The organism is Microbacterium sp. LjRoot205, assembly GCF_056175745.1.
The window spans coordinates 397,380-445,253 of record NZ_JBGFFH010000002.1; the positions used below are offsets into that span (position 1 = coordinate 397,380).

Below are 47,874 nucleotides of genomic sequence, written 5' to 3' on the forward strand. Positions count from 1 at the left end.
GCCCAGGTCGGTCTCGGCGTGCAGGTCGCCGGCGTGCGCACCAACTTCGCACAGGGCTCGGCCCAGGCGACCGGCCGAGGAGGCGACCTGATGATCTCGGGCGACGGTTTCTTCGCGGTCCGATCCGGCGGAGAGACCCTGTACACCCGAGCAGGTGGATTCTCGTTCGACCCCACCGGCAAGATGGTCACCGCCGACGGCTCGATCGTGCAGGGCTGGTCGGCACAGGACGGCGCCGTCAACACCGGCCAGGCGACGGGCAACATCGTGCTCCCGCTCGACGCCGTGTCTCCCGCGAAGGCGACGACCGAAGCCACCGTCACCGGCAACCTCCCGTCGACGGCTGCGACCGGCGACGAGCTGGTGCGCGACGTCACTGTCTACGACGCGCAGGGCACGCCCTCGACTCTCAGTCTCACATTTACGAAGACGGCGACCGGATGGGACGTCACCGAGCCGACCAGCGGTGCGACCGGGTCGCTGGCGTTCACCGACGGCAAGCAGGCCGGGGCAGGCCTCACGCTCACCGCAGGGGCCGTGAGCGTCGACCTGGGAGCGGTCACCGGCTATGCGGAACTGTCGACGGTCGCCGTGTCCGAGCAGGACGGTTCGGCAGCGGGCACCCTGAAGTCGTACAGCATCACCGGCGACGGATCCATCGTCGGCACGTTCAGCAACGGTGCGACGCAGACTCTCGGCAAGATCGCCATGGCCACGTTCGCCAACCCCGAGGGACTAGAGAAGGCCGGCGGAACGGCATACCGCGCATCCGTCAACTCCGGTGCGGTGCGCATGGGCGAGCCGGGCCAGGCAGGCTTCGGCAGCCTCGTCTCGGGCGCTCTGGAGATGAGCAACGTCGACCTCTCGCAGGAGTTCACCAACCTGATCGTCGCGCAGCGCGGCTTCCAGGCCAACGCGCGCATCATCACGACCAGCGACGAGGTCCTCCAGGAGCTCACCCAGCTGAAGCGCTGATGCGAACGGACCCGGCGCCGTCTCATGGCGCCGGGTCTGCCTGCGGAGCGACCCGGTGACCCGGGGTGCCCGCTGCCGAGAAGCGGCCGGGGGCTCTGTCGAACACTGCCCCTGGCGCCAGGGGCAGCCGTGAGAGAGGCTGAGGGCATGCGCTTCGTCCGGCGGTACCCCGTGATCATCATCACGGTCGTGGTTCTCGCGGGGGTGCTCGCTCTGCACATGGTCGGCATACCCGTCGTCGGACGATGGATCGCCACTGCCTATGTCGGAGCGTTCGTCGTCTGGACGCTCGTGGGAATGGTGCGGGATGTGCTTCGCGGGCACGTCGGGCTCGACATCCTCGCAGTCGTCGCGATGGTCGCCACTCTCGCCGTCGGAGAGTACATCGCGGCACTCATCATCGTCCTGATGCTCGCGGGCGGCGAAGCCCTGGAGCAGTTCGCGGGCCGACGTGCGAAACGGGACCTCGCGGCACTGCTGGACAGGTCTCCGCGGATCGCACATGTCCTCGTGAATCCGCTGGCACCGGACTCGGAAGAGGTTCGGGATGTCGCAGTCGACGATGTCGCGATCGGCGACGCGCTGCTGGTGCGTCCGGCCGAGATCGTGCCGATCGACGGCGTGCTGCTTTCGGCGTCAGGTGAGTTCGACGAATCGTCGCTCACCGGCGAGAGCATGCCCGTCGCTCGCGAGGCCGGGGGCGAGGTGCTGTCCGGAGCGATCAACGGAGCACGGGCCGTCCGCATCCGCGCACTGCGATCGAGCGCAGACAGCCAATACCAGCAGATCGTCGCGCTCGTGCACGAGGCTGAGGAGTCGCACGCCCCGGTCGTGCGTCTCGCCGATCGATTCGCGATTCCGTTCACCGCCGTCGCTCTCGTACTGGCCGGCGCCGCATGGGCGATCTCCGGTGACTCGACACGGTTCGCCGAGGTGCTCGTGCTCGCGACTCCGTGTCCTCTCCTCATCGCGGCTCCCGTGGCATTTCTCGGCGGACTCTCCCGAGCGGCCAAGACCGGAGTGATCATGAAGGGCGGTGCGGTGATCGAGCAGCTGACTCGGGTGCGGTCCGCGGCCTTCGACAAGACGGGCACCCTCACCCAGGGACGCCCCGACCTCGTCGATGTGCGACCCGCCACGGGGATCGATGCTGACGAACTGCTGCTGCTCGCGGCATCCGCCGAGCAGTACTCGTCGCACGTGCTCGCCGAAGGAATCCGTCGCGCCGCCGCAGAGCGTCGCCTCGTACTCCGTCGATCCGATGACGCGAGTGAAGTCGCGACCAACGGTGTGGTGGCCGTCATCGACGGCCGCACCGTCGTCGTCGGCAAGCCCGCTTTCGTCGCATCGCTCGCCGCCGACACCGTGCGCGCAACTCTCGGGACAGGTGAGGCTGCGGCCTACGTGGCGATCGACGGGCGGTTCGGAGGCGTCCTCATCCTCGCGGATGCGCCGCGACCTGAAGCGACCTCGGTCGTGTCGTGGCTCCGCTCGCACGGCATCGAGCGCATCATGATGCTCACGGGAGATGCTCGATCGACCGCGGAATCCGTCGCTCGCGAGGTCGGGATCGACGATGTCCACGCAGAACTCCTCCCGCCGGAGAAGGTCGGGCTCGCCGCCGACCTCCGTCCGAGACCGATGATGATGGTGGGCGACGGTGTCAACGACGCGCCTGTACTGGCGGCTGCCGACATCGGTGTCGCGATGGGCGCGCGTGGGGCGACGGCCGCGGGCGACGCTGCCGACGTCGTGATCCTGGTCGATTCACTGACCAAGGTCGTCGATGCGGTCGCCATCGGACGGCACACACTGCGTGTTGCGCTCACCGCGATCTGGATCGGCATCGGGCTGAGCGTGGGGCTCATGCTCATCGCGATGACGGGGATCATCCCGGCGGTCGCGGGTGCTCTCATCCAGGAAGCGGTCGACCTCGCGACGATCCTCTATGCCCTCCGCGCACTGGGCGGTCCAGCCACCGGACTCGTCGCCCCTCGCGGGTCGTGATGTCGAGACCCGCCGGTGCGCCGACTGGTTACCGGGGGAGAGCCGCGTCGCGATAGTCGGGGCAGACTTCCCCCTCTCATCCGAAGCCCGGAGACCCCCTCGATGATCATCGTCACCCGCCTCGACCGCACCCGGTTCGCGGTGAACCCCGACCTGATCGAACGAATCCATGCGTCGCCGGACACGACTCTGCACATGGTCGACGGGCATGTGTACGTGGTCGAGGAGGACCTCGACGCCCTGATCGACCTCATCGTCGCCTACCGTGCGCGCGTCCTCGGCGCAGCCCAGGCTCTGACCTCGCAGACGGGCGCGTGATCATGGATCCCGCGTTCATCATCGGAGTGATCCTGGCGTTCGGCGCGCTCGTCGCGATGATCACGATGGAGGGGGCGAGCTTCGAGGCTCTGCTCATCCCCGCGCCGATGATCCTGGTGCTCGGCTCTACGATCGGCGTCGGCATCGCGAGCCACACGCTCCGCGACACGATCCTCGCGGTGAAGAGCCTCGGGCGCATGGTCCGTGGCCCCAAGATGACACCGGAGGCGGTGATCCCGTTCCTCGTCGGGTATGCCGAGAAGGCTCGGGGTGAAGGGCTCCTCGCCCTCGAACAGGAACTCGACTCCGCGCCTGACGAGTTCACCAGGCAGGCGCTTCAGGCGCTCGCGGACGGCACGGATGCCGAGGATCTGCGGACCCTCATGGATGACGAGATCGCGGCGACATCGTCGCGCAACCGCGTCGCCTCGAAGTTCTTCGGCTCTCTGGGCGGATACGCGCCCACGATCGGCATCGTCGGCACCGTCGTCTCCCTGACGCACGTGCTCGAGAAGCTCGACGAACCCGATCACCTCGGTCCGATGATCGCCGCAGCCTTCGTCGCCACCCTCTGGGGCCTCCTCTCGGCGAACTTCATCTGGAACCCGATCGCCGGCCGTCTGGGTCGGATCGGGGCCGTCGAACTCGAGAGGATGACCCTCGTCTCCGAGGGGATGCTCGCCATCCAGGCCGGCAGCGCGCCCCACCTCCTGCAGGAGCGACTCGAGGCGCTGTCGACCGTGAAGCCCAAGGCCGGCAAGCAGAAGCGGGAGCCTGAGTCGGTCGAGGGCGTCCAGTGAGCACAGCCCGTCGAGCTCGCGGTCGCGGGCATGAGGACGACTCGCATGACGAGCCGGACGAGCGCTGGGCCGTCTCGTATGCCGATATGGTCACCGTTCTCATGTGCCTGTTCATCGTGCTGTTCGCCGTGTCGAACGTCGACAAGACGAAGTTCGAGTTGCTCGCGAACAGCCTGGCGACGGGGTTCGGGCAGGAGAGCACCGAGGGTGGCGCCGACACCGCAGAGGGCGTGATCGTGCCGCCCGAGCTGCAGGACGACGACGGCGTGGTCGACCTCGCCGCCCGCGCGGAGACCGAGTTCGAGTCGCTCGTGGGCCTGCGTGACCGCATGAGCACGTCCCTGGCGGCTCAGGGACTGCAGGACACCGTGCAGTTCGTGATCGACGATCGGGGGCTCCAGGTCGGGCTGGTCGGCGCCGAGACCTTCTTCGCCGACAACAGCACCGACCTCTCGGCGAAGGCCGATGCGGTGCTCGACACCATCGGAGACGTCCTGGCGACGGTCGACAATCAGGTGAGCGTCGAGGGGCACGCCGATCACCGGGTCTCGGCCGCTCCCTTCCCGACCAACTGGGAGCTCTCGGGAGGGCGCGCGACCCAGGTGGCTCGATTCCTCGTCGAGCACGAAGGCTTGGGAGGTCCACGCGTGAAGGCCACCGCGTTCTCCGACACCCGCCCCATCGTGCCGGGCGACAGCCCACAGGCGCTGGCCAGCAACAGACGCGTCGACATCGTCGTCGAGTCGAACGAAGAAGAGCAGGTGAGAGCGCTGATACCCGCTCTCGCGGCTGCTGCGAACAAGTGAGCACTCACGTGAACACCACCGTCGAGGAGACCGTCATGACCGCATCCGCCGTGCTCGATGACCCGGCCGTGCGCTACCCGGCGTACGATTTCGGACGCCCGGCCCAGCTCGGGCGCGAGAGCACCCGGCATCTCGAGGCGGCGTTCGAGTCGTTCGCCCGGCTGTGGTCGTCGCAGCTGACCGACAAGATCCGCGTGCGGGCGCACCTGGCGCTCGAGAGCGTCGACCTGGTCTCGTACGAGGAGTACTCCGACACGCTCCCCGGCACGACGGCGATGGTCGCCGGCTCCTTCGCCGACCGTGATGAGCCGTGCGTCGTGCAGTTCGGGCTCGACAGCGCCCTGCTGTGGGTCGTGCAGATGATGGGGGGCAGGAGCACATCGCTTCCCGCAGCCCGCACGTTCACTCCGATCGAACTGGCTCTCGTCCGCAACCTGATGGAGGGCACGTTCGAGCACCTCCACGCCAGCCTCGATGCTCTGCTCCCGGGCGCACCGAGGTTCAGTGCCGTGCACTACAACCCCCAGTACATGCAGGTCATCTCCGCCACCGCCGCGGTGATCGTCGCCCGCTACACGATGCGGCTGGGCGACTCGGAGTCGACGGCGACCGTCATGCTGCCCGCGTCGGCCGTCGTCGACCGCCTTGCGGCCTCGGGATCCGATGCTGCATCGGCTCACACGACCGAGCAGACCCTCGAACAGGTGCGCAGCACCCCGTTGGAGCTGACGCTGCGTCTCGCCCCCATCACGATCGGCACCGGTGAGATCCTCGACCTCGCGCCGGGAGACCTGCTGCGCCTGCCGCACCCGGAGACTCGACCTTACGAGCTGATGGCCGGACAGACGCGGATCGCCCTCGCGACACCCGGCAGCAGGGGCTCGCGCCTCACATGCAAGATCACGACCACCCATGAGGAGACCCACTGATGAGCACCTTCCACGAGACCGCCATCGCCGCGGCGATCGCCGGCAAGCTGCCGTTCGGATACCCCGTCATCCCGGCGCCCTCGACCGACCCGGGAGCGTCGGGCGACGCGGTCGTCGTCACCTTCACGGGCAGCCCCGGCGCTCGTATCGCGATCCAGGTCGTCGATCCGTCGCAACTGGAGGACGGTTCGAAGACCGCACCGCTGACCGATCGACTGCATCCGATCTTCGAGGCGGCCACCGCCGTGCTCGGCAGCGGTTCGCTCGGCGACGGAGCCGTGATCGCGGCCACTGATGTCTTCACCGACTCGGGCACGCAGGTGTTCGACATGGTCGACGCCGACGGCAGCGTCGTGGCTCGCGCATCCGTGCGCATCGACGGGGCGAGGTCCGCAGCCGCGGCGGGTCCTCAGCGACTGAATCGCATCGCGGGCGTCGAGATGGAGCTCGTGGTCGAGATCGGGCGCACACGGATGCCGGTGCGCGACGTGCTCTCGCTCGAACCGGGGCGTGTGGTCGAGCTCGACCGCGCGGCCGGGTCTCCCGCGGACATCAAGCTGAACGGCCGCCTGATCGGGCACGGCACCGTCGTGGTCGCGGAGGGCGACTTCGCGATCCGCGTCGAGCGCATCCTCGACGGCGCCGAGACGGTCTGACGATGGACGACATCCTCGTCGCGCTCCGAGCGATCGTGGCGCTGGGAGCGGTGCTCGGTCTGCTCCTCTTCCTGAGCCGTCGCCTGCAGAAGTCGCAGGCGAAGGGAGTGAGCCCGCTGGCCGGGCTGATGCCGAAGAAGCTCGCCAAGCTGACCGAGCTCGTGCCGTCGCGTCCGGCGGCAGCCCCGCGCCCGCGCCCGGAGAAGATCACCGTGGTGGCGCGGTCGGGCATCGGGGGCAAGGCGCAGCTCGTGGTCGCCGAGTTCGGCGGCATCCGCTACGTGCTCGGCGTGACCGAGCACGGGATCAACGTCGTCGACACCCAGGAGGCGCCTCCGCTCGCCGAGGATGTCCTCGCGGAGGACGAGCGCCCCGCTGTCTCCGAGATGCCCGACGACATCGTCGATCGCGCGCTTCGCTCCGTCGCCTGACGGCAGTCAGCTCATCGGTCGACGCGGTTACGTGCACCTCGTCGTGTCGCGATAGTCGACTGCGAGCACGGATCGCTCGACCCTCTGGCTACGGATCGGCCACGTCACCCATCTTCGGAGTGCCGCCGTGCCCGTATCCGCCGCAGTCGCCGCGTCGCCGTCTGCGCGCGCACCGCGACTGCCGCGGCGTGCCTGGGTGCTCCTCGGCGTCGCGTTCGGCATCGCGGCGGTTCTGGTGCTCCTGCAGACCACCGGTGCGCACGCCGCCGCGTCGCTGATGCCGACGGAGACCGGTGATGGCGACGGCGTGACGATCAACGGCATCAACGGGACCCCGTCCGACAGCATCATGACGCTGCTCGGCATCACCGTTCTCAGCGTCGCTCCGGCCCTGCTGCTGATGATGTCGAGCTTCACCAAGATCTTCGTGGTGCTCGCCCTCACCCGCAATGCGCTCTCGCTGCCGTCGATCCCGCCGAACCAGGTGCTCGCGGGGCTCAGCCTCTTTCTGACGCTGTTCATCATGTGGCCGGTGCTCACCGACATCAATGCCGTCGCGGTCGCACCGTTCACCGATGGTCAGATCGACTTCGGCAGGGCGTTCGAGCTCGCCCAGGAGCCGCTGCGCGAGTGGATGCTCACCTACACCCGCGAAGAGGACATCGCGCTGATGCACCGGGCGGCGCAGATGGAGAACCCCGCGGACGCTGCCAGCATCCCGCTGCAGACGCTCGTGCCGGCGTTCATGATCAGCGAGCTGCGCGCTGCCTTCCTGATCGGGTTCATCATCTTCGTCCCCTTCCTCGTGATCGATCTCGTCGTCGCGAGCGCACTGATGTCGATGGGCATGATGATGCTGCCTCCCGTCATGATCTCGCTGCCGTTCAAGATCCTCCTGTTCCTGCTCATCGACGGCTGGGGCATGGTCATCACGGCGCTCGTCCAGTCGTACAACGGGGGTGGCTGATGAACCCGGAGGCCGTCATCGACATCGGGCAGGCGGCGCTCATCGTGGGCGCGAAGCTCTGCGCGCCGCTGCTCATCACCGCGCTCGTGGTGGGATTCGCCATCTCGCTGCTGCAGTCCATCACTCAGGTGCAGGAGATGACGATCTCGTTCGTGCCGAAGCTCGTCGCCGTCGGCATCGCCCTGCTCGTGACGGGGCATTGGATGATCGCCGAGATGATCGCCTTCACGAACGAGATGTTCGCGCGGATCCCGTCGCTGCTGAACGGCGGCTGATGAACATCCCCATCGACTTCACGTGGCTCGAGGCGACCTCCCTCGCCTGCGTGCGGATCACCGCCTTCCTGGTGCTGGCGCCGCCGTTCAGCCACGGCACGATCCCGATGCGGATCCGCGCGATGCTCGGCGTGGGTCTCGCTCTCGCCGTATCGCCGGTGGTGACAGCAGGTTACGAACGTCTCGACACCGGAGCCTTCATGCTCGCCCTGGCCGGTCAGGCGCTGACGGGCGCGCTCCTCGGCTTTCTGGTGATGGTGCTCTTCAGCGCGATCCAGGGCGCGGGCCATCTCGTCGACACGTTCGGCGGGTTCCAGCTGGCGCAGGCGTTCGACCCAGGGATGGCGATCAACGGTGCGCAGTTCACGCGCCTGTTCCAGATGACCGCGATCATGCTGCTGTTCGCCTCGGACGGATACCAGCTCGTGCTCGGGGGCCTGTTCCGCTCCTTCGACGCCGTGCCCGTCACCGGCATGATCGATCTCGCCAAGCCGGCGGAGGCACTCGTGGGGGCGGCGGGGCAGATGATGCTCAGCGCCGTGCAGATCGCGGGCCCGCTGCTCATCGTGCTCTTCCTCGCAGACGTCGGTCTCGGACTGGTCAGTCGCGTCGCGCCGGCACTGAACGCGTTCGCCATGGGCTTCCCGATCAAGATCGGCCTCACGCTGCTGCTGGTCGGATTCGTCTACGCGGCGCTGCCCAGTGTCGTCGCAGTCATCGCCGAGGAGGCCGCGAGGCTGCTCCTGGGGGTGACGCGATGAGTGAGTCCGACAGCGGCGAACGCACCGAGAAGGCGACCGAGCGTCGCCTGAAGGAAGCGCGGAAGAAGGGGCAGATCGGCCGCAGCCAGGACTTCACCGCCTGGGTCTGCATAGCGGCCGCCGCCGTGATGATGGTGCCGACGATCGCCTCCGGCACGCAGGTCGTCACCGAGCTCTTCCTCGCCGTGACACCCGTCGCGATGAACCCCACCGACGGCGCGGCCCTCGACGTGCTCGGCTCGGCGATCGCATCGCTCGGCGGCATCCTGCTCCCGATGCTGGTGGTGGTGCTGCTCGCGACGACGGCCACCGCAGTCGCTCAGGGCGGCATCCATCTGCGAGGGGTGACGATGCGCACCGAGCAGTTCAACATCGTGTCCGGCATGAAGCGGGTCTTCGGGCAGCAGGCGCTCTGGGAGGGTGCCAAAGCGCTGCTGAAGACGCTGGCGATCGGGCTCGCGCTCTGGATCGTCGTCTCAGGTCTCGTGCCTGTGCTCATGGCCAGCGGCAGCCACAACATCACCTGGCTGCTCGAGCAGGCGGCCGGGGGAGCGATCGCGCTCCTGCAGGTCGCGGTCGCGGTGGGCATCCTGCTGGCCGCGATCGACGTGGCGGTCGTGATGCGACGCAACCGCAAGCACACCCATATGACGAAGAACRAGGCCAAGGACGAGCACAAGAAGAGCGAGGGCGATCCGCTCGTGCGCTCGCAGCGCCGTTCGCGGCAGCTCGCCATGAGCCGCAATCGGATGATCGCCGCGGTCGGCGACAGCGATGTCGTCCTGGTGAACCCCACCCACGTCGCGGTCGCGCTGAGGTACGAGCCGGGCAAGTCGGCCCCTCGGGTCGTGGCGAAGGGGGCGGGGGTCGTGGCGCAGAAGATCCGCGAGAGGGCGGAGGAAGCCGGCGTGCCGATGATCAAGGACGTCCCGCTCGCGCGTGCGCTGCACTCGGCCTGCGAGATCGGGCGGGAGATCCCCGAAGAGCTCTACACCGCCGTCGCCCAGGTGCTCGCCTTCATCGAGCATCTCAAGCGCCGAGGGTCGGCCAGGGGGACGCACACGATGCCCTTCGCGAGCACCAGGGACCGCGGCCTCTGAGCCGGGTCACGAACAGATTTCGAACGACGAGAGAGAACGAAGGCGAGACGCATGATCGGTCAGCTGTTGTCCAAGGCGACGGTGCCCGTAGGAGTGGTGGGCATCATCCTCCTGCTCATCGTGCCCATCCCGACCGGGCTCCTCGACGTCCTCATCGTCCTGAACATCTCGTTCGCGCTCCTGATCCTCCTCACCGCGATGTTCATCAAGAAGCCGCTCGACTTCTCGGTCTTTCCCAGCCTGCTGCTCGTCGCGACGCTCTTCCGGCTCGGTCTGAACGTCGCGTCGACGCGTCTCGTGCTCAGCGAGGCGCATGCAGGCGAGGTGATCCAGGCGTTCGGGGAGATCACGATCAGCGGGTCGCTCGTGATCGGTGCGGTGATCTTCCTCATCCTCACCGTCATCCAGTTCGTCGTCGTCACCAAGGGTGCAGAGCGCGTCGCCGAGGTCGGAGCACGATTCACCCTCGATGCCATGCCCGGCAAGCAGATGGCGATCGACGCGGATCTGAACGCCGGGCTGATCACCGACACCGAGGCGCGCAGGCGTCGAGCCGAGGTCGCGGCGGAGGCCGACTTCTACGGCGCGATGGACGGCGCGTCGAAGTTCGTCAAGGGTGACGCGATCGCGGGCATCGTGATCGTCGTCATCAACTTCGTCGGTGGCATCATCATCGGCATGGTGCAGCACGGCATGGAGGTCGGCGACGCCCTCGAGACCTACAGCATCCTCACCATCGGCGACGGACTGGTCACCCAGATCCCCGCGCTGCTGATGGCCGTGTCGACCGGCATGATCGTGACTCGCGAGAACGCCGAGTCCGAGATGGGACAGGCGGCCGGTCGTCAGCTCATGCAGTCGCGCAACGCCCTTGTGATCACGGGCCTCGCAGCCATCGCCATGGGCTTCATCCCCGGGATGCCCCTCGTGATCTTCCTGGCGATCGGAGCGGTGCTGCTGTTCGCGGCATCCCGCGTCAAGGCCAACGAAGACCGCGATGCCGCACTCGAGGCCGATGCGCTGCAGCAGGAGGCCGTCGAGGCCGGGGCCGAGGGACCGGAAGAGCTCATGGACAGGATGCGCGTGCACGCGCTGGAGATCTCGCTGTCACCTGACATCGTCGATCTGGCATCCGGGGGAGCGGGGGATCTGCTCACCCGGGTGAAGTCCCTTCGTCGCAAGCTCGCTCTGGACATCGGCATCCTGATGCCGCCGGTGCGCACCCGTGACAACATCGACCTGCCGGCGCAGACCTACTCGATCCTGATCGCCGGGGTCGAGGCCGGGCGCGGATCGGTGCCGCGCGGACACGTGCTCGCGATCGGCACGGGTCTCGAGCAGCTTCCCGGCACGGCCGTGGTCGACCCCGTGTTCGGCCTCGAGGGCAAATGGGTGCCCGCCGAGATGTCGCACGCCGCTGACATGGCGGGTGCGACGGTGATCGATCGGGCGAGCGTGATCATCACCCACCTCTCCGACATCGTGCAGAGCCAGGCCGATCGGCTGCTCTCGCTCGAAGACGTACGCCAGCTGACCGAGCACCTGAAGCAGTCCAGCCCCGCGACGGTCGAGGAGCTCACTCCGGCCGTGCTGTCGCTCGCCGCGATCCAGCGCGTCCTGGCGGGGCTTCTCGCCGAGCGGGTGCCGATCAACGACCTCTCCCGCATCTACGAGGCGCTCGCACTGCGAGGCAAGACCTCGACCGAGACCGCGGGGCTGATCGACGCGGCCAGGGCGGCGCTCGGGCCGGCGATCGCCTCGCGCTTCGCCGAAGACGGACGCATCCGGGTCGTCATGTTCGAGCCGATGCTCGAACAGCAGATGCTCGAGGGGATGCGGGTCGTCGACGGTCATCCGCAGATCGTGCTGACGCCGGAGTCGACCATGCAGGTGCTCGAGAACGTGCGTCGCACCGTCGCCGAGCTCGAGCAGGTGGGTCCGGAACCCGTGCTCGTGTGTGCTCCGTCTCTGCGTCAGGCCGTGCGTCGGATGGTCTCGTCGCAGGTCAGCGGCCTCCCCGTGCTGTCGTACGACGAGGCGGCGGCAGGCGGCCTCGCGACCGACGTCGTCGGAGTTGTGCGCATGACGCAGTCGGCTCTTCCGAGCGCGGCCGTGTAGGGCCTGGATCTGCTCATTTACGAGCTGAGTGCGATACGTTTGTGGGCAGAGGGCGCAACAGCGCTCACGCCATGGAAGGCAGACGACGCATGCTGGTACTCACGAGACGCGCCAACGAGAGCATCGTGATCGGCGACGACATCACCGTCACCATTCTCGCGGTGACGCCCAGCGGCGTCCGCGTCGGCATCGATGCGCCTCGCGACAAGCGCATCAACCGCGCCGAGATCGTCCTCGCGGTGAGCGACGCGAACCAGGAAGCCGTCCAGACATCCTCCGATGGGTCCGCCGAATCGGTTCTCGTCGGCATCCTGGGAAGAACGACCCCGGCACCCTGATCCGGTCGCAGGAGCGTCATCTCGACGCGCGCCGAGTTACTGGCCCGCTCCTTGTCGCGATAGTCGTGGATGTGACGGGCGATCCCGTCATGGAAACCGTGACATGACGAGGTGACGAACCGTGGCCGCTCACGACCTGAGCATGCAACTGATGCGAGAGCGCGACCTTCTCGAGGTGCTGCTCTTCAAGCTCGACGAGCAGCAGATGCTGCTCGCGACCGGACGCAACCGTTGGATCCACCATGCGGCGAACGAGATCGAGCGGGTCATCGCGGCCATGCCGACAGTCGCCCTCTCGCGTGACACGCTGGTCATCGCTGTGGCTGACGAGTGGGGCGTGCCGGAGGCGACGACGCTCCGCGATCTGATCGAGGCCGCACCGACCGACGCGTGGCGCGAGATCCTGACGGGGCACCTCGACGCGATGACGACCCTGGCCGACGAGATCGGCGACATGAAGAAGGTCAACGAGCAGCGTCTGCGCACGGCCATCCGGGTCACACAGGAGACCATCGCAGGTCTCGGCGTTCCGACCGGCGAGTACGACACGCACGGCGATGTCGTCCGCGGCGCGGACGCCCGACTTCTCGACACAAGGGTGTGAGGTAACGATGTCGTCATTCGCAGGGCTCCGCCTCGCAGAATCCGCGCTCTCCGCGGCACGAGCGGGGATGACCGTGACCGGTCAGAACATCGCCAATCAGGCCACCCCCGGCTACACGCGCCAGCGGGTGGAGCAGACCTCGTTCTCAGCGCCCGGGCAGACGGGACTCTGGCCGTCGGGACTCGGCATCGGCGGCGGTGTCGGCGTGACCGGGATCGCGCGGCTGGGCGACGACATCCTCGACGCTCGCGTCCGTGATGCCCTGTCGACGTCGGGATTCTGGAGCGCCCGCGCGACGGCCGCCAGCAGCGCCGAGGGCGTGATGGCCGAACCGACGAAGGACGGTCTCGCGGCGAATCTCGACCGCTTCTGGGCGGGCTGGTCCGACCTCGCCAACACGCCGGACCCGGCTGCGGCCCAGGTCGTGCTCACGAATGCCAACGTGCTCATCGGACAGATCGCCGCGGGATACCAGACGATCGCCGGGCAGTGGAGCGACCTGCGTGGACAGGTCGACAGTCAGCTCGCTGACGTCAATGCCGTCGCAGGCCAGGTGGCCTCGCTCAACGGTCAGATCAGGGATGCACTGCAGTCCGGGCGCAACGCCAATGAGCTGATCGACCAGCGCAACGTCCTCGCCCAGCAGCTCTCGACCGCAGTCGGGGCCAAGGGCAACGTGGAGGCAGACGGAACCCTCGCCCTTCGCGTCGACGGCAACGCGCTCGTGTCGGGCGACAGCAGTCGAGCGCTCGTGGCGAGCGGGCCGCGTGACATCGCCGATGCCGGTCGCATCACCGTCGCGTGGGCCGATCGGCCGGGCCTGGCAGTGCCGATCACGGGCGGCATCGTCGGCGGCACCATCAGTGCGCTCGCCCCCGCATCCGACGGCGGCACGCTGGCGGGAGTCGCTGCGGCCTACAACGAGACGGCGACAGCGCTCGCGACCGCCGTGAACGACGTGCACCGCACGGGCGTCACATCGTCCGGTGTAGCCGGGGGCGACTTCTTCACGCTCAACGGCGCGGGCCCTGCTGCTCTCGGGCTCAGCGTGGTTCCCACCGGTCTCGACGAGCTGGCTCTGGCAGCGCCGGGAGCCGGAGCGAAGGACACCACGATCGCCGACCGCATCAGCGCGCTCAGTGCATCGGCGACTGGGCCCACCAAGACCTGGTCGACCTTCGTCACCGGGTTCGCGGTCACCGTCGCAGGCGACCTGCAGCGCGCCGACATCGCCGATATGGGAGCTGTCGCGGCGGTCACCGCGCAGCAGTCGAACTCTTCGGTCGACGGYGACGAGGAGACGATCAACCTCCTGACCTACCAGACCGCCTATCAGGCAGCGGCCCGCGTGCTGACCGCTGTCGACGAGGCCCTGGATCTGTTGATCAACCGCACCGGCCTCGTCGGCCGCTGACTCTGGGGAGAGTGAACATGATCGGCCGTATCACGAGCAACACCATGACGCAGCAGTCGCTGCGGACGTTGCAGACCAACCTCGCGGACCGCGAGCGCCTGCAGAATCAGGCTGCCTCGCAGCGTGCCTTCCGCTCGCCGAGCGAAGACCCTGCCGCAGCGGCCACAGCGCTCGGCGTGCACGGCGACCAGTCGCGCGTCGCCCAGTTCGCCCGCAACCTCAGCGACGGGATGGCGTGGGTGACGACCGTCGACACTGCGCTCGGGGCCAGCGCAGACCTGCTCAACCGCGCGCGGGATCTCACCGCGCAGGGAGCCAACTCTGGGGCGCTCAGCGCGACAGCGCGCGAGTCGATCGCGCAGGAGCTCGAGTCGATCAGCGCGGAGCTGCTCGCCAAGGCGAACACGAGGGTGCTCGGTCGCAGCGTCTTCGCCGGCACGAGCGATGCGGGCGGCGCCTTCGACGCCACCACGTTCGCGTTCAACGGCGGCACGGGTGACGGAGTGCATCGCCGCATCAGCGACAACGAGACGGTGCGCGTCGACTTCGACGGCTCACAGGCGTTCGGCGAGGGTGCTGACAGCGCGTTCGCCCTGCTGAACGACATCGCGGCGGACCTGCGCAGCGGCGTGGAGGTGGGCGCGCGTCTCGGCGACATCGATGCACGACTGAAGGATGTCAACGCCGCGCGAGGGACGACGGGTGCGCGTCAGGTGCAGATCGAGCGCGCCTCGGCCCAGAACCTCTCGGCGTCGATCGACCTCGAGGCCCGTCGCACCGAGGTCGAGAACGTCGACAGCCTCGAGGTGCTCGTTCGACTGCAGTCTGCCGAGCTCGTCTTCCAGTCCGCACTGCAGGTGACGGCGCGATCGCTGCAGACCAATCTGATGGAGTTCCTGCGATGAGTGCGTCGACCGACCAGAGGTCCGCGACGCTGGACGTCGAGTTCGCATCGCCCATGCCGGGCCTGAGCCCGCACACGGGGTTCACTCTCGAGCAGATCGACGGCGCGGAGGGGTTGCACGCGCTGCGAGCCACGGACGCCGATGTGCGGTTGTTCCTCCTCGATCCGCTCTCCGGGGACTACGGCTACGAGCCGACCATCCCCGCCGAGGTGCGAGCGCAGGTCGGCGCCGCCGATGACTCCGAGATCCGTGTGTTCGTCGTGGCCAACCCTTCTGCAGACGGTGTCTACATCAATCTCCGAGCTCCGATCCTCATCCATGCCACCTCCGGCCGTGCGGTGCAGGCGATCCTCGAGGATCAGCGGTACCCGATCCGCGCGCTTCTGGGCGGGTGAGGGGGCGTCCTGATCGACGGCTCTTCCGGCGGCGCGGGCTCTCAGCATGCAGAGGATTCTGAGATTCACCGCATATACCAAGGAAGAGCAACTATCCTCTGAAGAGCACAGGCTGGGGTACTGGCGGGATCCCGGCGTCGTCGCAGGAGATCGGTGCCTGGGGCACGTCACGGATGCGGTTGGTAGGGGTACAGCGCACGGCGCTCGGCGACGAGCGACATTCCATGGGACGGAAGACAACATGAGCACTTCAAGGACGCTCGAGACGAATCGGGTCAGCAAGCGGGAGTTCGTGCAGAGGTTCGCACGACGCGGCGGCATCTCGGTTCAGGCGGCACAGACTGCGTACACGGCGATGATCGACGAGCTTCTCGACCTCGTCGGCCGGGGCAACACGGTGACGCTCACCAATTTCGGCAAGTTCTATCCGCAGACGCACAAGGGGCATCGTGTGCAGTTCGCGAAGGACGACGGAGACGCCGAGGTCAACGACTACACGGTGCTGAAGTTCTCTGCGACTCGAGAGGTGAACCGTCGAGTCAAGGTGAACGATTAGTCATCGTTATCTGAACGTAAACGAGAATCCCCGGAGGTTTTGGCCTCCGGGGATCTTTCATGCCCGTCTCACCTCTAGCATGTAGGTGAAAGCAGTTCCGGTCGCTGGGGAGAGACCACACTGTGAGTCGCTGGGGAGGGCTTGCACTTACAGTGAAAGAGGCGAATTCGATGCCTATGCGCCCGCGCGACCAGCTCGTGGTCGATCATCTGCACATCGTCGGCGCGGCAACGGCGTATGTGGCCTCGCGCATCACCCATGTCTCCCGCGACGATCTCGCCTCTGCCGGTGCGTTCGCGCTGGTCCGTGCGGCCGAGAAGTTCGATGCGAGCCTCGGTGTGCCGTTCGGGGCGTTCGCCCGGGCACGCGTCAACTGGGCGTTGAAAGACGAGCTGCGGTCGATGGACTGGGCGCCTCGAGACGTACGAGTGCGGGCGAAGCAGACGATCAAGGTCAGGCAGACCCTGTCGGCGGCGCTCGGACGCACGCCCACAGTGACGGAGATCGCCGCGGCCATGGGCGTCGACACCGCAGTGGCGCGAGAGGGCCTGGATGACGCCGAACGTCTGCTCACCAGTCTTGACGCGCCGGATGCGCCGGAGATCGTGTGGACCGGGTATCTGCCGGAAGAACTCGCGATCGCATCCGAGCGCGATGAGTTCCTGCGACGGGCCGTCGCTGCGCTGCCGGAACGCAAGCGGTGGATCATCACGGCGATCTACTTCGACGACCGCACGGTGACCGAGCTCGCGGACGAGCTGGGAGTATCGCACGCCGCCGTCTCTCAGCAGCGAGCCGCGGCGGTGCGCATGCTCCGGGATGCGCTGGACCGCCATTACGCCGACGCCCCGACGACCGAGTCCGCGCCGGCCGCGCGCTCATCCGCGTCCGGGCTGGACGCGTATCTCGAGCGCCTCGCAGCCAGCGGCCAGCGGTTCACACGGGCGATACTCTCGCACGCCGTCGGCGTCTGATCAGGAGCCCGCCGTCCGACGCGTCGGCGAGGTCGCTCAGAGACTGAAGCCGTAGTTCGCCTGACCTACCAGGATGAGGTTGACCGTCGTCGGGTAGACCTCGGGCTCCTCGTCCTCGTCGTCGAGAAGCTCGAGCTTGTGGATCGGCACGAAGATGCTGCCGTCCGGTTCGAAGATGAGATCCTTCGGCACGAACGACGCGAAGATCGACCGCGTCGCGTTGCGCAGTTCGAAGGTGCGCCCGACGTCGCCCCGCTCGAAGAGGTTCATCTCCACCTCGTCCGACCAGACCTTGCCGTCGGGGAAGCGGGCCTCGATGCGATACGTGCTCGGCTCGACAGACTTGATGTTGAGGTCCTCCACGACGTCTGCGAACAGCGCGTCCGGCTGCTCGAGCTCGAACGCGATGGCACGCAGATGGTCGTAATTGAGGCGGGCCCGGCGCGAGAACAGGGCGACGTTCTCGATCTCGTCAGGATCGGCGTGCGGTGCCTGGTCGATCAGATACTGCCGCACCTCGTCAGGGCCCGGGTACTCGAATCGCATGTGGTAGTGGAACCGCCCAGGGCGGTTGACGATGTAGGTGCTGACATCGCTGATGTCGTTCACCGTCAGGCAGTAGATGCGCTTCACGGACGAGAGGCCGTCGAACAGCGACAGGAACTGGTTCTGCCGGTTGTCTCCCTCTCCGCCGCGGCGCCCCGCAGGGAAGACCTTCTCGAACTCGTCGAAGATGATCAGGCACTCGTCGAGGGTGTCGAGGAACTCCACGATGCCGTCGTTGTCCTCTGAGACGATCACCACGGGCAGGCACTGCTCGCGGGCCTCCTCGGCGACCATGCGCAGGAACAGCGTCTTGCCGATCCCTTTGTCGCCGGACAGCATCACACCGAGACTGCGATCCGTGAGGGCATAGGAGCGGAAGATCTTGTCGACCTTCCTGTCGCGGCCGCCGTAGACGCGTTCGGTGCCCACTGTCAGGTCGTCGATCTTGATCAGGCTGAAGCCCTCTTTCGAGGTGAAATGCACCCGATAAGTGCCGAGAGGGAACTCGTGATGCRTGCGGACGGCCGCGTCGTACACGCGGACATGTCCGCCCGTCTCGATGTAGGTGCTGGTCAAGATCCTTCTCCTTTGCTCCCCGTACTCATATATCGGTTGAGATCCGATCGCCGTAAGGCGTTCGGAAAGAAACTTTTCGCAGTACCCTGAGCGGACAGTGGGCGTGGGGACGCCCGGGTCAGGGGATCCATCATGGGCGAGTATGCAGGGGACGAGCAGCCGGTCGCAGGTGCGATCGTCATCGTGGTCGAGGCCGCGCCGCAGGGGCTGATGCAGTACACACTGGATCCCGACGACCGACAGCCCGCATGGCAGGCGGTGCTCGTCGCTCACGACGACGCCGTGATGGGAGCCGTGACCACGCCCGAGCAGACGGCGGAACTGCTGGTGCGCGGAAGCGTCGAGTGCATCAGGCAGAGCATCCCGAGCCTCGAGGTCGGCGGCCTGACCATGCGCCCCGAGCTGGGCCCGAACGACAATGCACAGATCGTCGCCGCCGGAGAAGCCACCTTCCTGAGGTCCGAATGGGATGCGGTCGTCAGGCGGGCCGACGACCGACCCGAGAGCTGAGCTCGAACTCTGTCACCCGAGCACGCCACATCGCCGTCAGCCGGGAATCAGGTACGCGTCGACGATGAGCGGGCCGCGGATCTGACGGAGCTCGTCGATGATGCGATCGACGCCGCGGGCAGAGACCGACGGCATCTGCAGGTCGTGGGGGCCCAGCGGCTCGAGCCGCCCTGTGCGGATGCGGATGACCTCCCAGCCGGCGGCGCGCAGGGCACGATCCTTGCGCAGGTCCGTCTCCTGTCGCTTGCCGACATGCTCGAGTCCGTGGCGCCCGACGGTGTCGTACTCGATCGCGACGCGAAGCTCCGGAAGCAGGATGTCGGGCCAGACCTCGGTGTGACGGAAGAACGGTCGCGCCACCTTGACCGCGTTGACACCCGACGCGAAGGTGATGCGAGACGCGAGCGCTGCGCGGAGCCGGGCTTCGGCGGCGGATGCCGGCGCAGGAGCGCACACGCTCGAAAATGCCTCGCCGGTCGGCAGATGGGGAGTCTTGTCGCACAGCGTGAGCTGCGGTCTCGGACGCCGCGGAATCGCGCGGGCCTCTCCCAGCACCACGGGCTGGGGCCTGGCGAGCGTCGAGCACTCGGGGCACCATGCCGATTGGCGACGCACCCGTCCCGGCCGCTCACGCTGTTCCGACGGAGTCGCGGCGAAACGATGGCCGACCCGGCATTCCCAGCACAGCAGCACGTCTGCGGCCAGCGGCACCTGCGAGAGCGCGATGCCGTGATTGAGCTCGGGATGGTACTGACGGATCAACTCGGGGTACGCGGCCCATTGCGAGCGATAGGTGCCGACCTCGTATGGCACGTCTCGGCCTCGCGAGAACTGGCGTCTCGCCCACCACGACTGCACTGGTTCGGCCACGTCGGGCAACCTACCGGTCGCCGCCGACATCGCCAGAGGGCGTCGGACGTGACAGACTCGCGAGGGAGAACGAGTCCGGTGGACGGACAGAGGGAGTCATCATGCCGCAGCGGATCGTGATCAGTGGCGCATCGGGTCTGATCGGCACGGCCCTCGCGTCGTCCTTGCGCTCGGACGGCGTGGAGGTGACGACCCTCGTGCGTCGTCCTCCGCGCGACGCCTCCGAGGTGCAGTGGACACCGGGGGAGCGTGAACTCGACCCCGACGTGCTGGCAGGTGCTGACGCCGTGGTGGCTCTGGGCGGGGCGAGCGTCGGCCGCCTGCCGTGGACCCCGCGCTACCGCCGTGAGCTGGTCGAGTCTCGGCTGACGACCACTCGCACGCTGGCCACTGCGGTGCGCACCCTGCGTGACGATGCTCCGTCGCTCGTCTCGGCGTCCGCCGTCGGCTACTACGGCTCGGCACCCGGCGAGATCCTGACCGAGGCGTCTCTTGCGGGTGACACTTTCCTCGCGCAGCTCTGCGTCCGCTGGGAGCAGGAGGCGCTGCGTGCGGGGGAGCAGACGAGAGTGGCGCTGCTGCGCACGGCCCCGATCATCCACCGCCAGGGTGTGCTCAAACCGCTCATCCAGCTGACCCGATTCGGCGTCGCGGGTCCCATCGGGCCCGGCACCCAGATCTGGCCGTGGATCTCTCTGGAGGACGAGATTCGCGGCATCCGACACGTGATCGATCAGCGTCTCGAGGGTCCCGTGAACTTCACCGGCCCGACGCGCGCCTCGGCGAACGACATCGGCCGTGCACTCGCGAAGAAGATGCGGCGACCGTTCTGGATTCCGGCTCCGACCTGGGCGCTGAGACTCGCGCTGAGCCGTGACGCCGCCGACTCGCTGCTCGTCTCGGATGCCGATGTGAGGCCGGCGGCGCTGGAGGACTCCGGGTTCGAGTTCACCCACAAGACCGCTGCGCAGGCCGTCGACGCAGCGATCTGATCGCGGTGGTCGACGGCCGCATGCTCAGCGGGCGTGGGGGTCGCGCCGGTTGAGGGTCTCGACCACCTGCGCGTAGTCGCCCCGCGCCTCGCCGTAGCGCAGGAACTTGACGTTCTCGACCTGGATCTCGGTCGCGTCCGGCTGGGCCTCGATGAGTTCGACGACCTCGGTGACGAACTCGTCGAGCGGCATCGCGAAGTCGCTGGTCTCCTGACCGGGCATCAGGGACGTGCGCACAGCGGGCGGTTCGAGCTCGAGCACGCTCACGCTCGTGTCGGCGAGCTGCAGGCGCAGCGATTCGCTGAGCATGTGGATGGCCGCCTTCGTGGCGTTGTACGAGGGGGTGACGCGCAGCGGGGCGAAGGCCAGCCCGGACGACACGGTCATGATCGTGGCATCCGGCATGGTGCGCAGGTGCTCGATGAACGCCGCGATCAGTCGGATCGGGCCGAGCAGGTTCGTGGTGACCGTCGCCTCGGCCGTCTCGAGGAACCCTGCGGGCGACGTCCAGTCCTCGGGGCGCATGATGCCGGCCATCGCGATGACGACGTTGAGCGAAGGATGCGTGGCCAGCACCGTCTGCGCCGCACTGTGGATGCTGCCGGCATCCGTCGTGTCGATCTGGACGGTGTCGATGCCCGGGTTCGCCGCCGCGATCTCGTCGAGCAGTTCGACACGACGTCCGCCCACGATCACGGTGTTGCCTCGTTCGCTGAGTCGCCGGGCGAGCGCGAGGCCGATGCCGCTCGTGGCGCCGGGGATGAAGATGGTGTTTCCGGTGATGTTCATGCATCCACTCTTCGGAGTGTCGCAGCGGCGCACCAGAGACCACGCATCCAGGGATCCCCGATCCCTGGATGCACGACGCCGAGCACGAGATACTTCACGGGTGGACAGAGAAGCACTGGCCGAGTTCCTCGTGCGACGCAGGGAGCAGCTGAAGCCGTCAGACGTCGGGCTCGGCGCGGGAGCGCGCCGCCGCACTCCCGGTCTCCGTCGCGAGGAGGTCGCGCAGCTCGCAGCCATGTCGACCGACTACTACGCGCGCCTCGAACAGCAGCGCGGTCCGCAGCCCAGCGTGCAGATCCTCGCCTCGCTCGCACGGGCGCTGCGGCTGACTCCCGACGAGCGCGACTACCTGCATCGCATCTGCGGGCACAGCGCCCCGGACCGCACGACCTTCACCGACTACGTGCATCCGGGCATGCTCCGTGTTCTCGACCGCCTCGATGACACGCCCGCCTTCGTCGTCTCGATGCTCGACGAGGTCCTGATCCAGAATGACGCCGCACGGGCGCTGCTCGGCGACGTCAGCGGTCTGGAGGGTATCGAGCGCAGCGGGATCTACCGCTGGTTCGCGCACCCGCATGACGAGCGCGGGCGCTACCCGGAGCAGGATCACCTGAGGCACAGTCGTGTGCTCGTGGCGTCGCTCCGGTCCGCATACGGCGCGCTCGGCGAGCGCTCACGAGCCGGCGAGATCGTGCGCGAGCTCATCGTCCGCAGCCCGGAGTTCGCCGAGCTGTGGAACGTGCACGAGGTGCGGCGGCGTTTCGAAGACCACAAGGTCCTCATCCATCCGGAGATCGGTCCGATCGAGGTCGACTGCCAGGCGCTGTTCACCGAGGACGAATCCCAGGCGCTCATCGTGCTGACAGCAGCGCCGGGAAGCGATGCGGCGAGCAAGCTCGAACTGCTCAGAGTGCTCGGGACACAGCGGGTCTGACCGGCAGCCAGCACGACACCCTGCTGCTGTACTCCACGAATTCCGACCCGAATCTCGCTTCGAGATCCGCCTCCTCGAGCGGTCGCACGACCGAGTTCCACAACAGCGATCCGAAGAGCGAATACGTGACGACGAGCCAGGAGCCCATGATGAGGCCCACGCTGATGCCCTGCGCGATGCCGGCGACCGCCATCGGGTTGCGCACGTATCGATAGGGGCCGGAGATCACGAGTCGCCGCGCCATCTGCGACGGGAGCGGGGTGCCCTCGCCCTCGACCGACATCGACACGGCCGACCAGATTCCGAGGGCGGTCGCGGCGACGAGAAGCACACCGCCGGCCAGGTGGACGACGAACGGAACCTCGATGCGCAGCGACCACCGGGCCTCGACGAGCGACACCACGATGGGGATGACCACCAGGAAGGTGCCCCAGAAGAACAGCGTCTGCAGTCCGGTGCGGGCGAGCAGCGCTCGCGTGCCGATGCTCGCAGCCGGCCGGAAAGCGAGCGGACCGGTGACCAGCCATTCCAAGGGTGCTCGCCCGCAGAGCAGGACGATTCCCGCCGCTGCGCTCGCCCCGGCAGCGATCACCATGACCAGGGCGCCCCATCCGGCGAGGCCCGTCGCCGTGGCGTAGACGGCCATACCGGCGGCGACGATGGCCGTCCACGGAACAGCGACCCAGACAGCCCACCGGAAACCCGCTGCGATGACAGCCGAACCGATGACGAAGAGCGGGATGTCGAACACCGCCACGAGTCCCGCCGGCAGGTCTCCGAGGGTGAGACGACGCACGTCGTCCGACAGCGCCGCCGCGATCCACCAGGCCACTCCCGCCAGAGCCTGCACAGCGAAATACAGCCGAGCGGTCACCGGTGTGATCGGGATCCCTGCGATGACCGGCATGCCGCCAGTCTATGAGCGCCCTCTGCCGACGCCCGCTCAGGACGCCGCCTCAGGACTCCTCGTGCGACCCGGGATCTGCGTCGAACAGCCGTCCGTCTGCGCGTCCGAGCGCGGTGATCGCCTCGACCTCGGCGGTGGTCAGCACGATCTCTGCTGCGGCGAGGTTCGAGACCTGGTGTTCGAGAGAGGATGCCTTCGGAATCGCCACCGTCTCCCGTGCGATGTGCCAGGCGAGCACGGTCTGGGCGGGGGAGATGTCGTGCGCCGCGGCGACCTCACCGATCACCTGTTCCTCGATCAGCTGCTTCGCGCGTCCCAGTGGACTCCACGCCTCGGTGAGGATGCCGTTCTCGCGGTGATAGGCGAGCTGCTCGTCCTGCGGGAAGTACGGGTGCACCTCGATCTGGTTGACGACGGGGCGGACGCCGGTCTCGCGCTCGATGCGTTCGAGGTGCTCGGGGAGGAAGTTCGAGACGCCGATCTGTCTCACGACTCCGCGCTGCTGAGCCTCCACCAGCGCCTCCCATGCCTGCACGTACTCGTCCTGGTGCGGGTTCGGCCAGTGGATGAGGTGCAGGTCGATCGCGTCGACGCCCAGCCGTGACCGGCTCTCCTCGATGCTCGTCCGCGCCTTCGCGCGCGGGTGATGACGGCCGGGCAGCTTGGTCGTGACGATGAGTTCGGACGCGTCCACGTCGGATTCGCGCACCCCGCGGCCGACCGACCCCTCGTTCTCGTAGTTGAATGCCGAGTCGATCAGCCGGTACCCGGCGCCGATCGCCGAGGCCACGGCATCCGCGCCTGCATCCCCGTTGAGGGCGTAGGTGCCGAGTCCGAGAGCGGGGAGGGCGAAGCCGTTGTGGGCCGTGAAGTGAGGGAGAGCCGTCATGGCGCCAGCGTACGCTGGAGCGATGAGCGGACTGCAGAGGATGGCGCCAGATGACGGCGTCCCGGATAATGCGGCGCGTTGTCCGTGTGGCTCCGGAGATGTCTTCGGCGGATGCTGCGGGCCTCTGCTCGACGGGGCACTCGCACCAACGGCCGAGCGCCTGATGCGCTCACGCTTCACGGCGTTCTCGATCAAGGATGCCGCGTACCTCCTGAAGACCTGGCATCCGTCGACCCGCCCCGCCGAGATCGACCTCGACGACGACGTGGTCTGGCGGCGCCTCGTGATCATCGATCGCGCCGGCGGCGGCCCTTTCGATCGCGACGGTGAGGTCGAGTTCGAGGCCTTCTGGCAGCAGGGCGCCGAGCGCGGTTCGCTCCGCGAGCGGAGCCGCTTCGTGCGCGAGGACCGCAGGTGGCTCTACCTCGACGGACAGGTCGGGTGATGGACGTGACCGCGCAGCGACTAGATTTGAGAGCGTGAACGCCAGCCCAGAACACCAGCGCATCCTGCTCGACGTCGCCGACCTGGACCGGCGCATCGCGCAGGCGGAGCGCGCGCGCACCAAGCCCCCGCAGGCCGCCCGCATCACCGAGCTCGTCGCGATCCGTCAGGATCAGCTCCGCGAGCTGACCGCGCTGACCGGCACACGTGACGACGTGCGCACCGAGCTCAAGCGGCTCGAGTCCGATGTGAAGCTCGTCGAGCAGCGCCGGGCCCGCGATGCCGATCGGCTCGCCACGGCCACGAACTCGAAGGAGGCCCAGGCGCTCGAGCACGAGATCGCCAGCCTCGCCAAGCGCCAGAGCGACCTCGAGGACATCGAGCTCGATGTCATGGGTCGTGTCGAAGATGCCGACGCGGCGGTCGCCGCGCAGCAGGCGCTGCTCGGCACCACGACCGCAGAAGGAACCGCGCTCACCGCTCAGGCCAAGGCCGACGTCGCGGCCGCGACCGACCTCATCGCCCAGTTGACGCGCGATCGCGAGGCGGTGACGGCATCCCTTCCGGCGCCGCTCCTGGCCGAGTACGCACGCCGCGCCGCGAACAGCGCCGGCGCCGCGGTGCTGAGCCGTGGCACTTGCGAAGGCTGCCGGATGCTGCTCCCGGGCACCGACCTCAACGACATCCGCAACGCGCCGGACGACCTCGTGGTCTTCTGCCCCGAGTGCGGCTGCATCCTGGTGCGCACCGAGGAATCCGGGCTGTGATCTCTGCGCCGCGAGCACGCCAGCGGTGAACTCGCGGGAGCAGACCGAACGTCGCGTCGTCCTGGTGGCGGCTCGCTCGGGCGGCTACACGGCGGTGGAACTCGATGCGGACGATGCCGAGGCACATCGGTTCGACCTCTCCGCGTCCGAGATGCCTGCGTGGGTCGCGGCTCAGGAGCGCGAGAATTCGCCGCGCTGGGTGATCCGCAGCGCCCGCGAGATCTACCCCGTCCTGCTCGACGCGGGGGTCATGCTCGCCCGCTCTCACGATCTGCTGCTCTGCCACGCGATTCTTCGCGACACGGACAAGGTCCCGCGCCCGCTCGCTCCGTCGTCGTCCTGGGTGCGACGTGAGCCCGTCGACGAAGCCCCGGCGCTGTTCGACGTCGTCGCGCATGACGCGCCGGATGACCCTGTCGGTGACGCCATCGACCAGTACCGCGAGCAACGTCGCGTTCTCAGGGACAGCAAGGACGGTCGCCTGACGCTGCTCACCTCGGCCGAATCGGCCGGAGGACTGATCGCCGAGGAGATGCGCGCGGCCGGCCTGCCCTGGAACGAGTCGGTGCACGATGGCATCCTCACCGAGATCCTCGGCACCCGACCGATCGCGGGAGGCCTGCCCAGCCGCATGGTGGCGCAGGCCGAGCGGGTGCGTTCGATCCTCGGAGACCCCCATCTCAACCTCGAGAGCCAGCCGAAGCTGCTCCGCGCTCTGCACCGTGTCGGCGTGCAGGTCGAGTCGACGGGCCGGTGGGAGCTCGCCCAGCACAGCCATGCCGTGGTCGAGCCGCTGCTGGCATACAAGAAGCTGTCGCGCTTGCTGAGCGCCAACGGATGGGCGTGGCTCGCCGAGTGGGTGCATGACGGGCGTTTCCGGCCGATCTACATCACGGGCGGGGTCGTGACGGGGCGGTGGGCGTCAGCGGGAGGCGGCGCCCTGCAGCTGCCGCGCAACCTGCGCGCCGCGGTGCGCGCCGACGATGGGTGGACGCTGGTCGTCGCCGACGTCGCTCAGCTGGAGCCGCGGATGCTCGCAGGCATGGCAGGCGACCGTGCGATGGCCCGGGCCGCGCAAGGAAAGGACCTCTACGCCGGGGTGGTGGAATCGGGTGCGGTGGCGACGCGCGAAGAGGCGAAGTACGCCGTCCTCGGGGCGATGTACGGAGCGACGACCGGTGACAGCGGTCGGCTGGTTCCCCGACTGCGCAAGGTGTATCCGCGCGCTATGGCGCTCGTCGACAAGGCTGCGCGGTTCGGCGAGGACGGGGGAGTCGTGTCGACGTGGCTGGGGCGGTCGTCTCCGCGTCCGTCGATCGAGTGGGAGACGATGCAGGCCGCCGCCACCGGTGCCGACGCCGACCCCGCCGAGGTGGCACTCGCCCGCCGCCGCGCGCGCGACTGGGGACGCTTCACGCGCAACTTCGTGGTGCAGGGCACCGCGGCAGAGTGGTCGTTGATCTGGCTCGCTGAGATCAGGCACCGCCTGCAGCAGTTTCCCGAGGCAGAGCGAGAGGCTCCGGCATCCGGGATCTTCGGCTCGCGTGCCCACCTCGCCTTCTTCCTGCACGATGAGGTGATCCTGCATGTTCCTCAGGAGCAGGCGGATGCCGCCGCGGATGCCGTACGCGAAGCGGCGGCGGTGGCCACGCGCCGACTCTTCGGGGGTTTCCCGATCGAGGTCCCGCTCGATCTGCGGATCGCGGAGTCGGCTGAGAAGTAGGACGCTCTGGTCGTAGACTGGACGTGCGAATGGGTCGACTGGACGGTCGCGTGGCGGGCAACCGCACCGAGGAACGTCCGGGCTCCTCAGGGCAGGACGGTGGGTAACACCCACCCGGAGCAATCCGCGAGAAAGTGCCACAGAGAGCAGACCGCCCCGCAAGGGGTAAGGGTGAAAGGGTGGTGTAAGAGACCACCGGGGGCCATGGTGACATGGCCCGCCAGGTAAACCTCGTCCGGAGCAAGGTCAGACAGAGGATGTTGACGCGGCTCGCCGAGTCCTCGGGTAGACCGCTAGAGTGCCACGGCAACGTGTCGCCGAGAGAGATGGCCGTCGAAGGGGCGAAGAACCCCGGAACAGAACCCGGCGTACAGGTCGGCCCATTCGCATCATCACCGTTGGCTTCGGGGCAGGATGCTCGGTAGCGTTCGTTCATGTCGAACCGCACAGCCGCCGCCACCGTGGCGTTCCTCGCCGCCTTGGTTGCCGCAGCGCTCACCGGCTGCACCGCGCCGGCTCCGGAGGGCACCGAGACTCCCGCGGCAGTTCAGCCCGTGGTGAAGCCGACGCCGAGCGGTACGCCCGTGCCGACACCGACCGCGACGGCTGAGGTGAGCCGCTGCGACGTGCTGTCCAAGATCTCGTTGACCGGCTACAGCGAGGGCGATGAAGAGCCGACCTACTACGCGACGTGGAACGGCGTACTGCCGGTGGACAACGGAATGACCGATTTCGCGCGCGGCACGATCACGAAGACAGCGGACGGCAGCATCGCGACGTACACGGTCGCCGCTGGCGACGCGCCGTCCGCCATCAGGGAGCGGCTGTGCAGCGATGTCTACGCGGCGATGAGCTATAGCCGTCTGGGGTCGATGCTGTACCCGGGCGATGTGCTGACGCTGGGACCGGGAGCCATGGAGCCGCTCGCGACGGAAACGTTCATCTTGGAGCCTCAGCGCCGCTGACAGTGTCCGGGGCGCTGCTCCCCGCATCCGACGCCTTCCGTCGCTTGAGGTTGCGTCGCACGAGCGGCCAGAACAGAATGAGCACCCCGGTGGCGATGAGGCTCGTCCAGACCTGGGTTCGTCCGCCCTCGCTGAACATCATCACGGCGATCACCGCCGCGATGCATGCGATCAGCAGGATGTTGAGCCAGGGGTGCAGCCACATCTTGAGCTTGAGGTTCGCGACCTCTTCGGGCGTCATCTTCTGACGGAGCCGCCACTGCGTGAGGGCGATGAAGACGTAGACGAACAGGGCGACGAGTCCGGCCGAGTTCATGATGAAGTCGAAGATCCCCGATCCCGGCGTCAGGAAGTTCACCAGGGTGGCGATGAGTCCTCCGCTGGTCGAGGCCAGCAGAGCCATCACCGGCACGCCGTTCTTCGACTTCTTCGCCACGATCTTCGGCGCGAAGCCCTGCTCGGCGAGGGCCGCGAACATGCGCGATGCCGAGTAGAGACCCGAGTTCAGCACCGAGATGACCGCGGTGAAGATCACGAGCTGCATGATGATGCTCGCGCCGGGAATGCCGAACTGCTCGAGAGCGTACGTGAACGGCGCATTGGCCACATCGGTCGGAACCGGCAGCTCGTTCCAGGGAACGACGGTGACGATGATGAGCACGGAGCCGACGAAGAACAGCAGGATGCGCCAGATGATCGTGCTCGTCGCCTGACGGATGCCCTTGGCAGGGTCCTCCGACTCGGCGGAGGCCATCACGGCGATCTCCGTGCCGAAGTACGAGAAGATCACCAGCGCCACCCCTGTGAAGGCGACGCCGAAGCCGTTCGGCGCGAAGCCGCCGTGCTCCCACAGGTTCGAGATCGAGATCTCGGAGTTCGGCCACAGTCCGAAGGCGAACAGCAGACCGGCGCCGAGGAAGACGACGATCGCGAGCACCTTGACGCTGGCGAGCCAGAACTCGACCTCCCCGAAGGCGCGGACGGAGATGATGTTCGTGCCGACGAAGATGCCGATCAGGATCAGCGACCAGGCCCATGACGGGACCGCGGGGAACCAGCTCGCCATGGTCTCGCCGCCCAGCACCGCCTCGTAGGCGAGCACGCCGACCCAGAAGTACCAGTACAGCCATCCGACGAGATACGCGGCCCAGTTGCCGAGGCCCACTCGTGCGTACTCCATGAACGAGCCGATGGCCGGGCGGGACGCCGCCATCTCGCCGAGCATGCGCATGGCGAGGAACACGAGCAGCCCGCCGATGAGGTACGACAGCACCGCGGCCGGCCCGACGGCGCGGATGACGTTGCCCGATCCGACGAACAGACTCGCCCCGATGATTCCACCCAGGGTGATCATGGTGACATGGCGCGACCGCAGCTTCTTCGCCTGAGGTCTCTCGACCGGTACGAGACCGGCTGACGTCGCCGGTGAAACCGGCTTCCTCCAGGACGATTCTGAGGGTTCGTTCATCTCGAAGCTGCCTTTCTTCACGGCGCGGCCCTCACAGCCAGGCCGGCCATCCGGGTCGTCTCGCCGACCGAGAAGCACACGGAGAGGCTATGTTGTCACGGCTCTGCGACCCCACGCAGTATTTTCTGCGGCGTGCATCCGGCGTTCGGCTGGACATGCAGAAAGGCCCCGCCGGATCGGCGAGGCCTTCTGCGCTCGGTACGTGTGTGTGTATGCGTGTCAGTCGCCGGCGAGGGATGCAGCGCCGATGATGCCCGAGTTGTTGCGGTGGATCGCCGGCACGATCGGGGTCTTGAGGTCGAGCAGCGGCAGGAAGTCTCCGGCGTTCTTCGACACCCCGCCGCCGACCACGAACAGGTCAGGGCTGAAGAGGAACTCGATGTGCGAGTAGAACCTCTGCAGACGCTCGGCCCACTCCGACCAGCTCAAGCCCTCGCGCTCGCGCGCGGACGTCGCCGCATAGGTCTCGACCGACTCGTACTCGCCGAAGTTCAGGTGTCCGAGCTCGGTGTTCGGCAGCAGAACGCCGTCGTAGAGGAACGCCGACCCGATTCCCGTGCCGAGGGTGGTGAGCAGCGTGAAGCCGCGCACGTCGCGGGCCGCACCGTGGCGCGCCTCTGCGACACCGGCAGCATCCGCGTCGTTCACGAAGACGATGTTGCGTCCGAGTCCGTCACGGAAGAAGCGCTCGGCGTCGAAGTCGACCCACTCCTTCGAGACGTTGGCGGCGGAAAGCGTCTTGCCGCGCTTGACGATGGCGGGGAAGGCCACGCCGAGGGGGAGGGTCGAGTCCTTCACGTCGAGGGTCTTCAGCACCGTCTGCACCGCCTCGAGGACATCCTGCGGAGATGCGCCCTTGGGAGTGGGCACGCGCACCCTGTCCGAGGCCATGATGCCGTGCTCCAGGTCGACGAGACCTGCCTTGATACCCGTGCCGCCGATGTCGACGCCGATCGCTTTTGCCATGGTCGATAGCTTAGCGACCGACGTCAGCGCCGATAGGATCGATGACACCACGTGAAGAAGGGGATCGGCCATGTCGAACGGCGATGAGAAGTACTGGTACAACCTGGAGACCGGTCAGGTGGAGTTCGGGATGATCTCCGCGTCGGCCGATCGCGTCGGGCCCTTCGACACCGAGGCCGAGGCGTCTCGGGCTCCCGAGAAGCTCAAAGAGCGCTCGCGCGCCTGGGCCGAGGAGGAAGCGGCCGAGAGCGGCTGGGACGCCGGCACCGGCAAGGGCGCTGAGTGACCGTGGACAAGCAGAGAGATTTCGTCCTCCGGACGATCGAAGAGCGCGGCGTCAAGTTCGTCCGCCTGTGGTTCACCGATGTCATCGGCACCCTCAAGTCCGTCGCGATCGCGCCGGCCGAGGTGGAGGGCGCGTTCGCCGAGGGGATCGGGTTCGACGGCTCTGCCATCGAGGGTCTGACCCGCAGCTACGAGTCCGACCTGCTCGCACAGCCCGACCCCACCACGTTCCAGACCCTGCCGTGGCGCGGCGAGATCGATCCGACTGCGCGCATGTTCTGCGACATCACCACGCCCGACGGGCGTCCGGCTGTGTCCGACCCGCGCCACGTGCTCAAGCGCACCCTCGCGAAGGCCGCCGATGCCGGGTTCACCTTCTACACGCATCCCGAGATCGAGTTCTACCTGCTCAAGTCGTCGTCGTTCGGTCCTGAGGGTCCGGTGCCGGTGGACTCTGCCGGCTACTTCGACAACGTGCCCGGCGGCACCGCGCACGACTTCCGGCGTCGCTCGGTGCGGATGCTCGAAGACCTCGGCATCTCGGTGGAGTTCAGCCATCACGAGGGCGGGCCCGGGCAGAACGAGATCGACCTCCGCTATGCGGATGCGCTCACCATGGCCGACAACGTGATGACGTTCCGCACGGTCATCAAGGAGGTCGCGATCGAACAGGGCGTCTACGCGACGTTCATGCCGAAGCCTCTCAGCGGTCACCCGGGAAGCGGCATGCACACGCACATGTCGCTCTTCGAAGGGGAGCGCAACGCGTTCTACGAAGAGGGCGCCAAGTACCAGCTGTCCAAGACCGGACGCCACTTCATCGCCGGGCTCCTGCGGCACGCGAACGAGATGGCCGCGGTGACCAACCAGTTCGTCAATTCGTACAAGCGGCTCTGGGGCGGCGACGAGGCTCCGAGCTTCGTCACGTGGGGTCACAACAATCGCTCCGCGCTCGTCCGGGTGCCGATGTACAAGCCCAACAAGGGCGGATCGTCACGCGTCGAATACCGTGCGCTCGACTCCGCAGCGAACCCCTATCTCGCCTACGCGCTCATGCTCGCGGCGGGGCTCAAGGGCATCGAGGAGGAGTACGAGCTGCCGCCGGAGGCCGAGGACAACGTGTGGTCGCTCAGCGACGCCGAGCGTCGTGCGCTCGGCTACTCCGCGTTGCCCGCGAGCCTCGACCACGCGCTCGAGTACATGGAGAGCTCCGAGCTGGTCGCCGAGACCCTCGGCGAATCGGTCTTCAACTACGTGCTTCTGAACAAGCGCAAGGAGTGGGAGGCCTACCGTGGCCAGGTCACACCGCTCGAGCTGAAGAACAACCTCGAGCTGCTCTGAGCGTCGTCCATGGCCCGTTCGGACGACTCTGTCTCGCTCTCCGCGCTGGCCAGGCTGGGGTTCGCCGAGCTCAGCGAGGCGGCGGCGAACCTCACCGAGCTCGCGACGCTGATCGGTGTCGACCGGTCGCTTCTGCTCGCTGAGGCGGATGCTGCTGATCCCGACGCGGCAGTCGAGGGGATGCTGCGCGTGGCGCGGCGCGATGCGGCACCGATCGCAGCTGTGTTCGCAGACCAGCGGGCGCGCAGACGCGCATGGCGGGTGTTCGGGTCGTCACAGGGCTTCGCCGACTTCTTCCTCAGGCATCCGACAGAAGTGTCGGTGCTGGCTGACCGATCCACGGGGCTGCCGTCGGCAGACGAGCTGCGCGAGCGCATGCTCGACGCGGTCGGCGCGCGCGACGGCTTCGCCGATTCGGGCGACGACAGTGCAGTGGTCACGCTGCGCGTGGCCTACCGGCGCAACCTCGCACTGATCGCCGCGATCGATCTGACGGCGTACAACCCGGTGCGGATCGTCGCCGATGTCGCAGCGGCGCTGGCCGATATCGCCGGCGCTGCGTTGGAGGCGTCGCTGGCCATCGCCCGTCGACGGCTCGTCGACACGATGAGTCGCGACCAGGTCGCTGCCACGCAGCTCGCCATCATCGGCATGGGCAAGGCGGGCGCACGCGAGCTGAACTACGTCAGCGACGTCGACGTGATCTTCGTCGGGGGAACCGCAGACGAGGATGTCGTCTCGGAATCGCGGGCGATCGACATCGCGACGCGCCTTGCGAGGGAGACGATGCGCGGCCTGAGCGGCATCGAGGTCGAACCGCCGCTCTGGGAGGTCGACGCGGCGCTCCGTCCAGAAGGCAAGCAGGGGGCGCTGGTGCGATCACTCGGCTCGCACCTGGCGTATTACGACCGTTGGGCCAAGAGCTGGGAGTTCCAGGCGCTGCTGAAGGCGCGGCCTCTCGCAGGCGATCCCGAGCTCGGCGCCGAGTACATCGCCGCGGTGCAGCCCAAGGTGTTCTCCAGCGCCGCGCGGGAGAACTTCGTCGACAGCGTCCAGCGCATGCGCGAGCGGGTCATGGAGCACATCGACCCCGAGGATGCGCCGTACCAGCTCAAACTGGGCTCCGGTGGACTGAGGGACATCGAGTTCACCGTGCAGCTCCTGCAGCTCGTGCATGGCCTCACCGACCCGAGCCTGCGCACCCGCGGCACGTTGGAGAGCCTCGACGCGCTGGTCGAAGGCGGCTACATCGGTCGGGCGGAGGCTGCGTCGTTCGCGGACGACTACTGCGTGCTGCGGCTGATGGAGCACAGGCTGCAGCTCAAAGAGCTCAGCCGCACCCACCTGATGCCTCGCACGCCCGCCGGCCTGCGCGTTCTGGCTCGCAGCACGGGGCTCGGAGAGTCCGGCGAGGCGATCTGGGCTCGATGGGAGAGCGTCCGGCGTGAGGTGCGCGACATCCACACCCGGCTGTTCTACCGTCCTCTGCTGAGCGCCGTGGCCTCCCTGCCCGAAGAGGAGCGCACCCTCTCGACCGCTCAGGCGCACGATCGCCTCATGGCCATCGGCTTCCGCGACCCGGCGGGCGCTCTGCGACATATCGGCGCGCTCACGACGGGGTTGAGTCGCAAGGCGACCATCCAGCGGCATCTCATGCCGGTGATGGTCCGCTGGTTCGCCGACGGCAGCGACCCGGACTATGCGCTGATCGCGTTCCGCCGCATCAGCGAGCGTCTCGGCGACACCCCCTGGTTCCTCCGGATGCTGCGGGATTCGTCCGGCGCCGCTGAGAGCCTGACGAGGCTGCTGTCGTCGTCACGATACGTCGGCGAGCTCATGGAATGGATCCCCGAGTCTGTGGCCTGGCTCGACAGCAGCGAGCTCCTGCGTCCGCGCAGCGGCGCGGCGCTCGACGAGGAGGCCAGGGCCATCCAGACGCGTCACAGGAACGTGGGTGACGCACTGCAGGCGGTTCGAGCGCTGCGACGTCGCGAACTGCTGCGCACGGCGATGGGCGGCGTCCTCGATGTGCTCTCGATCGAGCAGATCGCGACCTCGCTCACCGAGATCACCGACGCCACGATCCAGGCGGCGCTGCGCGCGGTCCGGCGTGAGATCGTCACCGCCGATGACGAGGCGTTCGATTTCGCGGTCATCGGCATGGGCCGATTCGGGGGAGCGGAGCTGGGGTTCGGCTCCGATGCCGACATCCTCTATGTGTACGACGCGAACGGCGTCGACCCTCAGCGGGCGCAGTCGCTCGCAACGCGGATCGTCGCAGGACTCCGGGAGCATCTGACCGATCATCGGGTGCCGCTCGATCTGGATGCGGACCTCCGGCCGGAGGGACGCAACGGCCCGGTGGTGCGGTCGATCGAGGCGTATGCCGAGTACTACCGACGCTGGTCGCTGTCGTGGGAGGCCCAGGCTCTGCTCCGAGCACGAGGGGTCGCAGGCAGCGCCACTCTCATCGCGAAGTTCACTGCCCTCGCCGACAGCATCCGGTACCCCGCGGAGGTCGATCTGCAGGGCACCCGGGAGATCAAGCGGATCAAGGCTCGGGTCGAGGGCGAGCGGCTGCCGCAGGGAGTGGATCCGCGTCGTCATCTGAAACTCGGCCCAGGCACGCTCAGCGATGTCGAGTGGCTGGTGCAGCTTCTGCAGTTGCAGCACGCCCACGACGTGCCTGCACTGCAGACCACGTCGACCCTCACCGCCCTCGGGGCTGCGGTCGACGCGGGATTCGTCCCGGCCGATGCCGCCGATCTGCTCCGCGCCGCGTGGTTGCTGTCCAGTCGCCTGCGCTCGGCGATCACCCTGTACACCGGCAAGACGAGCGACGTGCTGCCGACGGATCCGCGCGACCTCGATGCGATCGGTCGACTGCTCGGTTATCCCGATCGTTCAGCGAGCGTGCTCGACGATGACTACCTGGGGGTGACCCGGCGTGCGCGCCGGGCGTTCGAGCAGCTCTTCTACGGGTAGGCGGTCTCGCGTCGCGTCAAGGGCTGGCGCGCCATTTGCCTTTTCTGCGCCGGTCGCACAGGCTGAGCGCATGACGATCTCGAAGCTCGGTGTGATCTGGAACCCCTCCAAGGTTGACGGGGATTCGCTGCGCGAATCCGTCGCCGCGACGTTCGTCTCCGACGGAGTCGAAACGCCCGTCGAGTGGTGGGAGACCAGCATCGAGGACCCGGGGCGCGGTATGGCCGCCGACGCGGTGGCCGCAGGCTGCGACGTGGTGATCGCCGTCGGTGGAGACGGCACCGTGCGGGCGGTCGCGGAATCGTTGGCGGGCACGGACTCCGCGCTCGGCATCGTGCCGCAGGGCACCGGCAACCTGCTCGCTCGCAACCTCGAGATCCCGTTGAACGACATCCCCGCCGCACTGGAGCGGGTCCGCGACGGGGAGCCGCAGCGGATCGACATGGGCTGGGTCGACCACGACGGCACCGAGCACGCGTTCGTGGTGATGGTCGGCTTCGGCATCGACGCTCAGATGCTGGTGGAGACCGACGAGGACCTGAAGAACCGTGCCGGATGGATCGCATACGTGGAGGCGATGGGGCGTGCCCTGGCCGGCACCGAGATGACCGACATCACCCTCACGCTCGACGAGCAGGAGCCGCAGGCCCTCCGCGGTCACACGATGCTGATCGGCAACTGCGGCATGGTGCAGGGCGGCATCCGTCTCCTGCCGGACGCCGTGCTCGATGACGGGCTGCTCGACATGCTGCTCGTGAGCGCCGATGGGCCACTGCAGTGGCTCGACACGGTCCGCGCCTTCGTCTGGGAGAACGGCATCCGCCGCATGATGGGCAATGTCGACACCGCGGTGAGCACCGACTCGACGACCCACATCTCCGCAGAACGCATCCGGGTCGAGCTCGCGTCACCGCAGACGTTCGAGATCGACGGCGAAGAGGTCGGAGCGGTCTCCGACTTCACTGTGCGGGTCCAGCCCGCAGCGCTCACGGTTCGCTGAGGGTTCCCGGCGGGACGAGCTTGCTGTCCTGCAGCGGGAACACGACCTTCTGGACGACGATGATGATGCTGGCGGCGACCGGGATCGCGACGAGCGCGCCCAGGATCCCGCCGAGCGCGCCTCCGGCGACGGCAGCGATGACGACGAGCGCACCGGGTACAGCGACGGCCTTGTTCATGATGCGAGGCGATAGGACGTATGCCTCGATCTGCATGTAGACGAGGTAGTAGCCGAAGGCGATGAGCGCGGTGACCGGGCTCACGATCAGGCAGATCAGCGCATTGATGATCGACGCAGTCAGGGTGCCGACGAGTGGGATCATCGAGCCGATGAAGGCGATCAGGGCGAGCAGGGCAGGCACGGGCGCGCCGATGATGCTCAGAACGATGAGGCTCAGGATGCCGTTGATCAGCGCGAGGCTGGCCTGTCCCATCACATATCGTCCGACGGCACCCGAGACGTCTTCCAGGAGCCCGCCGAAGGTGTCCCGCTGGTACGACGGGACGAAGCGCACGGCGACGCGCTTCATGCTGCGGAGGGACGCCATGAAATACAGCGTCAGAATCAGCACGATGGTGACTCCGGTGAACCCTCCGGCGATGCCGGCGCCGACCGCGAACACGCCGCCGCTGATGTTCAGGATGTTGCCCGGGTCCTGCACGAAACTCAGCACGCCCTGGGCCGCGTCGTCGAAGGTGGAGCCGAACTGCTCGCTGACGTCCTTGAACCAGGCGCTGGCCATGAAGTCCTCGACCATCTTCGGGCCGTCCTGGATCAGGTTTGTCACCTGCTCGACGAGGAGCGGCACGATGGCGAGGATGATCCCTACGAAAGCCAGGACCACGACGGAGACGACGATCGCGACCGCCGCTGGGCGAGGGAGCTTGCGCTCGATGAACGAGACGACGGGGTCCAGGCCGAGGGCGAGGAAGACGGCGACCCCGATGTAGACGAGCACCGTCGCGAGCTGATCGACGATGCCTCCGATCAGGAGGGCGACCAGGACGCCCAGCGCACCCAGAAGTCCGTATGTGAACGGGTTGATGCGAGCGAGCGCCGCCGCCGCGGTCTTGGGCTGAGCCGGGGGAGTCTCGGTCGTGTGGACCTTCTTCGACTGCAGCCTGTCGTTCTTGCGGCGCATGATGGCCCCTCGCTATTGTTCGTTCGGACCCCTCAGTTGACCAGTCGATGCGGGGGAAAGCAAGCGCGACACGGCCACGCTCTTTGTGGTGTATGACGTGGTGGATGTCGGATGCCTGTGCGATCGTTCACGCATGGATGCCCTGACACTCAGACCCTGGTCCGCGGGTGATCTCGAGCTGCTGCGTGTGGCGAACACTCCGGAGATGACGGCCCATCTGAACGGCGTCGAGAGCGAGCAGCAGCTGGTCGACCGCAACGCCCGCTACCTCCGCCTGTGGGAGGCGGGAGAGGCCAGGATGTTCGTAATCGAGGACGAGGATCGTCGTTCGCTGGGGTCGATAGGGTTCTGGAACTCCGAGTGGCGTGACGAGCCGGCGTTCGAGACGGGGTGGTTCGTGATTCCTGACGCGCAGGGGAGAGGCGTGGCTTCCCGGGCTCTCGGTCTGCTGATCGATGACGCGACAGCGCACCGTGGTGACCGCAGGTTCCTGACGGCATTCCCCTCGGTGGAGAACGCGGGGTCGAACGGCGTCTGCCGTCGCAGCGGGTTCGAGATGGTGGGCACCTTCACCGACACGTTCCGCGGTGCAGAGCTGACGATGAACGAATGGGTGCTGGATCTCGTCGGCTGAGCGCGCGCTACTCGGCCGTCTCGGGCTTGTCGCCCTTCTCGCTCTTCGGCGACGACTCGAACGCTGCGCCGAACGCGACTCCCAACGCCAGGCCGAACGCAACCCCGACGCCCACGTTGTCGAACAGCAGCATCCCTGCCCCCGCACCGATCGGAAGCCCGATCGCCATCCCGAGAGCGATGCCGACACCCGGCTTCTTCGTCGAGTTCTCGGTTGCTTCGGAGTTCTCGTCTGATTCGGTCATACGCAGCACGATACGTAGTCGGGCGAGCACCCACATCCCCCGCAAGACGGACACGGTGCGGTCTGCGGCGGGCAGGAAGACAAGAACGCCCCCGAGCCACAGCTCGGGGGCGTTCTCGGAGAATTCTGCGGATCAGACTCCGAAGTACAGCTCGTTCCTCCGGGGGTATAGGGGGATCATGAGAGTCGTTGTGAGACGCGGACTTCCGAGGGCCATGTTTGGGGATTCATGGTTACAAATTGCGCCCCTGTCGGCTTGTCGGCCGGGAGGGCGAGGAGAGTGGGGTTCTCTGCTTTCGCGGTCTAGCTCGCGGCAACCCTGTTGAGGAAACGCTCGACAGTCTGCCCCACCACAAGATCGGGCTTCAGCTCATCCATGAGATCCCAGTCGATGTCTGGTCCCCAGTGGAAGTGAAACTCTCGAAACAGGTGCTTTCCCCACCACGAGAGGTAGCCGGCGAAATCACCCGTCCCGAAGAATGAGTTGCCGAAGACGAGCACTTTGAGCGGGCTCGGGGCGGTGCTGTTGGTCCACCTGAACCGGCGGCCCCTCATGCCGCCGTCAGCAGGGAAGTGCTTCTCCACCATCGTGAGGCCGCCCGCGTAGGCCGCAAGCTCATCGGCGCTCGGCTCGACGATACGTGAGTAAAAAGGCAACCTGAAWCGGCCGGTGAGGTCACCGACTGCGTGCCTGAATTGGTACATGCGAACGCCATCGACGAGCGGAACGAGCTGGGGGTCGATCTGAGCGGCCAGTGCAGAGAACATTCGCTGAGCACCGACCGCTGAGAAGTGGGTGTCTGTCATCAGGAACGGATCATCGACTTCGTTCCACTCCTCAAAGGGTGCAAGGCCGCTGACGTAGAAGTCGGCGTCGCGCAGCCTGCTCTCTATCTCTAGAAGCACGGGGCTCGGACCATCGATATCGAGAGGAGCATCCTCGCGCAGGACGGTCAGTTTCTCCGGGATGATGGTCTGAACGAAGCGCGCGCCACGCGCCTCGCATCCTTCTCCCCGCTGGGCGAGCACATCCATCCACTGATCAACTCGTGACAGGAGCGCATCGTCGACGGGCTCGTCGTACAGCGACAGCAGGGAGTTGGTCCCACCGGTGAGGAACAGGTGCCCGCGGAGGCCGATGACCGCTGACCCATCCATCGACGGCAACCCGGCCGGCATGAGCATGGGGGACAGGTTGCCCGCCTCGACCTGGTGTTTCACCGCGTTCCGGTCCTCCGGGGACCAAAGGGTGGTCGACGATACGCCATTCAGTTCTTCAACGGCGGTCTTCCTCAGGGTGGCTAGACCTTCGGCTCCGAGGCTCAGTGCTGCCTCTCGACCATCGCTCAGAGCTTTGACCAGGAACCGTCCGGATACGACATCGAGAGCGGTGAAGCGTCGGGAACACTCAAGAGAAAACCACGCGTCTTGGGTCGTGATCTTCTGCAGGTCGCCACGAGTTGCGCTCGGTCTCGTTTCCCCGACGATCTCGCCGTCGAAGGTGGCGACCACCCGAACATCCCGGTTATCCGCTGCCTCCGGATCGAACACCCAACCCCTGATGATCTGCCGCTCGAAGTCGAAGCGCTCTGCGTACCCTTGCACGCGGACCACTGTAGCGGACGACCTACGAGACGGCCGGAGCTGCTCGCGTCCTCCCGGATACGGAGTTGGGGTGATTCGCGCGCGCGGCAGCCACTTACGTCCTACCTCGTACGTGACGAATCGTCACGTGCCGCTGTGACCGCAGCGCTGCAGGCGCGTGGGCCCATCCCGGCCCGGCTCGAACGGGCAGCCTCCCTCTCCGACTAGCTGGACGCGTAGCCGGGGTGAGCTGACGCGCCTAGGGCGGGACCGAGAAGGACTCTACGCGAGACGCAAGAGAGCCCGCCAGGCATGGCCTGACGGGCTCTCTGTGAGATTCTGCGGACTCCCTGCGGACTAACCCCCGGAATTCCGCGTGATCTGGCTACACTCCGAAGTACAGCTCGTACTCGAACGGGTGCGGACGCTGAGCCATCGGCAGGATCTCGTTCTCGTACTTGTACGAGATCCAGGTCTCGATGAGCTCCTCGGTGAACACGCCGCCCTCGAGGAGGAACTGGTGGTCCGCCTTCAGGGCGTCGAGCGAGTCCAGCAGGGAGTTCGGGACCTGGGGGATGTTCTTGGCCTCCTCGGGAGGAAGCTCGTAGAGGTCCTTGTCGACGGGCTCGTGCGGCTCGATGCGGTTCTTGATGCCGTCGAGACCTGCCATGAGCTGTGCCGCGAACGCCAGGTACGGGTTGCCCGAGGCGTCGGGAGCGCGGAACTCGATGCGCTTGGCCTTCGGGTTGGAGCCCGTGATCGGGATGCGGATGGCAGCCGAGCGGTTTCCTGCGGAGTAGACCAGGTTGACCGGCGCCTCGAAGCCCTTGACCAGACGGTGGTAGCTGTTCAGGGTCGGGTTCGTGAACGCGAGCACGGCCGGGGCGTGTGCCAGGAGTCCGCCGATGTACCAGCGGGCGACATCGCTGAGCTGACCGTAGCCGGCCTCGTCGTAGAACAGCGGCTTGCCGTCGTTCCAGAGCGACTGGTGCGTGTGCATGCCCGAGCCGTTGTCGCCGTAGAGCGGCTTCGGCATGAAGGTGGCGACCTTGCCCCACTCCTCGGCGGTGTTCTTGACGATGTACTTGAACTTCAGGATGTCGTCCGCCGAGTGCACCATGGTGTCGAAGCGGTAGTTGATCTCCTGCTGGCCCGCGGTGCCGACCTCGTGGTGCGAGCGCTCGAGGATGAATCCGGCCTCGATCAGCTTCAGGGTGATGTCATCGCGCAGGTCAGCGGTCTTGTCGACCGGGCTGACGGGGAAGTAGCCGCCCTTGTACGGGGTCTTGTTGGCGAGGTTTCCGCCTTCTTCCTCGCGACCGGTGTTCCACGCGGCCTCTTCGGAGTCGACCTTGTAGAAGCTCTCGCCGGCGGTGACCGAGTAGCGCACGTCGTCGAAGATGTAGAACTCGGCCTCGGGGGCGAAGAACGCGGTGTCGGCGATGCCGGTCGATGCGAGGTACTTCTCGGCCTTCTTGGCGACCTGGCGCGGGTCCTTCGAGTAGATCTCTCCGGTGCGGGGGTTGTAGATGTCGAAGATCATCACGAGGGTGCTCGCCTCGCGGAAGGGGTCCATGTAAGCCGTGGTGACATCAGGGATGAGCTGCATGTCGGACTCGTGGATGCTGGCGAAGCCGCGGATCGAGGAGCCGTCGAACAGCTGCCCGTCCACGAAGAAGTCCTCGTCGACAGTGGCCGCAGGGATGTTGAAGTGCTGCTGCACACCCGGGAGATCAGTGAATCGGATGTCAAGGAACTTGACGTCGTTCTCCTTGATGAAGGTCAGCACCTCGGACGAATCTTTGAACATGTACGACTCCTGGATTGCGGATCGATGGCTTCACGGCCATTGTGCACAGTACGTGCGGGGCGTTACTCCACGGTATCCGCTTTGTTTCCAGCATGTTACGCGCCGGTAGGCTGATGACGTGACGGATGCTGTGAACACGTACCCCGGAGAACGACTCGGAATGCCGCAGACGGGGACGGGCAGCATCGCCCGCCCTGGGCGGCGGATCGGGGCTCTCCTCATCGACTACATCGCTGCGACGATCATCGCCACCGGCTTCCTCGGATACGACCAGTTCGCACTGCCCGCAGAGGCAGGCCTGACGATGTTCGCGCCGATGGGCGTGTTCGCCCTGCTGCAGATCCTGTTCATCCCGACGGCGGGTGGCAGCCCCGGACACCGCATCCTCGGCATGCGCGTCGTACGCCTCGGCGGTGGCTGGGTGGGAGTGTGGCGGCCGATCGTGCGCACGCTGCTCATCGTCATCGTGATCCCGGCGGTCATCTGGGATGCCGACCAGCGAGGTGTTCACGACAAGGTGACGGGACTCGTTCTCATCCGCGCCTGACGCGGCTCACTCCTTGCCGCGGTTGCGGCGTCGTGCCTCGCGCGGTGCGCGACCTCCGAGGAACGAGCGTGCGGGGTCGACGACGTAGCCCTGTCGCAGCGCCTCACGACCGATGAGCATGCGGAAACCCATCTCATCTCGGTTGCTCAATGTCACCTCGGCGAGCACCTCTCGGTCATGCAGACGAATGAGCATCTCGACGACGAGTCGCTCCTGCGCATGGCCGGAAGAGCTGCGCACCGCGCGGCGATCGTGCACCGGGGATTCGACGATCACCGCGTCCTCCTGGCTGTCCTGCCAGGGCTTCACCCGGAACCGGACCCACGACACGCCGTCGCGCTCGAACTCCTGGATCTCGAATGCGTGCAGCGAAGAGGTGCGGGCGCCCGTGTCGATCTTGGCTTTGAGCCAGTCCACACCGAGATCGGGCAGGCTCACCCATTCTCGCCACCCGATAAGGGTGTTTGAATGGGATGACTTACTCACCCGACCATCCTGGCAGGAAATCCCCCGTGAAGATCGCAGTGCTCTCCCGCGCGCCGCAGGCGTACTCCACCCAACGGCTGCGCGCCGCCGCGCTCCAGCGAGGTCACAACGTCAAAGTGCTGAACACGCTGCGCTTCGCGATCGATCTCACGGCCGACGAACCCGACCTGCACTACCGCGGACGTCAGCTCAGCGACTACGACGCGATCCTGCCCCGAATCGGCAACTCGATCACCTACTTCGGCACAGCAGTGGTGCGCCAGTTCGAGCAGATGGACGTGTACACGCCGAACACGGCGAACGGGATCTCGAGTGCCCGCGACAAGCTCCGCGCGAACCAGATCCTCTCGCGCCACAACATCGCGATGCCGCCCACGGCGTTCGTGCGCAACCGCGCCGATGTGCGGCCCGCCATCGAGCGCGTCGGCGGCGCTCCTGYCGTCATCAAGCTCCTCGAGGGCACGCAGGGGATCGGCGTCATCCTCGCGCCGCAGGTGAAGGTCGCTGAGGCGATCATCGAGACGTTGCACTCGACCAAGCAGAACGTGCTCATCCAGAAGTTCATCTCCGAGAGCCGCGGTCGGGACATCCGCGCGCTCGTGGTGGGAGACAGGGTGGTGGCGGCGATGCGACGGTCCGCAGCCGGAGACGAGTTCCGCTCGAACGTGCATCGCGGGGGCTCCGTCGAAGCCGTCGAGCTCGACCCCGTCTACGAACGCGCGGCTGTTCGCTCGGCTCAGATCATGGGCCTGCGCGTCGCCGGAGTCGACATGCTCGAGGGCGATGAGGGCCCGCTGGTGATGGAGGTCAACTCCTCGCCAGGGCTCCAGGGCATCGAGACGGCCACCAAGCTCGACGTCGCCGGGGCGATCATCGACTACATCGCAGGGCAGGTGGCGTTCCCCGAGATCGATGTGCGCCAGCGCCTGACGGTGTCGACGGGCTACGGCGTCGCCGAGCTGATGGTGCACGGCGCGGTCGATCTCGTCGGCAAGACGCTCGGCGAGGCCGGACTCTGGGAGCGCGACATCACGGTGCTCACGCTGCACCGCGGCGTCTCCGTCATCCCCAACCCGCGAAAGCACGTCGTCCTCGAGGCCGAGGATCGACTCTTCTGCTTCGGCAAGCTCGACGAGATGCGATCCATGGTGCCGGAGCGCCGGCGTCGCCGCGCCAAGGTCCGCCGCCTCCCGCGTCAGCCGCTCTCCGAGTGAAACGACGAAGCGCGGCCGCCTCTCGACAGAGGACGGCCGCGCTTCGTCGTATGCAGGCGTCAGATCAACGAGGGCGCTGCGCTCGGACCTTCGTGGGGTCGATGCCCTTCGGGATCGGCAGCGAGGAGATCGACTGCGACACCGACTCGATGCGTCGGATGACGGCGCCCATGGTGGCCTTGTCGATGACCTTCGGAAGCTTCTTGATCGTCTTGGCGAGGTCGGCGATGGCGACGTCGTCATCGCCGTGGCCGACGTAGAGCACGGTGACAGGCACGCCGTGGGCGACGCGGGCGGCCTTGCTGCGCTCGTCGTTCACTAGGCGGGTCAGGCGTCCGCGTGACCCCTCTCCGACGACGACGACCCCGCCGCGTCCGACCGTGCGGTAGACGGCGTCCTGCGTCTTCGGGTTGATCCCCACCGGCGTCTCGGAGCCCTGCCAGTGGCGACCGAGGCTGGTGCTGAGCACGTGGCCCGTGGCACCGGGCATTCCGTCGATCTTCTGGTACATCGCCGAGGTGGACAGGCGCGTCATCAGGAACATCGCGCCGAGCAGACCGAGCATCAGGCCCGAGATGCCCCAGAGGATGAGGGTCCACACCTGGAACGGCGGGATCAGGTAACCGACGATGAGGCCGACGAGCACACCGAGGACCAGCAGCGCGATCTGAGCCCAGGGCAGCCAGGGGTAGATCTCTCTCGTGAACTTGAAGAGGGACTTGATCTGGGAGAAGAATCCCGGACGCTTCTCGGGCGCGGACGTGCGGTTTGCCATGTGCATAAGAATACCGACTCCGGGAGGCGCTCATGGCGTCGTTCGCGTCAGGCGGATTCCTGGTCACCATCCTCCTCTGCACAGGTCGTCGATCCCCGCGGAAGCGTCCACATCCCGCCTCCCTCCCACACAGGCTCCGTGCGATGCACTGACATGGGGTGATGGCAGATACAGAGGCGCGGTCACGAGGGGCGGTGCTCGTGCCGGGTGCGCATCGCGCGATCAGGAGGATCGACGCGGGCGAAGGGCCGTACGCGGGAATGCTGGTCACCCGGGGCGGGTCGGTGGCCGTGCGGGTCGACTCGGAGTCGATCAGCGGGTGGGCGGGGTGGGAGCACGCCGGAGACGATCACGTCGCGGGTCCGCTCGACATCGTGCGGCGATCCGACGGGCATGACGTTCTTCTGCCGTGGTGCACGGAGCGGGTCTCCTCGTTCGTCGGACGCCGTGCCGCAGCCGATGCCTCGCTCGCCTCCGGAGAGATGACCACTCTCGTGGCGAGCATCCTGCGCGGTCTGGGCGAACTCGCGAGAGCCGAGGGGCACGATGAGACCGGCGAGTGGTGGCTCACGGACGACGGACGACCGACGTTCGTGATCGGTGCCGGCGACACTGCTCGAGCCGCGGCGGGTGCCCTCGTGGCGCGGTTGCGGGAGGATTGTGCCGATCGCACGCTCGCTCGTCTGCTCGTCGTGATCGAGGAAGGGCTCGGTGCCGAGATCGCAAGGCCGGGGATGCCGGCTCGTCAGCTCGAGAGGTGGGAGGCCGAGCTGTTCGACACGGCGGCTCCGAAACCGCTGAAGCGAGATGTGCATGCGCCAGCGCTGGCAAGGCATACCGATGCGGCGAGGCATGCGGTCGTGGCACGGCCCGTCGCGCGGCGCCATCTGAGAACCCGCGCGTCGCTGCCGAGGGACCGCGGCGGAGTCGGGGCACTGTCGTCTCGAATCGTCGGTGGGATCGTGCATAGCCTCAACGGGTATCGAGACGCCGTCGCCCTCCGGCTCGGACGCAGACCTGGGCCCGGCATCGTCGAACGCTCGGTCCGTCGAACCGAGTCGGCAGACGTCGGCACCGCAGCTGGCAGACGTGCTCCCGTTAGACGCGGTCGACGAACGATCGTCGCCGCTGCGGCGGCGGCAGTGGTGCTCGCCGGCGGACTGCTCTGGCCCGGCGGGGCGACGGGGGAGCCTGACGGGGAAGGCGCCCCCGCCGTGCCGAAGAGCACTCCCCTCGCGACGGAGGTGCGCCCCGTCTCCACCGATTCATCGCCGACGCCCATGTCACCCGCACCGGATCCGCCGACGCCGGGGGAGGGATCGCCGAGCGACGGATCCGACCCGACGGACCCCGTGGAGGCGGCGCGGATGCTGATCAGTGCGATCGGCATCTGCGGCGAGAACGAGGACAAGGTCTGCGGCGGTGCTGTCGCTCAAGGCTCTGTCGGTGTCGTCGACGAGTTGGGCGGCGGCAAGGAGGGAGCGCTGCAGCTCCAATCGGTGGATGAGTACGGAGACGTCGCAGTGATCCGGGTGTCCCCGTCTCAGGGCGTCAGCGATGGTGCGGCGTCGGAAGGTGGGGAACGGATGGTCGTGCTCGTACGGATCGCAGAGAAATGGCTGGTCCGCGACGTGTATGACGTCGCGGACCAGCCAGGGTGATGCTGTGGTCAGGCTCCGAGCTGAGCGGCGAACTGCGCCGACTCGAGGCGGGCCTTCACCGCGCCGAGGAAGCGGGCGGCGTCGGCTCCGTCGATGATGCGGTGGTCGTACGAGAGCGCGAGGTACACGTACGAGCGCACGGCGATCGCGTCCGCTCCACCGACCTTGACGAGACCGGGACGCTTGACGACCGTTCCGGTGCCAAGGATCGCGGACTGCGGCAGGAACACGACGGGGGTGTCGAACAGCGCGCCACGCGAACCGGTGTTGGTCAGCGTGAACGTTCCGCCGGCGAGCTCGTCGGGCTTCAGCTTGTTGTCACGCGTGCGCGCGGCGAGGTCGGCGATCTCGTGGGCGATCTCCGCGATGTTCTTCGATGCGGCATCGCGCAGGACCGGCGTGAGCAGACCGCGCTCGGTGTCGACGGCGATCGACACGTTCTCGGACTCCGGGTAGACGATGTTCTCTCCGTCGACCGTGGCGTTCACGATCGGGAAGGCGCGCAGTGCCTCGGCGGCAGCCAGAGCGAAGAACGGCAGGAACGACAGCTTGTCGCCGGTCTTCTCGAGGAACGATCCCTTGACGCTGTCGCGGTACTCCGCAAGAGCGGTCACATCGACCTCGACCACCGTGGTGAGCTGAGCCGTCTGCTGCATCGACTCGACGGCGCGCTTTGCGAGCACCTTGCGCAGACGCGACATCGGCTGCGTGGTGCCACGCAGCGGCGACACCTCGAGCGGAACCGGTGCTGCAGGGGCTGCGGCTGCAGCGGGTGCAGACGAGGCGCTCTCGGCGGCCTTGAGGACGTCCTCCTTGCGGATGCGTCCTCCGACACCGGTGCCGGTGACGCTGGCGAGGTCGACGCCCTGCTGCGAGGCCAGGCGGCGCACGAGCGGGGTGACGTACAGGTTGTCGCTCTCGGTCGGGAGTGACAGCTTCTGCTCGGCCTGAGCTGGAGCCGCGGCGGCGCCGCCGGTCGCCTGCTCCGGAGCCGCCTGTGCGGGAGCCGCCACGGGCGCCTCGGCGGCAGGCCGCTCTGCAGGCTTGTCGACGGGGGCCTCCGAGACCGATTCCTTGGCCTCAGGCGCCTCGGCAGCAGACGGCTGCGCGGCAGGAGCCGGAGCTTCTGCGGCGGGCGCGGGTGCCTGTGCCGGTGCGGCCGCGGGGGCCGCTCCGGAGCCGACACGAGCGAGCACAGCGCCCACCTCGACGGTCTCGTCTTCGGCTGCGACGATCTCCTGCAGCACACCGGCGACGGGCGACGGGATCTCGGTGTCGACCTTGTCGGTGGAGATCTCGAGCAGAGCCTCGTCGACCTCGACCGTGTCGCCGATCTGCTTGAGCCAGCGCGTGACGGTGCCTTCGGTGACGCTCTCGCCGAGTTCCGGGAGGACGATGTCAGTGGCGTCGCCGGCGGGTGCGGCCGCGGGAGCCGCCTCGGCGGCAGCGGGCGCGGCGGCTTCGGGCTCTGCGGGAGCCTCGGCCTGCGG

At 67.4% G+C, this 47,874-nt stretch carries 49 protein-coding genes and 1 other RNA gene (1 of these 50 cut by a window edge); 36 read left to right on the top strand and 14 right to left on the bottom strand.

Going from position 1 to position 47,874, the window contains the following annotated elements; translation table 11 throughout:
• The 20 genes from AC04ME_RS07755 to AC04ME_RS07850 all read left to right on the top strand — a co-directional run.
• Window positions 1–975: the 3' portion of a flagellar hook protein FlgE gene (locus AC04ME_RS07755; RefSeq protein ID WP_475434394.1), read on the top strand. It extends 192 nt beyond the left edge of the window; the window shows 975 of its 1,167 coding nt (coding positions 193–1,167); its start codon lies beyond the left edge, outside the window; it ends in the stop codon at window positions 973–975.
• Window positions 976–1,122: 147 nt separating this feature from the next.
• Window positions 1,123–2,982 carry a heavy metal translocating P-type ATPase gene (locus tag AC04ME_RS07760; RefSeq protein ID WP_475434396.1) on the top strand — a complete coding sequence of 620 codons (1,860 nt, stop codon included), beginning with the start codon at window positions 1,123–1,125 and terminating at the stop codon, window positions 2,980–2,982.
• Between the two features lie 102 nt (window positions 2,983–3,084).
• Window positions 3,085–3,300: a flagellar FlbD family protein gene (locus AC04ME_RS07765; protein WP_042541095.1), complete on the top strand. Its 216-nt coding sequence runs from the start codon at window positions 3,085–3,087 to the stop codon at window positions 3,298–3,300.
• Window positions 3,301–3,302: 2 nt separating this feature from the next.
• On the top strand, window positions 3,303–4,100 hold the full coding sequence (locus AC04ME_RS07770) for a motility protein A (protein WP_079112900.1): 798 nt from the start codon (window positions 3,303–3,305) through the stop codon (window positions 4,098–4,100).
• Entirely contained in the window at window positions 4,097–4,906 is an 810-nt protein-coding gene (locus AC04ME_RS07775; RefSeq protein WP_042541099.1) for an OmpA/MotB family protein, read from the top strand. The genes AC04ME_RS07770 and AC04ME_RS07775 overlap by 4 nt, the downstream gene beginning before the upstream one ends.
• Before the next feature lie 35 nt (window positions 4,907–4,941).
• On the top strand, window positions 4,942–5,835 hold the full coding sequence (locus AC04ME_RS07780) for a flagellar motor switch protein FliM (protein WP_153302191.1): 894 nt from the start codon (window positions 4,942–4,944) through the stop codon (window positions 5,833–5,835).
• Window positions 5,835–6,491, top strand: a complete 657-nt coding sequence (locus tag AC04ME_RS07785; RefSeq protein ID WP_079112898.1) for a FliM/FliN family flagellar motor switch protein — start codon at window positions 5,835–5,837, stop codon at window positions 6,489–6,491. The genes AC04ME_RS07780 and AC04ME_RS07785 overlap by 1 nt, the downstream gene beginning before the upstream one ends.
• A 2-nt stretch (window positions 6,492–6,493) precedes the next feature.
• The gene (locus tag AC04ME_RS07790; protein WP_228385511.1) at window positions 6,494–6,922 is read left to right on the top strand and encodes a flagellar biosynthetic protein FliO; all 429 of its coding nucleotides are present in this window, start codon (window positions 6,494–6,496) and stop codon (window positions 6,920–6,922) included.
• A gap of 127 nt (window positions 6,923–7,049) precedes the next feature.
• A complete protein-coding gene (gene fliP, locus AC04ME_RS07795) occupies window positions 7,050–7,889 on the top strand; it encodes a flagellar type III secretion system pore protein FliP (RefSeq protein ID WP_475434400.1) in 840 nt (279 codons plus the stop codon).
• Window positions 7,889–8,164: a flagellar biosynthesis protein FliQ gene (gene fliQ / locus AC04ME_RS07800; protein WP_042541106.1), complete on the top strand. Its 276-nt coding sequence runs from the start codon at window positions 7,889–7,891 to the stop codon at window positions 8,162–8,164. The genes fliP and fliQ overlap by 1 nt, the downstream gene beginning before the upstream one ends.
• Complete coding sequence (locus tag AC04ME_RS07805) at window positions 8,164–8,925, top strand: flagellar biosynthetic protein FliR (RefSeq protein WP_042541108.1); 762 nt, start codon at window positions 8,164–8,166, stop codon at window positions 8,923–8,925. Before fliQ ends, AC04ME_RS07805 begins: the two co-directional genes overlap by 1 nt.
• Entirely contained in the window at window positions 8,922–10,025 is a 1,104-nt protein-coding gene (locus AC04ME_RS07810) for an EscU/YscU/HrcU family type III secretion system export apparatus switch protein (RefSeq protein WP_475434403.1), read from the top strand. The genes AC04ME_RS07805 and AC04ME_RS07810 overlap by 4 nt, the downstream gene beginning before the upstream one ends.
• 51 nt (window positions 10,026–10,076) lie before the next feature.
• Window positions 10,077–12,143, top strand: a complete 2,067-nt coding sequence (locus AC04ME_RS07815) for a flagellar biosynthesis protein FlhA (RefSeq protein ID WP_042541112.1) — start codon at window positions 10,077–10,079, stop codon at window positions 12,141–12,143.
• A gap of 89 nt (window positions 12,144–12,232) precedes the next feature.
• A complete protein-coding gene (csrA, locus tag AC04ME_RS07820; protein ID WP_042541117.1) occupies window positions 12,233–12,481 on the top strand; it encodes a carbon storage regulator CsrA in 249 nt (82 codons plus the stop codon).
• A 121-nt stretch (window positions 12,482–12,602) separates the two neighbouring features.
• The gene (gene flgN, locus AC04ME_RS07825; protein WP_042541118.1) at window positions 12,603–13,085 is read left to right on the top strand and encodes a flagellar export chaperone FlgN; all 483 of its coding nucleotides are present in this window, start codon (window positions 12,603–12,605) and stop codon (window positions 13,083–13,085) included.
• A 7-nt stretch (window positions 13,086–13,092) separates the two neighbouring features.
• The gene (flgK, locus tag AC04ME_RS07830; protein WP_475434406.1) at window positions 13,093–14,499 is read left to right on the top strand and encodes a flagellar hook-associated protein FlgK; all 1,407 of its coding nucleotides are present in this window, start codon (window positions 13,093–13,095) and stop codon (window positions 14,497–14,499) included.
• A 17-nt stretch (window positions 14,500–14,516) separates the two neighbouring features.
• A complete protein-coding gene (gene flgL, locus AC04ME_RS07835) occupies window positions 14,517–15,404 on the top strand; it encodes a flagellar hook-associated protein FlgL (protein ID WP_309688923.1) in 888 nt (295 codons plus the stop codon).
• Window positions 15,401–15,799, top strand: coding sequence for a flagellar assembly protein FliW (locus AC04ME_RS07840; RefSeq protein ID WP_475434409.1), 399 nt, complete (start codon window positions 15,401–15,403; stop codon window positions 15,797–15,799). Before flgL ends, AC04ME_RS07840 begins: the two co-directional genes overlap by 4 nt.
• 241 nt (window positions 15,800–16,040) lie before the next feature.
• Window positions 16,041–16,355, top strand: coding sequence for an HU family DNA-binding protein (locus AC04ME_RS07845; RefSeq protein WP_042541126.1), 315 nt, complete (start codon window positions 16,041–16,043; stop codon window positions 16,353–16,355).
• A gap of 170 nt (window positions 16,356–16,525) precedes the next feature.
• Window positions 16,526–17,329, top strand: a complete 804-nt coding sequence (locus tag AC04ME_RS07850; RefSeq protein WP_042541129.1) for a sigma-70 family RNA polymerase sigma factor — start codon at window positions 16,526–16,528, stop codon at window positions 17,327–17,329.
• Between the two features lie 36 nt (window positions 17,330–17,365).
• Here AC04ME_RS07850 and AC04ME_RS07855 read toward each other — a convergent pair whose 3' ends face one another.
• Window positions 17,366–18,451: an AAA family ATPase gene (locus AC04ME_RS07855; RefSeq protein WP_475434412.1), complete on the bottom strand. Its 1,086-nt coding sequence runs from the start codon at window positions 18,449–18,451 to the stop codon at window positions 17,366–17,368.
• A gap of 132 nt (window positions 18,452–18,583) precedes the next feature.
• Here AC04ME_RS07855 and AC04ME_RS07860 point away from each other — a divergent pair, with 132 nt between their 5' ends.
• Window positions 18,584–18,961: a hypothetical protein gene (locus AC04ME_RS07860; RefSeq protein ID WP_042541131.1), complete on the top strand. Its 378-nt coding sequence runs from the start codon at window positions 18,584–18,586 to the stop codon at window positions 18,959–18,961.
• Between the two features lie 36 nt (window positions 18,962–18,997).
• Here AC04ME_RS07860 and AC04ME_RS07865 read toward each other — a convergent pair whose 3' ends face one another.
• Complete coding sequence (locus tag AC04ME_RS07865; RefSeq protein WP_475434414.1) at window positions 18,998–19,831, bottom strand: zinc-ribbon domain-containing protein; 834 nt, start codon at window positions 19,829–19,831, stop codon at window positions 18,998–19,000.
• A 101-nt stretch (window positions 19,832–19,932) separates the two neighbouring features.
• Between AC04ME_RS07865 and AC04ME_RS07870 the strand changes: the two genes are divergently transcribed.
• A complete protein-coding gene (locus AC04ME_RS07870; protein ID WP_079112892.1) occupies window positions 19,933–20,823 on the top strand; it encodes a TIGR01777 family oxidoreductase in 891 nt (296 codons plus the stop codon).
• A 24-nt stretch (window positions 20,824–20,847) separates the two neighbouring features.
• Here the strand turns inward: AC04ME_RS07870 and AC04ME_RS07875 are convergent, their stop codons facing one another.
• Window positions 20,848–21,612: an SDR family oxidoreductase gene (locus tag AC04ME_RS07875; RefSeq protein ID WP_042541138.1), complete on the bottom strand. Its 765-nt coding sequence runs from the start codon at window positions 21,610–21,612 to the stop codon at window positions 20,848–20,850.
• 100 nt (window positions 21,613–21,712) lie between these two features.
• On the opposite strand from AC04ME_RS07875, the gene AC04ME_RS07880 reads away from it, so the two are divergent.
• The gene (locus tag AC04ME_RS07880; RefSeq protein ID WP_042541140.1) at window positions 21,713–22,549 is read left to right on the top strand and encodes a helix-turn-helix transcriptional regulator; all 837 of its coding nucleotides are present in this window, start codon (window positions 21,713–21,715) and stop codon (window positions 22,547–22,549) included.
• Here AC04ME_RS07880 and AC04ME_RS07885 read toward each other — a convergent pair.
• Both AC04ME_RS07885 and AC04ME_RS07890 read right to left on the bottom strand, forming a co-directional pair.
• Window positions 22,521–23,456 carry a methyltransferase family protein gene (locus AC04ME_RS07885; RefSeq protein ID WP_475434416.1) on the bottom strand — a complete coding sequence of 312 codons (936 nt, stop codon included), beginning with the start codon at window positions 23,454–23,456 and terminating at the stop codon, window positions 22,521–22,523. The genes AC04ME_RS07880 and AC04ME_RS07885 overlap by 29 nt on opposite strands.
• Before the next feature lie 49 nt (window positions 23,457–23,505).
• Entirely contained in the window at window positions 23,506–24,345 is an 840-nt protein-coding gene (locus tag AC04ME_RS07890; protein WP_042541143.1) for an aldo/keto reductase, read from the bottom strand.
• Between the two features lie 40 nt (window positions 24,346–24,385).
• Here AC04ME_RS07890 and AC04ME_RS07895 point away from each other — a divergent pair, with 40 nt between their 5' ends.
• The 5 genes from AC04ME_RS07895 (at window position 24,386) to AC04ME_RS07915 (ending at window position 28,244) form a co-directional block, all read left to right on the top strand.
• Entirely contained in the window at window positions 24,386–24,790 is a 405-nt protein-coding gene (locus AC04ME_RS07895) for a YchJ family protein (RefSeq protein ID WP_153302301.1), read from the top strand.
• Window positions 24,791–24,824: 34 nt separating this feature from the next.
• Complete coding sequence (locus tag AC04ME_RS07900) at window positions 24,825–25,556, top strand: zinc ribbon domain-containing protein (protein ID WP_042541147.1); 732 nt, start codon at window positions 24,825–24,827, stop codon at window positions 25,554–25,556.
• 25 nt (window positions 25,557–25,581) lie between these two features.
• Window positions 25,582–27,279: a bifunctional 3'-5' exonuclease/DNA polymerase gene (locus AC04ME_RS07905; protein WP_475434419.1), complete on the top strand. Its 1,698-nt coding sequence runs from the start codon at window positions 25,582–25,584 to the stop codon at window positions 27,277–27,279.
• Window positions 27,280–27,309: 30 nt separating this feature from the next.
• Window positions 27,310–27,666: RNase P RNA component class A (rnpB, locus tag AC04ME_RS07910), an RNA gene on the top strand.
• A 47-nt stretch (window positions 27,667–27,713) separates the two neighbouring features.
• The gene (locus tag AC04ME_RS07915) at window positions 27,714–28,244 is read left to right on the top strand and encodes a hypothetical protein (RefSeq protein ID WP_475434421.1); all 531 of its coding nucleotides are present in this window, start codon (window positions 27,714–27,716) and stop codon (window positions 28,242–28,244) included.
• Here AC04ME_RS07915 and AC04ME_RS07920 read toward each other — a convergent pair.
• Both AC04ME_RS07920 and ppgK read right to left on the bottom strand, forming a co-directional pair.
• On the bottom strand, window positions 28,219–29,598 hold the full coding sequence (locus tag AC04ME_RS07920; RefSeq protein WP_475434423.1) for an amino acid permease: 1,380 nt from the start codon (window positions 29,596–29,598) through the stop codon (window positions 28,219–28,221). The two genes, AC04ME_RS07915 and AC04ME_RS07920, sit on opposite strands and share 26 nt — an antisense overlap.
• Window positions 29,599–29,931: 333 nt before the next feature.
• Complete coding sequence (ppgK, locus tag AC04ME_RS07925) at window positions 29,932–30,678, bottom strand: polyphosphate--glucose phosphotransferase (RefSeq protein WP_042541151.1); 747 nt, start codon at window positions 30,676–30,678, stop codon at window positions 29,932–29,934.
• A 70-nt stretch (window positions 30,679–30,748) separates the two neighbouring features.
• Between ppgK and AC04ME_RS07930 the strand changes: the two genes are divergently transcribed.
• The 4 genes from AC04ME_RS07930 (at window position 30,749) to AC04ME_RS07945 (ending at window position 36,289) form a co-directional block, all read left to right on the top strand.
• Window positions 30,749–30,964, top strand: a complete 216-nt coding sequence (locus AC04ME_RS07930; protein WP_042541153.1) for a hypothetical protein — start codon at window positions 30,749–30,751, stop codon at window positions 30,962–30,964.
• Between the two features lie 2 nt (window positions 30,965–30,966).
• On the top strand, window positions 30,967–32,304 hold the full coding sequence (gene glnA / locus AC04ME_RS07935; protein ID WP_042541155.1) for a type I glutamate--ammonia ligase: 1,338 nt from the start codon (window positions 30,967–30,969) through the stop codon (window positions 32,302–32,304).
• Window positions 32,305–32,313: 9 nt separating this feature from the next.
• A complete protein-coding gene (locus AC04ME_RS07940; RefSeq protein ID WP_042541157.1) occupies window positions 32,314–35,289 on the top strand; it encodes a bifunctional [glutamine synthetase] adenylyltransferase/[glutamine synthetase]-adenylyl-L-tyrosine phosphorylase in 2,976 nt (991 codons plus the stop codon).
• Between the two features lie 70 nt (window positions 35,290–35,359).
• Window positions 35,360–36,289, top strand: coding sequence for a diacylglycerol/lipid kinase family protein (locus tag AC04ME_RS07945; protein WP_042541159.1), 930 nt, complete (start codon window positions 35,360–35,362; stop codon window positions 36,287–36,289).
• Here AC04ME_RS07945 and AC04ME_RS07950 read toward each other — a convergent pair.
• Entirely contained in the window at window positions 36,276–37,430 is a 1,155-nt protein-coding gene (locus tag AC04ME_RS07950) for an AI-2E family transporter (protein WP_082041126.1), read from the bottom strand. The two genes, AC04ME_RS07945 and AC04ME_RS07950, sit on opposite strands and share 14 nt — an antisense overlap.
• A gap of 133 nt (window positions 37,431–37,563) precedes the next feature.
• Between AC04ME_RS07950 and AC04ME_RS07955 the strand changes: the two genes are divergently transcribed.
• Complete coding sequence (locus AC04ME_RS07955; protein WP_042541161.1) at window positions 37,564–38,064, top strand: GNAT family N-acetyltransferase; 501 nt, start codon at window positions 37,564–37,566, stop codon at window positions 38,062–38,064.
• Between the two features lie 7 nt (window positions 38,065–38,071).
• Here the strand turns inward: AC04ME_RS07955 and AC04ME_RS07960 are convergent, their stop codons facing one another.
• From AC04ME_RS07960 to glnA (AC04ME_RS07970), 3 genes are all read right to left on the bottom strand, one after another.
• Window positions 38,072–38,308 (bottom strand): glycine zipper domain-containing protein, encoded by a 237-nt coding sequence (locus tag AC04ME_RS07960; RefSeq protein ID WP_042541163.1) that lies wholly within the window; start codon window positions 38,306–38,308, stop codon window positions 38,072–38,074.
• Window positions 38,309–38,610: 302 nt separating this feature from the next.
• A complete protein-coding gene (locus AC04ME_RS07965; protein WP_156145928.1) occupies window positions 38,611–39,912 on the bottom strand; it encodes an alginate O-acetyltransferase AlgX-related protein in 1,302 nt (433 codons plus the stop codon).
• A gap of 364 nt (window positions 39,913–40,276) precedes the next feature.
• Window positions 40,277–41,701: a type I glutamate--ammonia ligase gene (gene glnA / locus AC04ME_RS07970; protein WP_042541166.1), complete on the bottom strand. Its 1,425-nt coding sequence runs from the start codon at window positions 41,699–41,701 to the stop codon at window positions 40,277–40,279.
• Window positions 41,702–41,861: 160 nt separating this feature from the next.
• Between glnA (AC04ME_RS07970) and AC04ME_RS07975 the strand changes: the two genes are divergently transcribed.
• A complete protein-coding gene (locus AC04ME_RS07975) occupies window positions 41,862–42,248 on the top strand; it encodes an RDD family protein (protein WP_153302300.1) in 387 nt (128 codons plus the stop codon).
• Window positions 42,249–42,254: 6 nt separating this feature from the next.
• Here the strand turns inward: AC04ME_RS07975 and AC04ME_RS07980 are convergent, their stop codons facing one another.
• Window positions 42,255–42,734, bottom strand: a complete 480-nt coding sequence (locus tag AC04ME_RS07980; RefSeq protein WP_042541169.1) for an ATP-dependent zinc protease family protein — start codon at window positions 42,732–42,734, stop codon at window positions 42,255–42,257.
• A gap of 26 nt (window positions 42,735–42,760) precedes the next feature.
• On the opposite strand from AC04ME_RS07980, the gene AC04ME_RS07985 reads away from it, so the two are divergent.
• Window positions 42,761–43,948 carry a RimK family alpha-L-glutamate ligase gene (locus AC04ME_RS07985; protein ID WP_475434428.1) on the top strand — a complete coding sequence of 396 codons (1,188 nt, stop codon included), beginning with the start codon at window positions 42,761–42,763 and terminating at the stop codon, window positions 43,946–43,948.
• 64 nt (window positions 43,949–44,012) lie between these two features.
• Here AC04ME_RS07985 and AC04ME_RS07990 read toward each other — a convergent pair whose 3' ends face one another.
• Complete coding sequence (locus tag AC04ME_RS07990) at window positions 44,013–44,723, bottom strand: DUF4191 family protein (RefSeq protein WP_042541187.1); 711 nt, start codon at window positions 44,721–44,723, stop codon at window positions 44,013–44,015.
• A gap of 161 nt (window positions 44,724–44,884) precedes the next feature.
• On the opposite strand from AC04ME_RS07990, the gene AC04ME_RS07995 reads away from it, so the two are divergent.
• Window positions 44,885–46,384, top strand: coding sequence for a hypothetical protein (locus AC04ME_RS07995; RefSeq protein WP_475434430.1), 1,500 nt, complete (start codon window positions 44,885–44,887; stop codon window positions 46,382–46,384).
• A gap of 8 nt (window positions 46,385–46,392) precedes the next feature.
• On the opposite strand, the gene sucB is transcribed toward AC04ME_RS07995, so the two are convergent.
• A partial coding sequence (gene sucB, locus AC04ME_RS08000) for a 2-oxoglutarate dehydrogenase, E2 component, dihydrolipoamide succinyltransferase (RefSeq protein WP_475434432.1) occupies window positions 46,393–47,874 on the bottom strand: 1,482 nt, incomplete at its 5' end.

Coding starts and splice junctions, on each gene's coding strand:
- AC04ME_RS07760 (WP_475434396.1), top strand. CDS start 1,123: ATGCGCTTCGTCCGGCGGTACCCCGTGATCATCATCACGGTCGTGGTT.
- AC04ME_RS07765 (WP_042541095.1), top strand. CDS start 3,085: ATGATCATCGTCACCCGCCTCGACCGCACCCGGTTCGCGGTGAACCCC.
- AC04ME_RS07770 (WP_079112900.1), top strand. CDS start 3,303: ATGGATCCCGCGTTCATCATCGGAGTGATCCTGGCGTTCGGCGCGCTC.
- AC04ME_RS07780 (WP_153302191.1), top strand. CDS start 4,942: ATGACCGCATCCGCCGTGCTCGATGACCCGGCCGTGCGCTACCCGGCG.
- AC04ME_RS07785 (WP_079112898.1), top strand. CDS start 5,835: ATGAGCACCTTCCACGAGACCGCCATCGCCGCGGCGATCGCCGGCAAG.
- AC04ME_RS07790 (WP_228385511.1), top strand. CDS start 6,494: ATGGACGACATCCTCGTCGCGCTCCGAGCGATCGTGGCGCTGGGAGCG.
- fliQ (WP_042541106.1), top strand. CDS start 7,889: ATGAACCCGGAGGCCGTCATCGACATCGGGCAGGCGGCGCTCATCGTG.
- AC04ME_RS07805 (WP_042541108.1), top strand. CDS start 8,164: ATGAACATCCCCATCGACTTCACGTGGCTCGAGGCGACCTCCCTCGCC.
- AC04ME_RS07815 (WP_042541112.1), top strand. CDS start 10,077: ATGATCGGTCAGCTGTTGTCCAAGGCGACGGTGCCCGTAGGAGTGGTG.
- csrA (WP_042541117.1), top strand. CDS start 12,233: ATGCTGGTACTCACGAGACGCGCCAACGAGAGCATCGTGATCGGCGAC.
- flgL (WP_309688923.1), top strand. CDS start 14,517: ATGATCGGCCGTATCACGAGCAACACCATGACGCAGCAGTCGCTGCGG.
- AC04ME_RS07840 (WP_475434409.1), top strand. CDS start 15,401: ATGAGTGCGTCGACCGACCAGAGGTCCGCGACGCTGGACGTCGAGTTC.
- AC04ME_RS07845 (WP_042541126.1), top strand. CDS start 16,041: ATGAGCACTTCAAGGACGCTCGAGACGAATCGGGTCAGCAAGCGGGAG.
- AC04ME_RS07850 (WP_042541129.1), top strand. CDS start 16,526: ATGCCTATGCGCCCGCGCGACCAGCTCGTGGTCGATCATCTGCACATC.
- AC04ME_RS07860 (WP_042541131.1), top strand. CDS start 18,584: ATGGGCGAGTATGCAGGGGACGAGCAGCCGGTCGCAGGTGCGATCGTC.
- AC04ME_RS07870 (WP_079112892.1), top strand. CDS start 19,933: ATGCCGCAGCGGATCGTGATCAGTGGCGCATCGGGTCTGATCGGCACG.
- AC04ME_RS07875 (WP_042541138.1), bottom strand. CDS start 21,612: ATGAACATCACCGGAAACACCATCTTCATCCCCGGCGCCACGAGCGGC.
- AC04ME_RS07885 (WP_475434416.1), bottom strand. CDS start 23,456: ATGCCGGTCATCGCAGGGATCCCGATCACACCGGTGACCGCTCGGCTG.
- AC04ME_RS07890 (WP_042541143.1), bottom strand. CDS start 24,345: ATGACGGCTCTCCCTCACTTCACGGCCCACAACGGCTTCGCCCTCCCC.
- AC04ME_RS07895 (WP_153302301.1), top strand. CDS start 24,386: ATGGCGCCAGATGACGGCGTCCCGGATAATGCGGCGCGTTGTCCGTGT.
- AC04ME_RS07915 (WP_475434421.1), top strand. CDS start 27,714: ATGTCGAACCGCACAGCCGCCGCCACCGTGGCGTTCCTCGCCGCCTTG.
- AC04ME_RS07920 (WP_475434423.1), bottom strand. CDS start 29,598: ATGATCACCCTGGGTGGAATCATCGGGGCGAGTCTGTTCGTCGGATCG.
- ppgK (WP_042541151.1), bottom strand. CDS start 30,678: ATGGCAAAAGCGATCGGCGTCGACATCGGCGGCACGGGTATCAAGGCA.
- AC04ME_RS07930 (WP_042541153.1), top strand. CDS start 30,749: ATGTCGAACGGCGATGAGAAGTACTGGTACAACCTGGAGACCGGTCAG.
- AC04ME_RS07940 (WP_042541157.1), top strand. CDS start 32,314: ATGGCCCGTTCGGACGACTCTGTCTCGCTCTCCGCGCTGGCCAGGCTG.
- AC04ME_RS07945 (WP_042541159.1), top strand. CDS start 35,360: ATGACGATCTCGAAGCTCGGTGTGATCTGGAACCCCTCCAAGGTTGAC.
- AC04ME_RS07950 (WP_082041126.1), bottom strand. CDS start 37,430: ATGCGCCGCAAGAACGACAGGCTGCAGTCGAAGAAGGTCCACACGACC.
- AC04ME_RS07955 (WP_042541161.1), top strand. CDS start 37,564: ATGGATGCCCTGACACTCAGACCCTGGTCCGCGGGTGATCTCGAGCTG.
- AC04ME_RS07960 (WP_042541163.1), bottom strand. CDS start 38,308: ATGACCGAATCAGACGAGAACTCCGAAGCAACCGAGAACTCGACGAAG.
- glnA (WP_042541166.1), bottom strand. CDS start 41,701: ATGTTCAAAGATTCGTCCGAGGTGCTGACCTTCATCAAGGAGAACGAC.
- AC04ME_RS07975 (WP_153302300.1), top strand. CDS start 41,862: ATGCCGCAGACGGGGACGGGCAGCATCGCCCGCCCTGGGCGGCGGATC.
- AC04ME_RS07990 (WP_042541187.1), bottom strand. CDS start 44,723: ATGGCAAACCGCACGTCCGCGCCCGAGAAGCGTCCGGGATTCTTCTCC.
- AC04ME_RS07995 (WP_475434430.1), top strand. CDS start 44,885: ATGGCAGATACAGAGGCGCGGTCACGAGGGGCGGTGCTCGTGCCGGGT.